The organism is Dietzia cinnamea NBRC 102147, from assembly GCF_001571065.1.
In the GTDB taxonomy this organism is placed as follows: Bacteria; Actinomycetota; Actinomycetes; order Mycobacteriales; family Mycobacteriaceae; genus Dietzia; species Dietzia cinnamea.
This window is the reverse complement of record NZ_BCSW01000001.1, coordinates 110,779-167,324: the sequence shown is the minus strand read 5'-3', so window position 1 is coordinate 167,324 and position 56,546 is coordinate 110,779. Positions and strand designations below refer to the sequence as shown.

51 protein-coding genes (2 of these 51 only partly in view) are annotated in these 56,546 nt (G+C 72.4%); 34 read left to right on the top strand and 17 right to left on the bottom strand.

Features of this window, described 5'->3' with window-relative positions; all coding sequences use genetic code 11:
- Both DCI01S_RS00785 and DCI01S_RS00780 read left to right on the top strand, forming a co-directional pair.
- Positions 1–900 carry the 3' portion of a CaiB/BaiF CoA transferase family protein gene (locus tag DCI01S_RS00785; protein ID WP_061227574.1) on the top strand. Its footprint begins 300 nt before the window's first position, so the window shows 900 of its 1,200 coding nt (coding positions 301–1,200); its start codon lies beyond the left edge, outside the window; its stop codon occupies positions 898–900.
- A gap of 83 nt (positions 901–983) precedes the next feature.
- Positions 984–1,874, top strand: coding sequence for a hypothetical protein (locus DCI01S_RS00780; protein WP_061227509.1), 891 nt, complete (start codon positions 984–986; stop codon positions 1,872–1,874).
- A 102-nt stretch (positions 1,875–1,976) separates the two neighbouring features.
- Here the strand turns inward: DCI01S_RS00780 and DCI01S_RS00775 are convergent, their stop codons facing one another.
- Positions 1,977–2,810, bottom strand: a complete 834-nt coding sequence (locus DCI01S_RS00775) for an HNH endonuclease family protein (RefSeq protein ID WP_061227508.1) — start codon at positions 2,808–2,810, stop codon at positions 1,977–1,979.
- A gap of 311 nt (positions 2,811–3,121) precedes the next feature.
- Between DCI01S_RS00775 and DCI01S_RS00770 the strand changes: the two genes are divergently transcribed.
- The 3 genes from DCI01S_RS00770 to DCI01S_RS00760 all read left to right on the top strand — a co-directional run bounded on the left by DCI01S_RS00770 (position 3,122) and on the right by DCI01S_RS00760 (position 8,353).
- On the top strand, positions 3,122–5,107 hold the full coding sequence (locus DCI01S_RS00770; protein ID WP_061227507.1) for a glycosyltransferase family protein: 1,986 nt from the start codon (positions 3,122–3,124) through the stop codon (positions 5,105–5,107).
- A 119-nt stretch (positions 5,108–5,226) separates the two neighbouring features.
- Positions 5,227–7,323, top strand: a complete 2,097-nt coding sequence (locus DCI01S_RS00765; RefSeq protein WP_061227506.1) for a DUF6541 family protein — start codon at positions 5,227–5,229, stop codon at positions 7,321–7,323.
- A gap of 91 nt (positions 7,324–7,414) precedes the next feature.
- The gene (locus tag DCI01S_RS00760; RefSeq protein WP_061227505.1) at positions 7,415–8,353 is read left to right on the top strand and encodes an SDR family NAD(P)-dependent oxidoreductase; all 939 of its coding nucleotides are present in this window, start codon (positions 7,415–7,417) and stop codon (positions 8,351–8,353) included.
- A gap of 11 nt (positions 8,354–8,364) precedes the next feature.
- On the opposite strand, the gene DCI01S_RS00755 is transcribed toward DCI01S_RS00760, so the two are convergent.
- The 5 genes from DCI01S_RS00755 to ppgS are packed head-to-tail and all read right to left on the bottom strand — an operon-like array spanning position 8,365 to position 12,227.
- Complete coding sequence (locus DCI01S_RS00755) at positions 8,365–9,129, bottom strand: superantigen-like protein SSL4 (RefSeq protein WP_061227504.1); 765 nt, start codon at positions 9,127–9,129, stop codon at positions 8,365–8,367.
- 11 nt (positions 9,130–9,140) lie between these two features.
- Positions 9,141–10,793, bottom strand: a complete 1,653-nt coding sequence (locus tag DCI01S_RS00750; protein ID WP_061227503.1) for an alpha/beta hydrolase — start codon at positions 10,791–10,793, stop codon at positions 9,141–9,143.
- Complete coding sequence (locus DCI01S_RS00745; RefSeq protein WP_146193791.1) at positions 10,790–11,059, bottom strand: hypothetical protein; 270 nt, start codon at positions 11,057–11,059, stop codon at positions 10,790–10,792. Before DCI01S_RS00745 ends, DCI01S_RS00750 begins: the two co-directional genes overlap by 4 nt.
- 20 nt (positions 11,060–11,079) lie before the next feature.
- A complete protein-coding gene (locus DCI01S_RS00740; protein ID WP_061227501.1) occupies positions 11,080–11,466 on the bottom strand; it encodes a DUF2304 domain-containing protein in 387 nt (128 codons plus the stop codon).
- On the bottom strand, positions 11,463–12,227 hold the full coding sequence (gene ppgS / locus DCI01S_RS00735) for a polyprenyl-phospho-N-acetylgalactosaminyl synthase PpgS (RefSeq protein ID WP_239550367.1): 765 nt from the start codon (positions 12,225–12,227) through the stop codon (positions 11,463–11,465). Before ppgS ends, DCI01S_RS00740 begins: the two co-directional genes overlap by 4 nt.
- Positions 12,228–12,290: 63 nt before the next feature.
- Here ppgS and DCI01S_RS00730 point away from each other — a divergent pair, with 63 nt between their 5' ends.
- Entirely contained in the window at positions 12,291–13,187 is an 897-nt protein-coding gene (locus DCI01S_RS00730; RefSeq protein WP_061227500.1) for a glycosyltransferase family 2 protein, read from the top strand.
- 98 nt (positions 13,188–13,285) lie between these two features.
- Positions 13,286–13,636: a hypothetical protein gene (locus DCI01S_RS00725; protein WP_061227499.1), complete on the top strand. Its 351-nt coding sequence runs from the start codon at positions 13,286–13,288 to the stop codon at positions 13,634–13,636.
- Between the two features lie 32 nt (positions 13,637–13,668).
- On the opposite strand, the gene DCI01S_RS00720 is transcribed toward DCI01S_RS00725, so the two are convergent.
- The 3 genes from DCI01S_RS00720 to DCI01S_RS00715 all read right to left on the bottom strand — a co-directional run bounded on the left by DCI01S_RS00720 (position 13,669) and on the right by DCI01S_RS00715 (position 17,937).
- On the bottom strand, positions 13,669–15,480 hold the full coding sequence (locus DCI01S_RS00720; protein ID WP_061227498.1) for a WXG100 family type VII secretion target: 1,812 nt from the start codon (positions 15,478–15,480) through the stop codon (positions 13,669–13,671).
- A 95-nt stretch (positions 15,481–15,575) separates the two neighbouring features.
- Positions 15,576–16,142: a DUF3558 family protein gene (locus DCI01S_RS18110; protein ID WP_368664631.1), complete on the bottom strand. Its 567-nt coding sequence runs from the start codon at positions 16,140–16,142 to the stop codon at positions 15,576–15,578.
- A 394-nt stretch (positions 16,143–16,536) separates the two neighbouring features.
- Positions 16,537–17,937, bottom strand: coding sequence for an IS1380 family transposase (locus tag DCI01S_RS00715; RefSeq protein ID WP_061227497.1), 1,401 nt, complete (start codon positions 17,935–17,937; stop codon positions 16,537–16,539).
- A gap of 675 nt (positions 17,938–18,612) precedes the next feature.
- Here DCI01S_RS00715 and DCI01S_RS00705 point away from each other — a divergent pair.
- Entirely contained in the window at positions 18,613–19,989 is a 1,377-nt protein-coding gene (locus DCI01S_RS00705) for an HNH endonuclease signature motif containing protein (RefSeq protein WP_061227495.1), read from the top strand.
- A 74-nt stretch (positions 19,990–20,063) separates the two neighbouring features.
- On the opposite strand, the gene DCI01S_RS00700 is transcribed toward DCI01S_RS00705, so the two are convergent.
- From DCI01S_RS00700 to DCI01S_RS00690, 3 genes are read right to left on the bottom strand one after another with little or no spacing between them, the layout of a single operon-like run.
- Complete coding sequence (locus DCI01S_RS00700; RefSeq protein ID WP_061227494.1) at positions 20,064–22,067, bottom strand: arabinofuranosyltransferase; 2,004 nt, start codon at positions 22,065–22,067, stop codon at positions 20,064–20,066.
- Positions 22,064–23,401, bottom strand: a complete 1,338-nt coding sequence (locus DCI01S_RS00695) for a hypothetical protein (RefSeq protein ID WP_061227493.1) — start codon at positions 23,399–23,401, stop codon at positions 22,064–22,066. Before DCI01S_RS00695 ends, DCI01S_RS00700 begins: the two co-directional genes overlap by 4 nt.
- The gene (locus tag DCI01S_RS00690) at positions 23,379–24,767 is read right to left on the bottom strand and encodes a M1 family metallopeptidase (protein ID WP_109149454.1); all 1,389 of its coding nucleotides are present in this window, start codon (positions 24,765–24,767) and stop codon (positions 23,379–23,381) included. Before DCI01S_RS00690 ends, DCI01S_RS00695 begins: the two co-directional genes overlap by 23 nt.
- 176 nt (positions 24,768–24,943) lie before the next feature.
- On the opposite strand from DCI01S_RS00690, the gene DCI01S_RS00685 reads away from it, so the two are divergent.
- Both DCI01S_RS00685 and DCI01S_RS00680 read left to right on the top strand, forming a co-directional pair.
- Positions 24,944–25,393, top strand: coding sequence for a hypothetical protein (locus DCI01S_RS00685; RefSeq protein ID WP_061227491.1), 450 nt, complete (start codon positions 24,944–24,946; stop codon positions 25,391–25,393).
- Complete coding sequence (locus DCI01S_RS00680; RefSeq protein WP_082767563.1) at positions 25,390–25,779, top strand: winged helix-turn-helix domain-containing protein; 390 nt, start codon at positions 25,390–25,392, stop codon at positions 25,777–25,779. The genes DCI01S_RS00685 and DCI01S_RS00680 overlap by 4 nt, the downstream gene beginning before the upstream one ends.
- 15 nt (positions 25,780–25,794) lie before the next feature.
- Here DCI01S_RS00680 and DCI01S_RS00675 read toward each other — a convergent pair whose 3' ends face one another.
- Complete coding sequence (locus tag DCI01S_RS00675; RefSeq protein ID WP_061227490.1) at positions 25,795–29,676, bottom strand: Pls/PosA family non-ribosomal peptide synthetase; 3,882 nt, start codon at positions 29,674–29,676, stop codon at positions 25,795–25,797.
- Positions 29,677–29,714: 38 nt separating this feature from the next.
- On the opposite strand from DCI01S_RS00675, the gene DCI01S_RS00670 reads away from it, so the two are divergent.
- The 3 genes from DCI01S_RS00670 to DCI01S_RS00660 all read left to right on the top strand — a co-directional run bounded on the left by DCI01S_RS00670 (position 29,715) and on the right by DCI01S_RS00660 (position 31,875).
- The gene (locus DCI01S_RS00670) at positions 29,715–30,608 is read left to right on the top strand and encodes an SDR family oxidoreductase (protein WP_061227489.1); all 894 of its coding nucleotides are present in this window, start codon (positions 29,715–29,717) and stop codon (positions 30,606–30,608) included.
- A gap of 134 nt (positions 30,609–30,742) precedes the next feature.
- Positions 30,743–30,949: a PspC domain-containing protein gene (locus DCI01S_RS00665; RefSeq protein ID WP_061227488.1), complete on the top strand. Its 207-nt coding sequence runs from the start codon at positions 30,743–30,745 to the stop codon at positions 30,947–30,949.
- Positions 30,950–30,999: 50 nt separating this feature from the next.
- A complete protein-coding gene (locus tag DCI01S_RS00660) occupies positions 31,000–31,875 on the top strand; it encodes a crotonase/enoyl-CoA hydratase family protein (protein WP_082767562.1) in 876 nt (291 codons plus the stop codon).
- 122 nt (positions 31,876–31,997) lie between these two features.
- On the opposite strand, the gene DCI01S_RS00655 is transcribed toward DCI01S_RS00660, so the two are convergent.
- The gene (locus DCI01S_RS00655; RefSeq protein ID WP_061227487.1) at positions 31,998–32,510 is read right to left on the bottom strand and encodes an inorganic diphosphatase; all 513 of its coding nucleotides are present in this window, start codon (positions 32,508–32,510) and stop codon (positions 31,998–32,000) included.
- A 183-nt stretch (positions 32,511–32,693) separates the two neighbouring features.
- Here DCI01S_RS00655 and dacB point away from each other — a divergent pair, with 183 nt between their 5' ends.
- The 5 genes from dacB to DCI01S_RS00630 all read left to right on the top strand — a co-directional run bounded on the left by dacB (position 32,694) and on the right by DCI01S_RS00630 (position 38,649).
- A complete protein-coding gene (gene dacB / locus DCI01S_RS00650; RefSeq protein WP_244881618.1) occupies positions 32,694–34,088 on the top strand; it encodes a D-alanyl-D-alanine carboxypeptidase/D-alanyl-D-alanine endopeptidase in 1,395 nt (464 codons plus the stop codon).
- Positions 34,075–35,088, top strand: coding sequence for a tRNA lysidine(34) synthetase TilS (gene tilS / locus DCI01S_RS00645; protein WP_061227486.1), 1,014 nt, complete (start codon positions 34,075–34,077; stop codon positions 35,086–35,088). Before dacB ends, tilS begins: the two co-directional genes overlap by 14 nt.
- Positions 35,089–35,646, top strand: coding sequence for a hypoxanthine phosphoribosyltransferase (gene hpt, locus DCI01S_RS00640; protein WP_061227485.1), 558 nt, complete (start codon positions 35,089–35,091; stop codon positions 35,644–35,646). It abuts the gene before it with no gap.
- Between the two features lie 133 nt (positions 35,647–35,779).
- Positions 35,780–37,093 carry an exodeoxyribonuclease VII large subunit gene (locus DCI01S_RS00635; protein ID WP_156482521.1) on the top strand — a complete coding sequence of 438 codons (1,314 nt, stop codon included), beginning with the start codon at positions 35,780–35,782 and terminating at the stop codon, positions 37,091–37,093.
- A 20-nt stretch (positions 37,094–37,113) separates the two neighbouring features.
- On the top strand, positions 37,114–38,649 hold the full coding sequence (locus DCI01S_RS00630; protein WP_061227483.1) for an acyl-CoA synthetase: 1,536 nt from the start codon (positions 37,114–37,116) through the stop codon (positions 38,647–38,649).
- Between the two features lie 626 nt (positions 38,650–39,275).
- On the opposite strand, the gene DCI01S_RS17080 is transcribed toward DCI01S_RS00630, so the two are convergent.
- Entirely contained in the window at positions 39,276–39,440 is a 165-nt protein-coding gene (locus DCI01S_RS17080; RefSeq protein WP_156482520.1) for a hypothetical protein, read from the bottom strand.
- Between the two features lie 196 nt (positions 39,441–39,636).
- On the opposite strand from DCI01S_RS17080, the gene DCI01S_RS00625 reads away from it, so the two are divergent.
- Both DCI01S_RS00625 and DCI01S_RS00620 read left to right on the top strand, forming a co-directional pair.
- Positions 39,637–40,617 (top strand): sigma-70 family RNA polymerase sigma factor, encoded by a 981-nt coding sequence (locus tag DCI01S_RS00625; protein ID WP_244881617.1) that lies wholly within the window; start codon positions 39,637–39,639, stop codon positions 40,615–40,617.
- A gap of 4 nt (positions 40,618–40,621) precedes the next feature.
- Positions 40,622–40,900 carry a DUF1059 domain-containing protein gene (locus DCI01S_RS00620; protein ID WP_243699669.1) on the top strand — a complete coding sequence of 93 codons (279 nt, stop codon included), beginning with the start codon at positions 40,622–40,624 and terminating at the stop codon, positions 40,898–40,900.
- 18 nt (positions 40,901–40,918) lie between these two features.
- On the opposite strand, the gene DCI01S_RS00615 is transcribed toward DCI01S_RS00620, so the two are convergent.
- The gene (locus DCI01S_RS00615) at positions 40,919–42,280 is read right to left on the bottom strand and encodes an amidase (protein WP_244881616.1); all 1,362 of its coding nucleotides are present in this window, start codon (positions 42,278–42,280) and stop codon (positions 40,919–40,921) included.
- 152 nt (positions 42,281–42,432) lie between these two features.
- Here DCI01S_RS00615 and ftsH point away from each other — a divergent pair, with 152 nt between their 5' ends.
- The 11 genes from ftsH to DCI01S_RS00560 all read left to right on the top strand — a co-directional run bounded on the left by ftsH (position 42,433) and on the right by DCI01S_RS00560 (position 52,405).
- Entirely contained in the window at positions 42,433–44,901 is a 2,469-nt protein-coding gene (gene ftsH / locus DCI01S_RS00610; RefSeq protein WP_061227481.1) for an ATP-dependent zinc metalloprotease FtsH, read from the top strand.
- A 33-nt stretch (positions 44,902–44,934) separates the two neighbouring features.
- Entirely contained in the window at positions 44,935–45,558 is a 624-nt protein-coding gene (gene folE / locus DCI01S_RS00605; protein WP_061227480.1) for a GTP cyclohydrolase I FolE, read from the top strand.
- A complete protein-coding gene (gene folP, locus DCI01S_RS00600; RefSeq protein ID WP_438356731.1) occupies positions 45,555–46,418 on the top strand; it encodes a dihydropteroate synthase in 864 nt (287 codons plus the stop codon). Before folE ends, folP begins: the two co-directional genes overlap by 4 nt.
- Positions 46,418–46,813, top strand: coding sequence for a dihydroneopterin aldolase (folB, locus tag DCI01S_RS00595; RefSeq protein WP_061227567.1), 396 nt, complete (start codon positions 46,418–46,420; stop codon positions 46,811–46,813). Before folP ends, folB begins: the two co-directional genes overlap by 1 nt.
- Positions 46,810–47,340, top strand: coding sequence for a 2-amino-4-hydroxy-6-hydroxymethyldihydropteridine diphosphokinase (gene folK / locus DCI01S_RS00590; RefSeq protein WP_061227478.1), 531 nt, complete (start codon positions 46,810–46,812; stop codon positions 47,338–47,340). The genes folB and folK overlap by 4 nt, the downstream gene beginning before the upstream one ends.
- Positions 47,337–47,813 (top strand): DUF3180 domain-containing protein, encoded by a 477-nt coding sequence (locus DCI01S_RS00585; protein ID WP_061227477.1) that lies wholly within the window; start codon positions 47,337–47,339, stop codon positions 47,811–47,813. The genes folK and DCI01S_RS00585 overlap by 4 nt, the downstream gene beginning before the upstream one ends.
- Positions 47,814–47,935: 122 nt before the next feature.
- Positions 47,936–49,108 carry a DUF6779 domain-containing protein gene (locus DCI01S_RS00580; RefSeq protein ID WP_061227566.1) on the top strand — a complete coding sequence of 391 codons (1,173 nt, stop codon included), beginning with the start codon at positions 47,936–47,938 and terminating at the stop codon, positions 49,106–49,108.
- A 146-nt stretch (positions 49,109–49,254) separates the two neighbouring features.
- Positions 49,255–50,208 (top strand): Rossmann-like and DUF2520 domain-containing protein, encoded by a 954-nt coding sequence (locus DCI01S_RS00575; protein ID WP_061227476.1) that lies wholly within the window; start codon positions 49,255–49,257, stop codon positions 50,206–50,208.
- A complete protein-coding gene (panC, locus tag DCI01S_RS00570; protein WP_061227475.1) occupies positions 50,205–51,191 on the top strand; it encodes a pantoate--beta-alanine ligase in 987 nt (328 codons plus the stop codon). Before DCI01S_RS00575 ends, panC begins: the two co-directional genes overlap by 4 nt.
- Positions 51,192–51,617, top strand: a complete 426-nt coding sequence (gene panD / locus DCI01S_RS00565) for an aspartate 1-decarboxylase (protein ID WP_007630228.1) — start codon at positions 51,192–51,194, stop codon at positions 51,615–51,617.
- 17 nt (positions 51,618–51,634) lie between these two features.
- On the top strand, positions 51,635–52,405 hold the full coding sequence (locus DCI01S_RS00560; RefSeq protein ID WP_061227474.1) for a type III pantothenate kinase: 771 nt from the start codon (positions 51,635–51,637) through the stop codon (positions 52,403–52,405).
- Between the two features lie 33 nt (positions 52,406–52,438).
- Here DCI01S_RS00560 and ygiD read toward each other — a convergent pair whose 3' ends face one another.
- Positions 52,439–53,230, bottom strand: coding sequence for a 4,5-DOPA-extradiol-dioxygenase (ygiD, locus tag DCI01S_RS00555; protein WP_061227473.1), 792 nt, complete (start codon positions 53,228–53,230; stop codon positions 52,439–52,441).
- 235 nt (positions 53,231–53,465) lie between these two features.
- On the opposite strand from ygiD, the gene DCI01S_RS00550 reads away from it, so the two are divergent.
- The 3 genes in view from DCI01S_RS00550 to lysS are tightly spaced (at most 39 nt apart) and all read left to right on the top strand, a layout consistent with a single transcriptional unit that may run on beyond the window.
- Positions 53,466–53,897, top strand: a complete 432-nt coding sequence (locus DCI01S_RS00550) for a rhodanese-like domain-containing protein (RefSeq protein WP_061227472.1) — start codon at positions 53,466–53,468, stop codon at positions 53,895–53,897.
- A gap of 39 nt (positions 53,898–53,936) precedes the next feature.
- The gene (gene glsA, locus DCI01S_RS00545) at positions 53,937–54,896 is read left to right on the top strand and encodes a glutaminase A (RefSeq protein WP_061227471.1); all 960 of its coding nucleotides are present in this window, start codon (positions 53,937–53,939) and stop codon (positions 54,894–54,896) included.
- A gap of 21 nt (positions 54,897–54,917) precedes the next feature.
- On the top strand, positions 54,918–56,546 hold the 5' portion of the coding sequence (lysS, locus tag DCI01S_RS00540) for a lysine--tRNA ligase (protein ID WP_061227470.1). It continues 6 nt past the right edge of the window; only the first 1,629 of its 1,635 coding nucleotides appear in the window; its start codon is at positions 54,918–54,920; its stop codon lies off the right edge, out of view.

Genomic DNA, 56,546 nt, shown 5'->3' with positions numbered 1-56,546 from the left:
GCCGGGACCCTCGAACGGTGGGGGCTGGCGGACGAGGTGATCGCCGAGCGGTTCCCGCGACTGATCCACTGCCGCATCACCGGGTACGGCGTCGACGGCCCCCTGGGCGGGGCGCCGGGCTACGACGCGGTCCTGCAGGCGCTGTCCGGCCTGATGAGCATCAACGGAGAACCCGAGGGCCCGGCGATGCGGATCGGCATCCCGCTGGTCGACATCGTCACCAGCCTCAACGCGATGAACGGGATCCTGCTGGCGCTGCACGCCCGCGAGTCGACCGGGCGCGGGCAGTTGATCGATCTCGCGCTGCTCGACAATGCCGTGTCGATCCTGCACCCGCACGCCGGGAAGTGGTTCGCGAGCGGCGAACAGCCTGTCAGGACCGGGGTCGCCCACCCGACGATCTGCCCCTACGAGACCTTCACGTGCGTGGACGGTCCCTTCTTCATCGGGGCCGGCAACGACCGCCAGTTCCGTTCCCTCGCGGCTGCGCTGGGCGCGCCCGACCTCGCCGACGACCCCCGTTTCCGCACCAACTCCGACCGGCTCGCGCACGCGGAGGAGCTCCGGGTGATCCTCGGGGATCTCGTCGGCTCGATCGGCCGTGAAGACCTCGCGGCTCGGCTCCGCGCCGCGGGAGTGCCCTCCGGGGCGGTCAACCAGGTCGGCGAGGCACTCGAGATGCCGCACGTCCTGCACCGCGAGATGGTGGTCGAGCGGGAGGGGTACCGCAGCGTCGGGATTCCGGTGAAGATGTCCGAGACGCCCGGGTCCGTCCGTTTCGGCCCACGCCCTCGCGGGGCGGATACCGACGAGGTGCTCACCGGGTTCGGGATCGGCCGGGCGGAGGTGGCCCGCCTGCGCGAGGCGGGCGTGGTGAGCGGCGGGGACGGCCGCCCCTGACGGCGCCCCTGACCCCGGCGGGACGGCGCGCCCGAACCCGCGTTCTCGGTACCCTCGGAACCAGTACCGAGAAAGGTCGTGTCGTGGAATTCCTCCTCATCGCCGCAGTGATCGCGGTGGCCGTCGCTGTGATCTCCCGCAGCCAGAACAAGGGCCAGACGCAGCTGGAGGCGCACCACAACCGTCATCTCGAGGACTACCGCGCCGAGGCGTCCCGCTGGATCGAGCGGCTCGGCGGGCAGGTCTTCAATCTCGACGGCACGGACGAGGCGTCGAAGCAGGCGATGGCCGACGCCTCCGAGCGCTACACCGCCGCCGTGGCGGAGCTGGAGAAGGCGCGCACGCCCGTGCAGGCCCAGCTGGCCAAGGACACCGCGCTGGAGGGCCTGTACTACGTGCGCGCCGCCCGTTCGGCGATGGGCCTCGACCCCGGCCCTGAGCTGCCGCCGACCCCCGGCCAGGATCGCGCCGGCCGGGTGACCGAGGACCGCGAGGTCGAGGTCGAGGGCCGCAAGTTGAAGGCCGCCACCGACCCGAGCGACGAAACCCCGCACTACTACCCGGGTGGTGTCGTGGCGGGCCGCCCGGTGCCCGCGGGCTGGTACTCGGAGCCCTGGTGGGCGTCCGCGCTGGCCACCGGCGTCTGGACGATGGGCTCGATGATGATGTTCAACATGCTGTTCGCCGGAATGGCGGGCGTCGGCTACTCCGGTGAGGATTTCGCGGCCGGGGTCGGCGAGGGCGGCGCCGACGTCGGTGACATGGGCGGCGCTGACGGCGGCGACGGCGAGGGCTTCTTCGACGGCGGCCTGTTCGGCGGCGACGGTGGCGAGGGCGGAGACGCCGGTGGTGACGGCGGTGGTTTCTTCGACGGCGGGCTCTTCGGCGGCGATGGCGGAGGGGGAGACGGCGGCGGCGGGTTCTTCGACGGGGGTCTGTTCGGCGGCGACGGCGGCGGCTTCTTCGACTTCTGAGCGGCCGGATCGATCAGCCCGGGCAGGTCGACCAGCCCGGGTGCGCCGCTCAACAGTCCGCCCGGCCCGCCCGGCCCGCCCGGCCCGCCGGGCCCCCGGGCGTCAGCAGCTTGCCAGGATCCGGTCCATCGCGTCGCGCTCGGCGGCCGTCACCCACAGCCCGTAGCGCTCCTTGACCAGCACCTGCCGTGACACGTACGAGCAGCGGAACTCGCGACGCGGCGGTAGCCATGTGGCGGTGTCGCCGTCGCCCTTCTGCTGATTGGCCCACCCCGCCACGGCCATGAGGTTCAGTGGGTCGTTGGCGAAATCGCGCCGCTGTTCCTCGGTGAGCTGCTGGGCGCCCTTCTGCCACGCGTCCGACAGCGCCACCACGTGGTCGATCTGCACCTCCGAGGAGGTGTCCTGTCCGCGCGTGAACTCGATGCGCTCCCCGGTGTACGGGCCCTCGAGGACGCCGGTGAGGACCACGCAGTCGCGGGTTCCCGGCCGGAAGGTGAGGTCCGTGAGGTCCCGCTTGAGGATGTCGTTGCGGGTGTCGCAGCCGTTGCGCCCGAATTCGACGGACACGTCGTCGGTCCAGGACTGGCCGAACAGGTCGCGGTCGTAGCCCGTCCTGGGCGCACGGCCCTTAACCTCGAGTTGCGGTAGCGCCACCTTCGCGGCGATGACCTGCGGGTCGCCCGACAGGTCCGCTGGCGGCGCGGGGTCGGCCGGCGGCGCGGGGTCGGCCGTTGTGCCCGCGTCCGGCGCGGGCGGGGCCGGTGGGATCGGCGACGACGACGAGACGGGCCCGCCCGGATCGACCTGCGAGCTCTGGGGAGTTCCGGTCGTGCCGGGAGCGCCGTCCCCGGCCTCCGCGCACCAGCCGATCCCTGCCAGCATGGCCACACCGAGGACGACTGCACCGACTGCACGAGGGGTTCCGGAACTCATGCGGGGCACCCTAGCGACGGCCTCGGACATCCCCGCCCGCGGCAGGGCATCAGCAGACGCGGCTGCGCATCAGCGCGAGCGCATGCACGCGGCCCGGCCCACAGCCGCTCTCCTCCCTGGCGTCTCGCTCCCGTGGATGCGCGGGATATTCATCGTCGCTCCTCGCCATGGCGTCTGGCCTGCGCAGGGGGACGGGCGAGACGCCATGGCCGCGCGCGGCTGTGGCCGAGGCGGCGTGTGCGGACTTTCCCGGCCGACGCGCGCGGACACCGAAGACTCCGGGGCCCGGGATCCGGCTAGCCTTGCCCGCGATGCCGCCCGCGACCCCCGACCGCAGCCCCGCACCCGCCGAGACGGATCCTGCCGCCGAGACCGGTCCGTGCACCGAGTCCGCGCCCGCGCCCTCCCGCCCCGTGCTCGGCCGCCGCGCATTGCTCGTGTCCTGCGCGTTCGTGGTGCTGGCGGCCACGGGGGTGCGGCTGTGGGTCGCGGCGGCGGGCTGGTTTTACTGGGACGACCTCATCCTCCACGGCCTGGCCGCCCGGCACGCGTGGCCGGATCCGGACCTGCTGTTCACCGACCACGACGGTCACCTCATGCCCGGCGGGATGGCCCTGGTCTGGCTGTCCGCCCATCTGGCGCCGCTGGACTTCCGGATGCCGCTGCTGCAGATCGCACTGCTCCAGCTGGTCTCCGGCGCGGCGCTGGCCCGCATGCTGTGGGTGCTGCTGTCGGGGCGGACGGCCCTGCTCGTCCCGCTGACGGCGGCACTGGCGATCCCGCTGGGCCTGCCCGCCGCGACATGGTGGGCGGCGGCGCTCAACGCGCTCCCGCTCACCGCCGCGATGGCGTTGGCCGTCGCGTCGATGGCCCTCCTCGCGCGCACGGGCAGGACGCGGCACGCGGTGGGTGCGGCGATGGCCACCGCGCTGGGGCTGCTGTTCGTGGAGAAGGCCCTCATCGTCCCGGCGGTCGCGGCCGTCGTGCTGCTGGGCGGGTGGTGGACGACGAGCGGAACGCGCGCCGACCTGCTCGCACTGTGGCGGCGGACCCGCGCCGCCTGGCTCGCTCAGGCCGTGATCGTGGCGGTGTGGGCGGCGGTCTTCCTCGTCGTCGTCGGCCGTCTCGGCGGGGGCACGCTCGACCCGGACCCGAACGGGGCGGCGAGTGGCGCGGCGAGTGGCGCGACCGGCTCTGTAGGCCCGGCAGACGGGGCGGGAGGCGACGGCGCACCACTGCGGTTCGCGGCTCTGGTCGACCACGCCTACCGGCTGGCAGTCGCGCCGACGCTCGGCGGAGGGCCGTGGCGGTGGGATCGCTGGCACCCCGGTCCGCCGATGGCCGACCCGCCCCTCGCCGCGGTGATCGCCGGAGCGGCCGCGTGCGTGGCCGTGCTGGCGTGGTCGCTGACCACCCGACGCCGCACCGGCGCGATCTGGGCGGGCGCGGCGCTGTACCCGCTGGTCCCGGTGGTCCTCGTGGCGGTCGGCCGCGCCGGTCCGGACACCGCCGCGGAGATCGTCCAGACGCTGCGCTACCACCCCGAATATCCCGTCGTACTGGCCGCGGCGGCAGCCCTCGCCCTGGCGGCCCCGCGGCGTGGAACCGGGCCGGCGACCCGAGGCGGGCCGCACCGCACGCACATCGCACCGACGCGCGGCGGGTGGCCGGTCGCGGGCGCGCTCGGCCTCGTGGCGCTGCTCGCCTCGACCGCGGTCTCGACCGTCACCTACCGGCAGACCTGGGCCGAGCAGCCTGCCCGCGACTACCTCCAGCCGCTGCTCGCCGCGCTGCACGAGCGCACCGAACCGCTGCTGGACAAGGACGTCCCGCCCGAGGTGCTACTGCCCGTCGCGGCCCCCGCGCACCGGCTGTCCTGGCTGCTCGTCGGTGTGTCCGGTGTGCCGGAGGTGGGGGCGTGGACCCGTGAGCCGGTGGTGATCGATGCGGGCGGAACCCTCCGGCCGGCCGACGTGGTGCCCGGCCGCTCGCTCCCGCAGGGTCCCGAGCCGGGCTGCGGCCACCGGATCGACGCGGACGGCGCCCGGATCGAGCTGGACGGGCCGCTGATCGGGCGCGACTGGGTGGTGCGGCTGCACGTGTTCGCCGAGACCGACGGTCACATGTCCGTGCGCCTCGACGACGGCGAGCCCGCGGTCGTGCCCGTCGAAGCGGGCCTGGGCACGGTGTACGCGCGTCTCGTCGGCGGGGGGAGCGGACTCACCGTCGCCCCGCTCGCGGGGCTGTCCGAGCTGTGTCTGGGCAGCGGACCGGTCGGGGTGCTCGTGCCGCGCTGAGGTCTCCCGACGCGGTGGCCCATAATGGGCGGGTCGGCAAGGCGGGACACGAGACGAGCCCGCGGGCCGGGACGAGACGCTGACAGGGCGGGGAACGGAGGCAGGTCATCGACATCGCGATGGTCATGATGACCCTCACCGCGCTCCTGGTGGTGCCCGGCGTGATCGTCGGCACCGCCGCGCAGCTGCCCCTGCGGCTGTCGGTGGCCACGTCGATCCCCGTCTCCTTCGGTATCGCCGCGATCGCCGGTTACGTCTACGGCCGGATCGGCGTGCCGTGGTCGTTGGGTGGATATGTGGTCGCCACGGCCGCCACCGCCGCCGTCGTGGGTGCGGTGGGGTTGGCCATCACCGGGGTGTTGTGGATGGCGAGACGACGACGAGCGCGCCGATCCCGGCCGGCGGAGGGGCGTGGCGGTCGTCGGCGCGCGCGGTGGTGGCTGCTGCCGGGTGCGGCGGTGCTGGTCAGCGCCTGGCTGATCGGGCAGATGATCATCACGGAGCTGTCGGCGATGCCGGGCGGCACCGCGAACATCTTCCAGGGGTGGGACGCCCACTGGCACGTCAACTACATCCGCTTCATCCACGACGTGGGCCTGGCCTCGCCTGATCAGGCCGGTGCGCTGCGGTACCCGGAGAACGGCGCGACGCTGTACTACCCGAGCACGTGGCACGCGATCGCCGCGCTCGTAATGGGGTTGTGCGGCATCGGGGCGGTCGAGACGTACAACCTCGTCCAGATCGGCAGCGTCGCGCTGGTCTTCCCGCTCGGCGTGGCGGCGCTGGCGTGGCTCATCACGCACCGGTCTTTCTCTCGGCCGGTCGTGGCCACGTCTGCGGCCGTCGCCGCGATGGCCACCCCGCTGTTCCCCGGATTGCCGTTCGTCGAGGTGATGGTGGCCGCTACCCCGTCCGCCGTGGCCAACGGGATGGCCGGTCTCGGCGCCGCGGTCGTGGTGGCGGCGCTGGCGGACCGGCGGCTCATCCCCGCCGCGGCACTCGGCCTGGTCGGCATCGGCGGCGTCCACCCCTCGGCGATGGTCACCGCCGGGGCGTTCGTGCTGTTCTGGTGGCTCTTCGACGGGCTGTGGCGGCCGGTGCGGGGACGGATTCGCGATTTCGTGGTGCTGGCCGGCATCGGCCTGGCGGGGGTGCTGACGCTGCTGCCGCAGGTCCTCACCGTCTCGGAGGAGGCCGACGACATCTCGGCGTTCGAGTTCGAGATCGGCGCCGATCGCGCCGCGACGTGGGGCAAGGCGGTCGCCCTGCAGGTCCGGCACGTCGAGGACTGGGGCGTGCGCTGGGTGCTCCTGTCTCTCGCGGTGCTGGGGCTGCTCGTCATGCTGCGCCGCCGCGTGGTGTGGCCGCTCCTGCTGTGGGGCGGTCTGCTCGTGGTGTGCGTGAACGCCATGAGCGTCTTCGGCAACTGGACCGGCGGCGTGCTCCGAGGGATCGGCAGCATCTACTACAACGATCCCCGCCGGATCGGGGTGGTGCTCGCCGTGGTGGTGGCCGCCGCCGTCGGCGTGGGCGTGGGCGCCACCGTGCAGGGCCTGGCGGGCTGGCTGGGCCGGCTCATGGACCCCGTCACCGATCCCGAGGGCCGCGGCGTGGAGCTGGCGCGGGTGGCCGTGGCGCTGGCCGCCCTGGTCGGCGTGGGCTCGTGGGTCGTGCAGGCCTCGCCCGAGTACGCCTCCGCGGCCGGCACCAGCCAGCGCTGGGGCCGCATGGTCGACCAGCACGACCTGCGTGCTTTCCAGTGGTTGTCCGAGCAACCGCAGGCCTACTCAGGACTGATCTACACGAACCCCGACGAGGGCTCCGGGTGGATGTACGCCACCCATGGCCTGCCCTCGACGGCGCGGCACTACCTGCAGCCCGGTTCCACAGCCCCGCTGACGACCTACCTGTTCTCCCGGATGGACCGGGCCGGCGAGGACCCGCGGGTCGATCAGGCGCTCGCCGACCTGGGCGTCACCTACGTGTACGTCAGCCCGCCGAACTACTGGGGGTTCCAGGGGCCCAACAAGCACCTGCTCGACCTGACGACCACGCCCGGCCTGGTCACCGTGTACGCGGATTCTCAGGTACGCATCCACGCCGTGCGCGCCGCGTTCACCGACGCCGAGCTCGCGCAGATCCTGGAGGACTCGCCGTTCCCGCCGGAGCGGCGGACCCCGCTCACCAGGGCGACGGAACTCTACGGGCCGGAGTGAGCTCGCGGGGAACCCCGCGGTCGTATCGTGAACACTGTCCTCCGACAGGGGGGAGCGGCGGCGGGGCCCGTCGCACGAGGGAGGGGAACGTATGCGTGCACTGGTGACGGGCGGGGCCGGGTTCATCGGCTCAACCCTGGTGGACAGACTGTTGGGCGAGGGCCACGACGTGACGGTGGTGGACAACCTGTCGCGGGGGCGGTTGGAGAACCTCGCGGCCGCGCGCGAGGCGGGTGACCGCTTCGTCTTCCACCAGTTGGATCTCACCGACCCGGCGATCGAGGACGTCGTCGCGGAGGCCCGGCCGGAGGTGATCTTCCACCTGGCCGCGCAGATCGACGTGCGCCTGTCGGTCGAGGACCCGGTGCACGACGCCGAGGTCAACGTGGTCGGCACTGTCCGCCTCGCGGAGGCCGCGCGCAAGGCCGGTGTGCGGCGGGTCGTCTTCACGTCCTCCGGCGGGTCGATCTACGGACCCGTCACCGAGCTTCCGGTCGCGGAGACCCGCCCGGTCGATCCGCTGAGCCCCTACGCGGCGGGCAAGGTCGCCGGTGAGATCTACCTGGAGATGTTCTCGCGGCTGTACGGCATCGAGTGGGCGGGCGTGGCGCCGGCGAACGTGTACGGGCCGCGTCAGGACCCGCACGGCGAGGCCGGCGTCGTGGCGATCTTCTCGCAGCGTCTGCTCGCCGGGCAGCCCACCCGGGTGTTCGGCGACGGTGGCAACACCCGTGACTACGTGTTCGTCGACGACGTGGTGGACGCCTTCGTGCGCGCCGCCGAGGTGCCGGCCGCCGCCGGTCTGCGGTTCAACGTCGGCACCGGGGTGGAGACCACCGACCGTGGACTGCACTCGCTGGTCGCCGAGGCCGCGGGCGCGGCCGACGATCCCGAGTACGCGCCCGCCCGCCTGGGCGATGTCGCCCGCTCGGCGCTGGACGCCGGCCGCGCGGCCGAGGTGCTGGGCTGGGTCCCTCAGGTGACGATCCGTGAGGGCGTGGCCCGCACGGTCGACTACTTCCGCGACTGATCCAAGCGGGTTTACTCGCCCCGCTCGTCGCCGTCGGCCTCGTCGGCCGGCTCGGCCGCCCCCGCCTCCTCTGTGGTCCGAGCCTCGGCCGCGTTAGCGTCGAGCGCGGCGGCTCCGACGGTGTTGGGCTGGGGGAGTACGTTCGGGCGGGGGAGGAACGGCCGCAGCAGGTCCGGGAAACCGGGCGCGGGCCGGGCACCGTCGGGCTGCCGCACCTCGAGGCCGCCCTGACCACCCTGCGCGCCACCCTCACCCTGGTCGGCCTCTCCGCCGCCTGTCTCGCCGGTGCCGGGGCCCGCGCCGGGGGCGTCCCCCGGGGCGCCCTCGGTCCCGGCGCCCCCGCCGGGGTCCGGCGCGGGCGCCGCCGGCGCGACGGGGACGGCGGGCGCAACGGGCGCGACCGGTGCCTGACGGACCGGCTGGACGGTGGCGTCCTGCCGCGCGGGGGCCGCGGTCGGCACGGTCGTCGAGGGCGCCTGCGTCGCGACGGGCGTGGAGGTCGCCTCCTCCGAGGCCGTCTCGGTGGGCGGCTCGCCGGTCTCCTCCGAGGTGGTCTCGGTGGTCGTCTCGGAAGTGGTGCTCGCGATCGGCTCGGCGGTGGGGCCGCCGGTCTGGGCGGCCTCCACCTGGGCGCGGGCGCGCTCGACGGCCTGGGCGCTGCGGTGGGAGTCGTACCAGAGGCCGGTCGTGATGAGGCCGACGGACAGGACCCCCAGTGCGCTCATCCCCACGGCGGTGAGGGACGGGCGGGTGAACCTGGTGTCGAGCGATGCCATAGGCCCCAGTATCAGACAGCCTCCGTGCGAACGCCAACACCTTCCCCCGCCGCGCGCGTAGCCGGCGGGACGACCGTCAGTCGTTCGGGCGCTTCCCAGGTGACCTCGGCGTCGCCGTAGGGTTCGCGGTCGCGGTGCAGCCAGAGGCCGGCGACATGCCGCCGGAGGACGGGCAGCAGTTGGCCGTCGTCGCCGCGTCGGACGGAGGTGTGGCGGGCGCGGATCTCGCGTTCGCGCCACAGGGGTACCGGACCGCCGAGCATCACGGTGAGCATCGCGCGGAACGCGTCGCAGTCGCGGTCGAACACCCCGCCGTGCCCGCGGGTGCCGTAGACGGGCGTGCCGTCGGCGAAGTAGCCGGTGTCGAGGCGCGCGCCGCCGTCGCCGAGGTCGGAGTGCGACCACTGCCGCCGCAGCCCGAAGCGGACCTGGAGCAGCTCGACGGGATCGCCCGGTGCGGTGAGGGTGTAGCGGCGCACCGGGCCGGGGGCGCGCCAGTCCGACGGCCCCGTCACCCCCACGCCGAGGTCGGGGGATTCGGCGTAGATGACCCGGTCGGCGCGCAGGCCCAGGCGCTCGGCGGTGCCGACGATCCGCCCGCCGTAGGAATGACCCACCACGGTCAGAGCGGCGCCGGGGCACTCGATCTCGATCACCCGGTCGACCTCGCGGCAGAACCGGACCAGCCGCGGCGCCATCGTCTCGGCGTACCGCGGGTTGCCGGCGTCGGCCATGATGTCCTGCGGGAACTCGCCGTCGAGGAACGCGATCACCGCCAGTCGGCCGTCGGCGGCGTCGACGAGGTCCACGGCGACGTCGGTGTTGACGTGCGACATGTCGAGGTTGGTGCCGGTGCCGGGGACGTACACCGCGACCGCCTCGGTGCGCGGCCCGAGGTCGCCCACGACCTCGATCATCCGGCCACCGCGCCGCGGGGAGAAGGCGGGGAAGGAACGACGACGACGACGAGCGTCCCGCCGCGCCATGGTCTCCAGTCTCCCTATGCGCGGGGACCACGGGGTGCCCGCCAGCTGCTCACGGTGGAGGGCCCTGCGCACGGCCACCGCGTTGGCGCGGGCCCGCATCGGCCAGGGCACGCCGTACGTCCCGCCGACGGCCTCGGGCTCGGCGAGGGCGAGCACGCGCCTGTCGGCGACCGGCAGGTGCTCGATCCGCGAGTAGACCTCCTCGGGCTCGGCCGTCGCCCACCCGGCCACGGTCGCGGCCGTGTCGATGCCGCCGGGCGCTATCCCGGTGGCCCCGCTGCCCTCGGCGCTCGGGTCGGCGCGCCCATCTTCCGCGGGCCCGGCGGGCCCCGCGAGCCTGGCCAGGTCGGCGAGCGCGTTGTGCCGGGCCCGGTCCAGCCGCTCGCGCTGCCGGGCGCGCTGCGGCGCGGGCAGGGGATCCGGGCCGTCGAGGTCGTCGACGGAGTCCTCGGCGAGTTCGACCAGCCGGTAGACGCCGGCAAGCTGTTCGTCGAGGCCGCGGGCCTCGCCGTCGATCGCGTCGGCGAGGGCGTCGAGCGCGGGGGATCGGGTCGGTGCGGTGAGCAGGGCGTCGCGGGCGGTCGCGAGGGCGTCTCGCGTCGCCAGGAGGGCGGCGGCCAGCTCGAGCAGCGCGACGACCCGGGCCGGCGGCGGGTTCTCGGGCAGTGCCCCGGTCATCGGATGCCTCGGTGCGGTTGGGACGCGGCCACCGCGCGGGCCGCCTCGCCGGCCGACGCTTCGGACAGCGTGCCGTCCGCCAGGGCGCCCGCGATTTCGGTCAGTCGCGCGATCCTGTCGGCGGCGGGGCTCAGGAGGGCGCGGACCTCGTCGTCGTCGCCCCTCTCGGCCCCCGCCGTGTCGGACGCGTGCCCGCCTCGGGCGCGGTCGAGGCGAGCGCCCGCCACCTCGAGGCGCCGCAGCAGGCGTGCGGCTTCGCCACGCACGGCGTCGTCCACGGGCGGGGTCAGGGCCGCAGCGGGTCGTCGTCCGCCGCCGGCTTCATCGCGCGGACGTCGACCGTGTCGTCGGGACGCACGGCGTTCTGCAGGGCGAGGGTGCGCGCCAGGCGCGAGTAGCGCAGCTCCTGCTCGCGGAACCGCACGTAGGTGGAGACGGTGACAAAAGCGAAGCCCATGACCAGCGCGTACAACACCAGGTCGGTGCCGCGCTGCACGCCGAGGGCGTTGGCGATCACCGTGAGGTCGTCGGGGCGGATCACGGCGTACACCATGAACACCACGAAGAGGACGAACCCGATCTTCACGCCCGCCTTGGCCCGCGCCTTCCGGCGGTTGGCGAGGAAGAACAGCACCAGTGCGGCGCCGGCCAGCAGGAGCAGGACCTTGATCATCGGGGCAGCCTCCGTCCCACGAAGCCGTCGGAGAGGATGTTGATGCCGTTGAGCAGCGACTGCCCCTTGGACATGGAGTATTCGGTGTAGAGGATGTCCACCGGCTGCTCGGCGACCCGCCAGCCGTGCGAGTCCATGAGCTCCACGAACTCGCTGGCGTGGCTCATGCCGTTCATGCGCAGGTTGAGGTCCTCGGCGACGCGGCGGTTGAACACGCGCAGCCCGTTGTGGGCGTCGGTCAGGCCGAGCCGTCGGGTGCGGGGGCTGAGCAGCACCACCGTGCGCAGGACCAGGCGTTTGATGAGCGGCACCTGGTCGTCCTCACCGCGCGGGCGGCCGAAGCGGGTGCCCACGATGATGTCCACCGGCTCGCTGCGCAGCCGCTCGACCATCGCCTGCACGTCCTTGACCTGGTGCTGACCGTCGGCGTCGAACGTGACGAAGTAGCGGGCGCCGGGCTGGGCGCGGGCGTACTCCACACCGGTCTGGATGGCCGCCCCCTGGCCGAGGTTGACCGGGTGCCGCACCAGGTGCGCGCCGGCGCGGTGGATCGCCGAGGCCGAGTCGTCCGCCGACCCGTCGTCCACCGCCACGATGTTGGGGAACGTCTCGCGCGCACTGCGCAGCACGTCCTCGATCACGGTGCCCTCGTTGAAACAGGGCACGATGAGCCACACATCGCGGTTGCCGACGGGGCCGTGGCCGCCCGCCGGTCGGTCCGCCGCTCCCGGCTCGCTGTCCCGCACTCTGTCACCCGTCATCGCGGGTCGATACTATGCGATCAGTCGGACAACCCGGTGATGAGAAGGACGGCGGTTCCCCTGATGGCCATTGACGTGATGCTCCCGTACTACGGGGACGTCGACCACTTCAAGAAGGCCGTGGACAGTGTCCTCGCCCAGACCTACCGGGATTTCCGCCTCGTCGTGGTGGACGACGGCTACCCGGATCCCGAGCCGGCCCGCTACATGGGCGAGATCACCGCGCGCGACGAGCGGGTCTCGTACGAGAAGAACGAGGTCAACCTCGGCGCGAACGGCAACTACCGCAAGTGCGTGGAGATGGTCACCGCGCCGATCGTGGTGATCATGGGTGCCGACGACGTCATGCTGCCCAACTACCTCCAGGTGGTGGCCGACGGGTTCGCCGCCGTGCCCGACGCCGCCGTGATGGAGGTCGGCGTCAGCGTGATCGACGAGAACGGTGCGCCCGTGCGCGGCCTGTCCGACTCGGTCAAGGCGTTCACGCAGCCCAAGACGCAGGGCCGCACGGTGCTGCACGGCGAGAAGCTCATGACCTCGCTCATGCACGGGAACTGGACATACTTCCCGTCCCTGGCGTGGAACTCCGAGTGGGTCAAGCGGATCGGTTTCCGCGAGGGACTGGACGTGGTGCAGGATCTCGCCCTGCTGGTGGACGTCATCACCGGCGGCGGCCACATGATCTACGACCCGACGCTGGCGTTCCTCTACCGGCGTCACTCCGCGTCCGACTCGTCGGTGCGCGCGTTGGACGGGCGCCGGTTCGACGAGGAGGCCCGCTTCTTCGGCGGCGAGGCCGACGCCTTCGCCGCCCGCGGGTGGAAGAGTGCAGAGCGCGCGGCGCGGCTGCACGTCACGTCGCGGCTCAACGCACTGTCGCTGCTGCCGACCGCCGCGAAGGCAGGCAAGCTCGCCGAGGGCGGGAAGAAGCTGCTCGGGCACACGTTCCGCAAGTTCTGAGCCGACAGGGGCGACCCCGGTCGTGTCAGTGGTGGCGTTCCTGGCGATGGAGGCGGTGGTCACCGCATGACCGGGGTGGTGGGTGCGGTGGGGTCGTTGTGATCCCCGCGTCGTGGGTGCCGCACCGGCGTGACGACGGCGAGGTGGTCGGCTGGATCGACATGGCGGTCGCCGAGCCGCTGGTCGTGCCGATCGACAGACTGGGCCGGCCGCTGGACCCGGTCGACGACTGGCACGAGGCCGAGCAGGTCCTCGAGGGAGTGGGCCTGCGGTTCCTCATGGACCGGTATGTCATCGACGAGGGCGACCGCGAGACGGTGGTCCGCATCGCGCATGTCTACGAGGACCGCATCGTGCTCTCCACCGCGCTCACCGACGCGATCGAGGAGGTCGGCCGCGAGATCGTGGTGCCGTTCCCGGCGCCGGCGACGTTGCGCGGTCTGAGCTGAGCCGAATCGGTCTCCCGGCCACGGTCCCTGCGCTACGGTCCTTTGGCGCCGCCGCCGGTGTAGTCGCGTCCGAGGGTGCGGCCGCGGTACGGCGCGGCGCCGTCCCGGCCACCCTCCTGTGCCGGCTCGTCCACGGTCCGCCCCAGCACCGCCGGTGCGACCTTGACGGGGTCGCCGATGATGGCGGTGGTGTTGGTGGCGTTGGTCAGGTAGCCGGCGGGGGTGTGGCCGCGACGGTCCGAATTCTGTCCGGCCCCGGCCGCGCCCATCATCGCGCCCATCGGCATCGCCCCTGCTCGCGGACCGTTGGCCGTACTGGTCGACGACGACGAGCCCATCGTCCCCGGGCCCGTTCCCGCCGTCCCTCCGGGGGCGGAACCGGTGCCGGGCACCCCGGCGGTCGGGCCGCCCGTCCCGGGTCCGGCTGGCCCGCCGGCTGCGTATCCCGCCAGCGTGCCGGCGCCGCCCATCCGCGAGGCCCCCGCACCCGCGGCTGCGGCGCCACCGCCGCCCACCAGCCCGGCGGTGGAGCCGAACCCGCGATCGCGGCCCCGGTTCTCGGTCCCGCCGCGCAGGCCCCGGATCCCGCCGGCCCCCGCGCCCCCGGCGGGCTGGCCGGCCGTGCCGGTCACCGGGGCCATGGGCGCCGCCGCCGCGGTCGTGGCCGCGTTGATCCCACCGCCCGTGCCTGCCTGACCCGCGCCGGGCTGTCCGGCGACCGCGGCGGCTGGCCCACCGCCGTCCGCGGCGCCCGAGCGGGCGGCCAGCAACGCCTGGTCGGTGGCGGCATCGCGCGCCGGGCCCGGCAGGCTCGTCGTCGCCCCCGCGCCATCGGCGGCCCCGCCCGTCGGGCCGCTCGGCTCGGCGCCGGTTGCGCCGGTGAGGGCGGCGAGCGTGGCCGGGTCGGGCGCGGCCGGCTGCGCCGGGCGCGTGATGCCCTCGGTGTTCCAGATCCGCGCCATGTCGATCCCGCCGGGACCGCCCAGTGCGGAGGTCGACACCACTCGGTACGCCGCGGTGAAGTCCAGGTCGTCGAGGTTGGCGTCCATCACCGCGGGGCTGTATTCGGTGTTGACGATCGCCCGCGCCTGCTCCTCGGCGGCGTGCCGGGCGGCCTCGACGTCCGCCTTGACCGACGGCGCCACCGGGCCCGCGAGCCGGCCGAATCCCGGGGTGCGGTTCTCGGCGAGGGCGACGTCGGCGGCCTCCGACGCGATCCGCTGGCGGGTGGTGGCGAACCCGCGCTGTGCCCCGTCGGCTTTTTCGGCGACTGCGGTGAGCTGGCCGGCGAGGGCCGCCGCGGAGTCTGCCAGTCGGTGGGTGGAGAAGGTCGCCTGGTCGGCGAACTCGCCCTGCCAGGCGTGGCCGAGGAGGTTGCCGAGTCCGGACCGCAGGGTGGTCGCGGCGTCGTCGAGCACGGTCGCCGCCTGGGTCATCCGCGCGGCGATGGTCGCGAACTGCTGGGGCTCCAGGGCTTGCGCGGCTTCGGCCATCCGCTCCAGCGGCGAGGTCGACACGTCCTCGGGGCCGACGCGGCCGTAGCCCCCGAGCGTGGTGGTGCCGTCGGCCGCGTCGAGCAGCGCGGTGGTCGACCCGAGCGATCCCATCAACCCGAGGCTCTGAAGCCCGACCGGCTCTTCGGCGGCCTTACCCAGCGCGGCGGCGACGGCCTCGTCCTGCGCCTCGATCAGACCTCCCGCAGCGGCGAACAACATCGACATCGCCCGCGCCTGATCTACGAAGCCGTTCAAAAGCGTCCGCAAGTCCTCTTCAACGAAGAGCGAGTAGACGGTTCCGATCTGTCGCGCCGTGTCGAAAGCGCCGGGGCTGGGAACCTGGCTCATTTGCCACTCGTCGGCCATGGAAATTGCCAGGGCTTTCACAAAAGAATCACAAAGCTTCACACATTCCTGTGCGACGCTTGGCCCCAAGTTAACCGTCATCGGAAATCTCCAGGTGGTAAGAACTCGACTAAGGTGGTGGCGGTTTCTTGCAGGACGTCGCATGCGTCCGCGAAATGATGCCCTCGGAAGGTTTTGAAAGTTGTAGCCAGACTGACGGTCAGCGCGACCGTGCCTCGTCCAGTGAAGAACAAGTATCGACAGGTATTGGGCTCGTTCTCTTGGTCAACTAGCCGCAGCGCATTTCGGCCGCCGACGGGATGACCATCGCCGTCAACGACGCCTGTGGGGTCCGCGAGATAGTCAGAATGTGACTTCCAAGTCGCGACTAGATCAAGAACTACCTCGTCGGAACTCCAGCCGCATGCTTGTAATTGTCCCGGTTCACTCTTAGTGAGAAGTTCCTCCAGTCGAATGGGGGCTCCTACGGCCTGTTCGACAGCGTCAGCAGGGACGTCCGCACACGGGTCGAAGAGGGCTGGCCTCTGCTCGATCGGCAGATCCCACGGGTTGCCCGACTCCTCGGCCGAGGCGGAGCTCGTCGTCGTCGCCGTCGGTTCTTCTTCACCGCCTGCCGATGCGCACCCGGACAGCCCAACGCCCACAGCGACCAGCGCGGCGCCCAAGGCTCTACTTCTTCCCACACCCGGTACGACGCCCCGCCGCGCTGAACGGTTCCGCAGCGGCGCAGATTCCTGCCACCGGACCCGCGGCGCCGGGGCGTTTGACTGAATGCGGAGGCGGGGAGCGGTCACGGCCAGAGATCCTCGCACCTGACCGGCGCCTGCTGGGGAGTCATCGCGCGCGGCAGGGCGTGAAATGGATGGAACCGGTCAGCGCGCCCGCCCGTCGTTCTAGCCCCGCTGATTCACGGGCCGGTGTGACTGCTGCTGTCGGGTGACGGCGGGCTTGTTTTCGCGTAAGGGCGTGCGGGGGTGCCGGCTGGCGCTGCCGGTGGGCGGGTCTCCGGGTGGTGATGTCGAGGGCGGGCAGGTGAGATCAGGCTGGTTTGGGGATCGCGGCGATCTTGTTGAACACGGCGACGATGGCGGTGGCCCAGGGCCACGTTTCGGGGATCTTCACCCGGCGTCGCCGGCCGCTACGGGTCAGCCGGGCTGCGACGTGCAGGAAGCGGTAGCGCAGCGCTTTGGGCTCGCACAAGGCCAGAACCGCAGCCTCGCCGGTACAGGCCAGCATCCGAGTCCACGCCACCAGATCTGCGGCGAGCATCACCGCCACCAGCCAAGCCTGATTGAGCGCGAACTCGCGTGAGGGCAGACGGCCAAGACCGGTGTCCTTGGCGTGACGGATCCGGTCCTCTACCCGGGCGTGCGCCCGATGCCGTGCTTCAAGAAACTGCAGTTGCCCGGTGGTGGTGTTGGTGGCAAACGCCTGGTAGCGCCATCCATCGATCTCCTCGAACATCGACAACTGGGCGCCGGGGTGGGGTCGTTCGCGGCGGACGATGACCCGCATCCCGTCTGGCCACTTGGTGAGCATCCCGGGAGCGAGGAACCCGGTCAGCTCCGCGATGTCGGCCCCGTCGCGGATGTCCCCGTTGGGGTTGAGCGCTGGTCCCCACGCGGCTTCGGGGCAGGTCGCGATGGCTCGGCGAATCGGGGCGGTGATGGAGAATCCGACCGAGTACTCCACCTGTCGACCGCGGATGCGGTTCTGTTCGGTGATCCACTCCAGCAGGTCGTGGGAGGCGCCGGCGCCGTCGGAGCGGATCAGCAGATCACGCCGATGACTCGCGGGGATCTGCGCGATTGCCTGGCCCAGGACGTCGATGTGGTCGGCAGCGGTGTTGGACCCGGCGTTGCCCGGGCGCAAGCTCGCGGCGAGAAACTCTTCTGTGTTGTCGCACCACACGCCGATCGGGTGGTACCCGAACGTGCGCTTATATGTCGGAGCTGCATGTTCCTTCTCGCTGTGCGTGACCACGATGGTGGCATCCACATCGAGCACGACCGTCGATCCCAGATCCCGCCCCGCACACGCCGATGCGGGTACTCCGCCGGGCAGGTGGGACCACACATGCCGCCGCGTGCGAGCTCGCGCCACCTGGATCTTCTTGCGCTTGCCGGCAGTGACCTCATCGAGTGTGCGCCACACCGTCGGGGCCGAGGCGACCGGGCCCAGGGCCCCGGATTGGTGGCGCAGGACGCCGATGTCGGAGATGGACTCGCCGCCATCGGCGAGCATCACCGCGGTATCGATCAGCACACGGCCGCGGTCGTGGATCGGGATAAACTGTCGGCGAGCCATGGCCCCTGATAGCTCGGCGGTCAGACCGACCTGATCAGCCAGAAGTCGAGGCGCGATGGCCCCGGCGTGGGCGATCACCCCGACACCATCAGCAGTAACGGACAGACCGGCCGACCACGAAGTACGCTTCACCTACCGAGTGCTTTCTGCTGGAGAACATGGAACCTTAGACAAGTCCCAGTTTCCCCTGTTCAGGAAGCACTTCGGTCTATTTTCGCCCAGCGATCCGCAGATACCCGTGAATCACCGGGGCTAGACAGCCGAGGAAAGGAATCGTCATGGCAGCCGGTCAGACGGGTGGGTCTTCAACAGCGAACTGGGCCGCCAGCGTGGCGGTCACCCTTCTATTAGGACTGTGGGGGTCCTGGCTCGCGTGGTCCGCTGCCTCGCCGCTCGGGAATGGGCCGACGCCGCGCGAGCTACCGCAGGAGTACATCCTGCTCACGTGCAGTCTGCTCGCCCTTTACGGCGCCGCGCTGATGGGCGGATGGCTGATCTCGCGCGGGCGAGGTGTGGGGCGGTGGAAGCGATCGCCGCTCACAGTCCTGTCTGCGCTGGTCACGGGCTACGGCCTGATCGCCACTGCCGTGTTCGCGATCTCCACTTCGTCGGAGTGGTCTCTCGCGGCAGTGCTCCCGCTCGCACTGATGGCGTCCATGCACTTCCACTTGTTCAGGTCGGCCCGCGGAGAAGCAGTCCCGGTCCCAGGCGACGAGCCGGCTGAGGCGGTTAGCGGAGTCGACTAGCCCAACCGCGCTGACCTGCGGTGACGGGTTCGTGTCGTACCCGGATGATCTAATCGAACGCATGAGCGACACGGTGAGAGGTGCCAGCGCAGCGGCCGCCCCGGGCGAGGAGCTGACCTCCGTGCTGCGCGCGCTCGACGCGCACCTGGCCCGGGACTGGTCCGCGGTCCCGGCCGCCGAGCTGCACGCCGAGGTGGTCGCGCTGGAGCAGGCCCACCGCCGGTTGCGTGCCACCCAGGCGCGCGTGCTGGCCGCTGCCCGCGCCTCCGGTACCGCCAGGCAGGTGGGCTACATCAACGAACGGCAGATGCTCACCGGCGGCCTGGGCCTGGCCCCCGGGGAGGCCCGCGGTCGCCTCGAGGACTCCTCGATCGCCGACACCGCCCGCATGCACGCCTCCGCCGCCGGGACGATCTCCGCCGGGCACCTGAAGATCATCAACGCCACCCTGGCCGCCCTGCCCGACGAGGTCGACGACGACGAACGCGGCCGCCTCGAAGCCGAGCTGATCGCCCTGGCCGCCGAACAGGCCACGACCCGCCGCCTGCAGGAACACGCCCACCGCCTGTTGGACCAGATCGATCCGGGCCGCACCCAACGCGGCGCCGGCGAACGGGCCCGGCGCCGCTCGGTCACCTGCTCCGGCCAAGGACTGGACCTGATGGCCCGGGCTTCGATGACCATGGACCCCCAACTGGCCGCCCTGATGCGCGAAGTCCACGCCCGCTGGGCCCAACCCGGACGCCTGTGGCCCGACCCCGACGAAAAAGACACCCGCAGCGACGGTCAACGCATGCACGACGCCCTCGTCCACGCCCTGACCCTCGCCCTGAACACCGACGCCACGAGGACCGGCGCGGCCGCGGCGATCGTCGTGCGCATCGACCTCGACCAACTGGCCACCCTGGCCGGGTGCGGCCACACCGACGGCGGCATCCGCGTACCCGTCGACCAGGCCATCGCCATGGCCGCCGGCACCCACTGGTTCCTCGCCCTGTGCGACCAGGAAGTCGACCTCAAGCTCTACCGCAGCCGCCGCACCGCCTCCCGCTACCAACGCCTGGCCCTGTTCGCCGCCTACGGCGGCTGCACCCACCCCGACTGCGACCAAGACGCCCGCCACAGCCAAGCCCACCACGCCGGCACACCCTGGGCCGCCGGCGGCCTGACCAACATCGACGAACTCGCCCTGGCCAGCGGCGACTGCCACGCCATGATCCACAACACCGGCTGGACCACCACCCCAGACCCCACCGCACCCCAAGGCGTCAGATGGACCCCACCACCCGCAACCCCCCGAGCGACCAACCCACCCCCACCCAAACCCGGCCCACCACCACTGACACCACTCGACGCGCCTATCCTGCCGTTCGCACTCCTACACGAGCTCGACACAGCGATCGCGCAACACCTGCACGGCGCCGAGGCCGCAGCATGACCCCGCGAGTCGGAGGGTCGGCTCCGCCTGCGCCGCCTCGCCCGGCTTCGCGGCCCGGGCGCCGAGGAACCGGGTCAGCGCCGGACGATCACCATCCGGGACCCCACCTCGCGGACGTCGAACAGCGCGGGGTCGTCGAACTGGCGAGGAACGAACACGATCTCCTCCCGCACATTGTTCTGGCTCTGCGGCATCACGTTGACCATGGCCGGGAAGATCCACCGCCGGGAGCCCTCCCGGTCCAGCACCAGCACGTCGGGTCCGCGGAACGAGCTCGAGTCGATCGCCGCGGTCAGCTCGCCCGGCGAGTCGGTGTCGGACCAGCGGCGGATCTCGTCGAGCCGCGCTTCGTACCGGCCCGCCGGGGTCGCATACGCCTGCGCCGGGGCCTGGAACGTGTGGAAGGGCCGGTACGCGTAGAGCGACGGGTCCGCGGTCAACACCACCAGGTCGGACGGCGTGCGATCGTCGGTCATCTCATCGATCGCCCCCAGGACGTCGTGCGGCACCCCGGGGTTCTCCCGCGCCACCGCGGCGAAGTGCGCGTCCTCGTCGGAGACGTGCTGCACCAGCTGAACGGCGGCGAGCCCGGCCACCACCACCGCGGCCGCGGTCACCCGCCCGCGGGACGGCCCGGGGGAGGTGCGGATCGCCCACCGAGCCAGGGTGAGCGCGCCGACGATCCCCGCCAGCGCGAGCGCCAGGGTCACGACGGGGATCATGCGGAACGGCAGCAGCGTGCTCCCGGTGACCGCACGCAAGCCGGACAGGACGTACCAGCCGAGGGCGGCGACCACGGTCAGTGCGAGCGCCCGCGCCAGCACGAGCCGGCGCCCGGAGGAGGGGAGCGGTCCGGTGTCACGGAGCGCGGTGTCTGTGTCGGTGCCGGCGCCGACTTCGTGGCCGGCCGCGGTGTCGGCGCCGACTCGCGCCCGCATCGACTCCGCCGCACGCGCGGTCGCCGCCCCGGCGCCACCGGGCCACACGGTGACGACCAGCCACACCGCCCCGACGAGACACAACAACCCGGCCGCGGACGGCTCGAACATCGGCAGCGGCCACCGCGACGCCACCTCGGGCGCGAAATCGTTGGCCACCGACGGTTCGGTCTCCGCCCCGCCGAGCACGGCGAGCAGGTAGCGGTGCCAGAACACCAACGCGATCGCCGCGGAGATCGCCGCCATCGCCGCGAGTCGGCCGAGCAGTGCCCCGACCACGGCGCGGTCGGCGCGGTGGTACCAGGCGTGGAGGACGACGACGAGGCCCACCATCAGCGCGGCGAAACCCGCGATGAGCGTGTACCCGAGGGCGGCCCAGCCGAGGTAGACCCCGATGGTCATGACCAGCGGCCACGTGGGCCGGCGGTCTGCCGAGGTCTCCGCCCGGGCCGCGGCGGCGCGCGCGCAGAGCAGGAACGTCGCCACCACGACCTGCGGGAGCAGGCAGATGAGGATCCACGAGTACGGCTCGTAGGCGTTGGTGTGACCACCGATCACGGAGGTGGCGAGGCCGAACAGGACGGCCAGCCGGGCGGGGACGAGCCAGCGCCAGGCCACGAACGCGATCGCGCCGGCGATGGCCATGGTGAGGATCGCGTACGGCTTGTAGAAAGTCCACCCCTCGACTCCGGCCATGGCCGCGAGGCGCCCGCCCACCCAGAACCACTGCGGCGGATAGAACGGCGCGGCGTCGGCGTAGAAGGGGTCGGCGATCGCGGGGGAGTCGGCGAAGCGGGTGACGTAGGCGACGCGGTTGAGCTGATCGCCACCCAGGCCGAAGAGGTAGTGGGGGGTGCCGTTCAGGAGGAGGCTCAGGTGGGAGGACGCGAGGAACGCGGGGCCGACCGTGCCCAGTGCCCACAGGGTCCGGGGGCCGGTCGAGCGGCGGAGCAGCAGCCATCCGGCCGCGATGACGACCAGCGCGGCGAGCGTTCCGCCGAACGTCTCGGGCAGCCAACTGGGCTCGGCGAACGGCAGGGAGTCGATGGCGAGGTAGGTCGCGGCCCCGACGAGCCCGGCCACCAGGAGCGCGGCGAGAAGCTCGGCGCCGCGGCGGACCAGGGGACGCAGCTCGGTCATGCGGCCGCTCCGTGTCGCCGCGCCGCCACGATCAGGCCCACCACGTGGAGTGCGACCCCGATGCCTGGCCCGGCGAGCAACGCGACCGCCGCGCGCACGTCGAGTGGGCCGGGGACGGCCACCAGCAGCGCCGCCGCCGCGATCACCGCGACCCACCAGCCGGCGTTGTAGAGCAGATGGCGGTCAAAGGCGAGGGCGGCATTCCCGGTGACCATGAGTGCGGCCGTACCGACGGAGGCGGCGGTGAGGGCGGCGAGGACGGCGCCGGGCAGCTCGAAGTCGCCGCCGAACAACACGCGGATCAGCCACGGGCCGATGAGCCACGCGGCGCCCGCGCCGACGACGCCGACCGCGGTGACCAGGAGGAGCGGCGCGGCCAGCGACCGCGGTCCCCGGGCGCGGCGCTCGACGAAGTAGACGATGATCGCGCTCTGGAAGCTGGTCAGCGGCACGAGCAGCGGGGCGCGGGTGAGGGTGATGGCCAGGATGACGGCCCCGACGAGCGGGGCGGGATCGGAGTCGCGGACGGTCGCGGTGACGAACAGCGGGAAGCCGGTGACCAGGGCGGAGGTGCCCGCGGAGGCGAGCATCGCGGTGGCGGTGTTGCGCCAGAAGCGTCGGTGTCCGGCGTCGACGGCGGAGCGCAGCGCGGTGCGGGTGCCCGGGGAGACGGCGATGAGCACGGCCCAGGTCACCGCGCCGGCGACGGTGGCCACCGCGAACCCGATTCCGGCGTCGCCGAGCCACCATGCGATGCCGGCGACGGCCAACCGCAGCGCGGCGTCGACCGTGAGCAGGACCGCGTACAGCCCCCACCGCTCGGTGCCGGAGAGGGCGCCGGCGGTGGCGGCCTGGAGCGTGAAGCCGAGGATGCCGAACGCCATGATCGCCACCCCCGCGCCGGAGAAGGTGGGCAGGCCCAGCGATGGCCACAGGGGTGCGCTCACCGCGACCGCGGCGGCGAGAATCAGGCCGAGGGCGAGGCCGGCGGGCAGCAGCCGCACGGCGCCCCGCGGCGTGGTCGCCACCGCGGCCCCTCCACCGGTGACCGCGGCCCCGCCGCTGGTCTCGCGGCCGGCTCCCTCCCGCGCCGACCGGACGGCCCGCGTGGCCTCCTGCATGAGCCCGTTCGCCACGCCGCCGAGGGCGAAGAACGCGCCCCAGTAGGTCGCGAAGAGCGGGTAGTCGGCGGGCCCGAGCGCTCGGCCGGCGATGAGCATCACCAGGTACCCCGAGGTTGCGGCGAACACGGTCGCGAGGGTCAGCGCCCGCATGCCGCCCGCGGCCCCCGGCGCGGCGCCGGGCTCGGCCTCAGCGGCGGCCGGGGTGGTCATGGGGCCTGCCGAGGGTCGGCGGCAGTGGCTCGGAGAACAACCAGGCGTCCCACAGGGGCTGCAGGTCGACGGGGGAGTGGTCGGCGGCCAGGCGGAGGAAGTCGTCCGTGGTGGCGGTTTTTCCGGAATAGGTGGCCACCCACGCCCGGAGGAGGTCGAAGAACGCGGTGTCGCCGACGGTCTGGCGCAGGGCGTGCAGGGTCAGTGCACCGCGCTTGTAGACCCGGTCGTCGAACATGTCCTTCGGCCCGGGGTCCGCCAACAGGATGTCCTGCGGGGAGCCCTGCAGCTTCGAGTAGTAGCGCAGGGCGTGGCTGCCGGCATCGGCACCGCCGGAGAACTCGGTCCACAGCCATTCGGCGTAGCACGCGAAGCCCTCGTGCAGCCAGATGTGCTTCCACTGCGCGGCGGTGACGGCGTTGCCGAACCACTGGTGGGCCAGTTCGTGGGCGATCAGCCGCTCGTCGCGGTCACCGGACTCGGCGGTGCCCCGGCCGAATGTCGACATCCCCATGGCCTCGAGTGGGATCTCGAGCTCGTCGTCGGTGACCACGACCGCGTACTCGTCGAACGGGTACGGGCCGAACAGTCCGCTGAACACGTCGATCATCTCGGTCTGCCGGGCGAACGCCTGCCGGAACCCGCGCTTGAGGTCGGCGGGCAGGAAGGCGTGGACCGGGACGGGGCCGTCGCCCACTTTCAGGTGTTCGTAGCGACCGAGGTTGATGGAGACCAGGTAGGTGGACGTGGGGTAGGGCAGGTCGAAATCCCAGGTGGTCGTGCTTCCGCTGCGCTTTTTGCCCACCAGCGCGCCGGTGACGACGGCCCGGTACGGGGAGTCCGTGGTCAGGCGGATGCGGAACGGCGCCTTGGACGAGGGGTGGTCGTCGCAGGGGAACCAGCTGGCCGCGCCGTTGGGCTGATTGGCCACGAGCGCCCCGTCGGTGAGTTCCTCCCAACCGACCTCGCCCCACGTGCCGCGGATGGGCCGCGGATTGCCGGAGTAGCGGATGGTCAGCGTGAACTCGGTGCCCGGCTCGAGCGGCTCGGCGAGCGTGACGGCGAGCTTGCCGCGGGGCCGGGAGAAACGGGCGACTCCGCCCCGGTTGATCGTCACCTTGGACACGTCCAGGTGCGCGGAGAGGTCGAGCCGGACCGTGTCTAGCGTCTCGGTGGCGGTCGCGGTGATGACGGCTTCGCCGCGGAGGTTGTTGGAGCTCATCTTGTAGGTGAGGTCCAGTTCGTAGCGCGCGACGCGGTAGCCGTGGTTTCCGGCCGTCGGCAGGTAGGGGTCGCCCGGATCGTCGCCGGAGGTGGCGTGGTCGCGTGCGATCCGGGCGGCGAGTGCCTTGCTGGCTGCCTTCAATTCCATGACCTGCGCGAGTCTAGAGGACCCCTCGTGGGGCCCGCCCTGTCCGCTGTCGCCGACCTGACCCCGGGCCGATCCCGGAAAAGTACTTGCCAAACGAGAAAGTAGTTGCCTAGAGTCGAGTCATCGCCTCGGGGGAAACACCGTCGGGGTCCGCCGAGAAGGGTGTCGTCATGAACACGGAGAACCCCACGACCGACCCGGTCGACCGCGCCGAGGCCGCCCGACTGCTCGCCGAGGCGGAGGGGCGCCCGCCGGTGAGCACCGCCCACGACGTCCGCGTCTTCGCTGGCTTCGCCGCGGCGATCGCGGTGCTCATGGGCGTCGGCACCATCGCGATCATGTTCACCAACTGGGCGCTCATCCCCTACGTGGCCCTGCTGTTCGTGGCGATCTACTGGCAGCGGCGAGCGATCAACGCCAGCCCGCGGGGCTCGGGCCGGACGTACACGTGGGGCATCGCGGGATCGGGCGTGATGATCCTCGTCGTCGTCACCGCCCTGAACGTCCTCCGCACCACGATCGGCCTCACCGCCTGGTGGTACGCGCTCGGCGTGGTTCTGGTCGCGCTGCCCGGCCTGGTGGCCGCCGCGCTCATCGTCCGGCGAGGTGCGGCGCGATGAGGGACGAGAAGGTGACGACGACGAGCACCGCCGCCGCATCGGGGGGCTCCGCCCCGGGGGCGGGCTCCCGCCGGGATGGGCAGGGCCGGCCCGGGGGGCACGCCCGGCATCGTCTCGACGAGGTCATCCACGCCCCGGTCCGCTTCTCGATCGTGGCGGCGCTGGCCGGCGTCGACGACGCGGAGTTCGCCACGATCCGCGATGCGGTCGAGGTGACCGACTCGACGCTGTCCAAACAGGTCGCCGTGTTGGAGAAGGCCGGCTACGTCACGGTCCGCAAGGGCTATGTGGGCAAGCGGCCCCGCACGTGGCTCTCGCTGAGCCGGGACGGGCGCAAGGCGTACGAGTCCCACCTCGCGGCGCTGCGCGCGATCGCCGGCGCCTGACCGCGCGCCGCCGCTCTAGCCCCGCCAGGGCGAGATCGGGTTGCCCTGCCACCGCGTGCCGGCGGGGATGCGGTCGCCGCGCATGACGAGCGAGGCCGGACCGACGGTGGAGCCCGCGCCGATCGACGACGCGGGAAGCGCGACGCAGTGACTGCCCAGAGTGGCGCCGTCGGCGAGATCGACGCGGTCGATCTGCATGATGCGGTCGTGGAACAGGTGCGTCTGGACCACACAGCCGCGGTTGACGGTGGCGCCCCGACCGAGGGAGATGAGGTCGGCCTCGGGCAGCCAGTACGACTCGCACCACACGCCCCGGCCCACGCGCGACCCCAACAGCCGCAGCATGAGGTTGAGGACGGGCGTGCCGGAGGCGGGCCGCGCCACCCATGGCGCGGCCATCAGCTCGACGAACATGTCCGCCACCTCGTTGCGCCACACGAACGACGACCAGAGCGGCTGCTCGCCGGCGCGGATCCGGCCCACCAGCACCCACTTGGCGAGCACGGCCGCCACCAGGGCGACCAGGCCCGCGTAGGCGAGGACCGGGCCGGAGAGCAGGGCGGCCACGCCGAAGCCCCACTCGCGATGCGCGGCCTGCAACAGCACCAGCACGCCGACGAGCAGGAGGAACGACAGCCACACGGGGACCAGTCGCAGCGTCTCCCACGCCCCACGCGCGATCTTCAGGCGGCGCGGCGGCCGGTAGGTGCGCCCGTCGTCGTCGCCGTCGGCGGTGGCGCGCGGCAGCTTCTGCGGCGGCGAGCCCAGCCACGAGGTGCCCTTCTTGGCCTTCTGCGGGGCGGACGACAGGACGGCGACCAGGCCGCGCGCCGGGACCTTGCGGCCTGCGGAGGCGATCCCGGAGTTGCCGAGGAACGCGCGTTTGCCGATCTGGGCGTGCTCGAGCCGCATCCACCCCGAGCCCAGTTCGTAGGGGGCGACCATGGTGTCGTCGGCGAGGAACGCGCCGTCGCGGACGGTGGTGAGCGAGGGGATGAGCAGGACGGTCGACGCCTCGACGTCGCGGCCGATCCGCGCGCCCAGCAGGCGCAGCCAGACCGGGGTGAGCATCGATGCGTACAGCGGGTAGAGCCAGGTGCGGGCGGCGTCCATGATCCGCTCGCTGCACCATGCCTGCCAGGCGATGCGCGAGTGGACCGGGTGGAAGCCCGGGGTCAGTCGGATCGAGAGCAGGCGGATCGACAACAGCGTGAACGCGGCGAACAGGGCGAACGCGAGTAGCGCACCGGGGACCGACCACAGCGCGGCGCGCGCCGCCAGCTCCCCGACACCCGCGGCGTCGCCTGCGCCCCACGCCACGAGCGCCAGTCCCGCGGCCAGGGCCAGGAGCGGCATCCCGCCCAGCACCAGGGCGGAGAGCTGGTACGCGAGGCTCCAGCCGCGGCTGTGGGGCGCGGGCTCGGCGGGCCAGCTCGACCCGCGCTTGCCGCGCTTGAGCGCCGGTGAACCCGCGTAGCGCTTGCCGGCTTTGACCGTGCCCACCACGGCCGAGCCGATCTCGACGTGCGCACCGCGGCCGATCACCGCGCCGGGCAACAGCATGGACCGCGCGCCGATCACGGCCTGCTCGCCGATCTCGATCCTGCCGATGTGCACCACGTCGCCGTCCACCCAGTGCCCGGCCAGGTCGACCTCGGGCTCGACGGAGGCGCCGTCGCCCACCGTGAGCAGCCCGGTCACGGGCGGCAGCGTGTGCATGTCGACGTCGCGTCCGATCCGCGCGCCCAGGAGCCGGGCGAACGTGGTCAGCCAGCCGGCCCCGGTCAGGGAGACGGCACCGGAGGACTCCACGAGCCGCTCGGCCGCCCACAGACGGAGGTGCACCGACCCGGCGCGCGGGTACGTCCCCGGACGGATGCCGGCCGTGAGGAGCCGGCACAGGCCGGCGGTGACGACCATCCGGCCGACGGGCAGCAGCAGTAGCACCGCGAGCACTCCCAGCACCCACCACGACACGGGCCGCGCCCACGCCACGCCGAGCTCGGCCGCCACATTGTTGGCGAGTCCCAGCCATGTCAGCCACCGCAGGCCGGTCACGGTGAGCAGCGGGATCGTCGAGAGGACCTGAACCGTCTGAGCGACGGGCCCGACGGGCCGGACGTGGCGCGGCGCGACCTCGGCCTCCGGCTCGAGCTCGTCGAGGAAGGCGGCGAAGTCGCCCAGGCGGGAGCGGTCGTAGATGTCGCCCACCGTCACGGCGGGGAAGCGCTCGCGGACGCGGGCCACGACGTGCGCGGCGGCCAGCGAACCGCCGCCGAGGGCGAAGAAGTCCTCGTCGACGCCGGAGACGTCGGCCCCGAGGGCGTGGGACCACAGCTCGGCGACCCACGCCTCGGTGCCGTCGAGTTCGGACTCGGCGGCCGAGGTCTGGGCCAGCGGCCAGGGCAGGGCGGCGCGGTCGACCTTCCCGGAGGTACGGGTGGGCAGTTCGTCGACGAGCGCGAGCCGCGGTACGACGCCCGCCGGCAGCTGTTCGCGCAGCAGCCCGGCGGCCGCCGCCAGATCGAAGCCGTCCGGGTCGTCGGCGACGAGGTACGCCACGAGCACCGGCTGTCCGGCCTCGGTCTTCTGCACCGCGGCCGCGCCGGCGCTGACGCCGGGGAGCGCGGACACCGCGGTGTCGACCTCGCCCAGTTCGAGGCGGCGTCCGCCGATCTTGACCTGGTCGTCGACCCGACCGTGGAAGTACAGTCCGTCGGCCTCGAGCCGCACCATGTCGCCCGACCGGTAGGCGCGGTCCCAGCCGAGGGTCTCCATGGGCGCGTACTTCTCGAGATCCTTCTCGGGGTCGAGGTAGCGGGCCAGCCCGACGCCGCCGATCACCAGTTCGCCGGACTCGCCGTAGCCGACCGGCTGCCCGGCGGGATCGACCACCGCGAGGTCCCAGCCGTCGAGGGGCAGCCCGATCGACACCTCGCCGGCGCCGGTCAGCGGGGCGGCGCACGCCACGACGGTGGCCTCGGTGGGACCGTAGGTGTTCCACACCTCGCGGCCGTCGGCGGCGAGCCGCGCGGCGAGCTCCGGCGGGCACGCCTCGCCGCCCAGGATCACCAGGCGGACGTCGGTGAGCATGGAGTCCGGCCACATCGAGGCCAGCGTCGGCACCGTGGAGATCACAGTGATCCGCCGCTCGCGCAGCCACGGCCCCAGGTCGAGTCCGGACTTGACGATCGAGCGCGGCGCGGACACGAGGCACGCCCCGTGGGCCCAGGCCAGCCACATCTCCTCGCACGAGGCGTCGAAGGCCACGGACAGGCCGGCGAGCACGCGGTCGCCCGGGCCGAGGGGCGCGTCCCGCAGGAAGATCCGTGACTCGGCGTCCACGAACGCGGCGGCGCTGCGGTGCGTGACGGCCACGCCCTTGGGCAGGCCGGTGGTCCCGGAGGTGAAGATGATCCAGCAGTCGTCGTCGACGGTCGGCCGGCGGTGTCGTGCGGGATCGTCGGGGCGGTCGGGGTCGGTGACGAGCATGCCGTGGGCGGTGTACACGGCGGCGACCCGCGCCTGGCCGAAGACCAGCTCGGCCCGCTCGGCCGGGTCGTCCACGTCGACGGGGACGTAGGCCGCGCCGGCGGCCAGGGTGCTGAGGATCGCCAGGTACAGCTCGGCCGAGCCGGAGGGCATGTGGATGCCGACCCGGTCACCGGCGCCGACGCCCTGGTCCTGCATCCACGCGGCGGAGACCTGGATCTGCCGCCAGACCTCGCCGTAGGTGAGGACGCGCGTGCCGTCGTCGAGGCACGGGGCGTCCGGGTGCCGTTCGACCGCCGACCCCAACACGTCGAGGAGTGTCCGTGGGGTCGCAGCGTGCGAGCTGCGCAGATACTGCTCTGGGATGGTGGCCACGTGCGGATGGTATCGCTCTGAGGTGAACATCCCGCCGCGGTCACCTCCGGGCTGGTTAAGTGAGGCGCATGACTTCTGGGAGCCTTCAGGGCAGGACCGTCGTGATCGTGGGCGCGGGTCCGGGTTTCGGTCACACGCTGGCTCTGCGCGCCGCGGCGCAGGGCGCGTCGGTGGTGGTCGCGGCGCGGACGGCGTCGCGGGTGGAGGACATCGCGGACGCGGTCCGTCGGGATGACGACGTGCGCCGCGCCGGCGGCACGGCGATCGCCGCGCCCGTCGACGCCACCGATCCCGACTCGGTGCGTGCCCTGCGTGAGACCGTCGAGGGCCACGCCGACGCGGTCCACGGGCTCGTGTACAGCGCCTTCGCGGTGCCCAGCATGAAGCCGCTGGCCCGCACCGACCACGCTCAGATCTCCGCGGGGATCGACCTGTCCGTCCTGGGCGCCCTGCGTACGACGCAGGAGTTCACCCCGCTCCTCGAGGCCGGCGCCGCTGCCGATGACGCCACCCACGTCGCCGGCGCCACCCACGCCACCCACGCCACCGCCTCCCGCCCCGCCGCCGCCTCCCGCCCTGCCACGAGCTCGGTCGTCATGATGGCCTCGGCCGTCATCCACCACTCCCGCGAGCGCTACGCGGGCTACAAGGTCGCCAAGACCGCCCTGGTCGCTCTGGGGCATTCGCTCGCCACCGAGCTCGGGCCGCGCGGCATCCGCGTCAACACCGTCGCGCCGGGTTACATCTACGGCGACACCCTCAAGGCGTACTTCGAGAGCCTGGCCACCAAGTACGGCGGGACGGGCGAGGACGTCTACGCGCACACGGCGGAGAAGACGGACCTGCGTCGCCTGCCCGACGAGGCGGAGATCGTCGACCCGGTTCTGTTCCTGCTCTCCGACGCAGCCTCGGCAGTCACCGGGCAGACGCTCACCGTGGACTGCGGCGAGTTCCACACCTGACACGAGCAGCACCACCCCGAGGCGTGGGATCCGGGTCTTTCCCCGATGTGGTGCGAGGCGCGGTCGTGGAGAGTGGAGCTCACCGGGGAACACGTCCCCGATCGTCCGGGCAGGACGACGACGAGGAGATCGCCATGACTCACGAACCCGCCTCTCGGCCGAAGCGCCTGACCCGATCCGAGGACCGCTGGATCGGTGGCGTGTGCGGTGGCCTGGCCGACCACTTCGGTCTGGACCCGGCGTTGGTGCGCGTCCTGTTCGTGGCCTCGCTGCTGCTCCCGGGCCCGCAGCTGCTCATCTACGCGATCCTGTGGTTCGTCATGCCCGACGCCCGCGCCTGACCGGGGACGGGCCCTCCCCGTTGTCGGGACCGCTCTGGCAGGCTGAGCGCATGAGCATTGCAGAGACCTCAGCCGCCGCCCCGTCCGCCGCTGGTGAATACGCGTCCGTCCGCGTCGAGAAGGCCACCCGGCACCCGCACGTCGCCCAGGTGACGCTGATCGGCCCGGGCCGGAACAACGCGATGGGCCCGGACTTCTGGGCGGAGATGCCCCGGGTCATGGCCGAGCTCGACGCGGATCCCGACGTCCGCGCCGCGGTCATCGCCGCGCAGGGCCGCAACTTCACCTACGGCCTGGATCTGATGGCGATGATGCCGCAGTTCATGGAGTTCCTGCCGCAGGACAAGGCCCCGGACGCGTCCCGCAACGAGCGCGTCCTCGACTTCGTGGAGAACATGCGCCGGGCCGTCGACGCCGTCGCGTCCGCCAGGACGCCGACGGTGGCGGCGGTGCAGGGTCGCTGCATCGGCGGCGGGATCGACCTCATCTCGGCCTGTGACGTCCGCCATGGCTCCGCGGACTCGGCGTACTCGGTGCGCGAGGTCAAGGTCGGCATCGTCGCGGACATGGGCTCGCTGGCGCGGCTGCCCTACATCATCGGCTCGGCCCTGACCCGCGAGCTGGCGCTCACCGGCCGTGACATCGACGCCGAGACCGCCCTGCGGTACGGCCTCGTCACCCATGTCGCCGACGACGCCGCCGGAGTCCTCGATTCGGCACACGCCACGGCCGCCGAGATCGCCGACAACCCGCCGCTCGTGGTGCGCGGCACCCGCGAGGTGCTCAATCGCGCGATCGAGGGGCCGATCTACGAGTCCAACCGCTACGTGGCCACGTGGAACGCGGGTTTCCTGGCCTCCGCCGACATGATGGAGGCGATCAGCGCGACGCTGGAGAAGCGCGAGGCCGAATTCACCGGCCGCTGACCGGTCGAGGTCGGCCTCAGTACGCCGCGTCCGCCACCCAGCCACCAACGAGAAGACAGTTCCGCACATCGCCACTCGGGCGACACGGGCGGAACTGTCTTCTCGATGAGGTCGGGCCTCGTTCAGCCCCGGAAGGGCTCGGCCTTCTCCTCGGGGTGCTCGACGAAGTTCTCCAGGCCCTCGGCGACGAGCTTCTCGCCGTGCGCCTTGTCCCGCCACTCGCCCGGGGTGACGTGCTTGCCCGGCTCGAGGTCCTTGTAGTGGAGGAAGAAGTGCTCGATGGCCTTGAGCTCGAAGTCGGGGACGTCGTCGATGTCCTGGATGTGATCCCAGCGCGGGTCGAGGTCGGGCACGCACAGCAGTTTGTCGTCACCGCCGGCCTCGTCGGACATCGTGTAGACGCCCACGACACGGGACTTGATGATCACGCCCGGGAACACGGACTCGTCGAGCAGCACGAGGGCGTCGCAGGGGTCGCCGTCGTCGGCGAGGGTCTTGTCGATGTAGCCGTAGTCGGCCGGGTAGCCCATCGAGGTGAAGAGGAACCGGTCGAGGTAGATCTTGCCGGTCTCGTGGTGGATCTCGTACTTGTTCCGCGAACCCTTGGGGATCTCGATGGTCACTTCGACGGACACGGGCTACCTCACAAATCGTCATGCTCCGGAACCCGAGACGGCTCTCCCGGGCAATTCGGGGTGATTCTAGTAGGCGCCACCGGCGTCGGGGGTGGGCGCCGTCACGCGGGCCGCTAGCGTGGGGCGGCAGCAGGCGACATGGACAGGTGCGGTGGACGTGCGGGCGTCCGGGAAGTGGGTCGAGTGACCGAGCGGGGAGTGTGGCGCGGGCGCGGGCTCGTGTGGCGGGCGGGTGTCGTGCTCGTCGTCGTCGCCGTCGTCGTCGCCGGACTCGTGGCGGCGGCCCTGGTCACCGACGTCGACCAGCGCGGCGGACTCATCGGGGACACCTCCTCTGACGCCGCCTACGACGTGAATCCCGGCCTGCTGCCGGCCGACGGCTCGGCCCCGATGCCCGACCCGGCCGCGCTCAAGCGGATCCTGACCCCGCTCGCCCAGGACCCCGCGGTCGGCGACCTCACCGCCAGCGTCGTCGACGACGCCACCGGACAGGTGCTGTGGGAGGTCCGCCCGCGCGAGGCCAAGGTCCCGGCGTCCACCACCAAGCTGCTCACCGCGGTCGCCGCCATGCTCCAGCTGCCGCCGGACGCCAGGGTCGACACCACCCTGGCGCGGGGCGCCGAGCCGGACACCCTCGTCGTGGTCCCGGGTGGCGATCCGACCATGTCAGGCGGGGCGAAGCCGGGGCCGTTGTTCCCGGGCGCGGCGACCGTCGTCCAGGCCGCCGACGTGGTGCGCGCCGCCGGGATGACGCCCGCGCGGATCGTCGTGGCCCCCGGCCCGTACACCGGACCGCGGATGGGGCCGAACTGGGTGCCCGCGGAGATCGCGGCCGGCAACGTGGCGCCGGTGGACGCGTGGATGCTCGACGCCGGGCGCCTGGACCCGGCGGACGAGTACTCGCCCCGCTCGACCGAGCCCGCGCTGGCCGCCGGGCGCGCCCTGGCGCGCGAGCTGGGCGTGGACCCGGAGCGGGTCAAGGTCTCGGAGACCGCCGTGGAGACGGGCGGGGAGCTGGGCCGGGTGTCGTCGGCGCCGCTGACCGAGCGGGTGCGCTCGATGCTGGTGTACTCGGACAACGTCCTGGCCGAGACCATCTGCCGCGAGGTCGCGCTCGAGCGGGATCCCGACCGGCCGGCGGGCTTCGCCCAGGGCACCGCCGCGGTGGTCGACACCCTCGCCGAGCACGGCCTGGACATGACGGGCGTGCGCCTGGACGACTGCTCCGGGATGAGCTCCGGCAACCGCCTGTCCGCGGCCGCGCTCACCGACGTCCTGCGCACGGCGGCCGCCCCCGACGCGACCCGCGAGATGCGCGACCTGCTCGACACCCTGCCCGTGGCCGCGGGCTCGGGCACGCTCGCCGACCGCTTCACCGGCCCGGCGGAGGCGGGCGCCGGCTGGGTGCGGGCCAAGACCGGGACCCTCAGCGGCACCAGCGCGCTGGCGGGCACGGTGACCAGCGCGGACGGGCGGTCCATGAGCTTCGCCCTGCTGTCCTCCGGTACCGACCCCTCGGTCGCGCGCCCGGTCCTTGACCGCATCGCCGCCGAGCTGCGGACCTGTGGCTGCCGCTAGCGGGGCCTGGACCGGCGCCGCGTGGACGGTGCGCGCCGCCGTGCGGGCGTTCCGACGCGCCCACCCCGAGGTCGGTGACGAGGTGTGCGTGGCCCTGTCCGGGGGCGCCGACTCGCTGGCCCTGACCGCCGCGGCCGCCGCCGAGTTCGCCGACGTGACGGCGCTCGTGGTGGACCACGGCCTGCAGCCCGGGTCCGACGAGGTCGCCCGTCGCGCGGCCGCCGCGGCCCGCGGGCTCGGGACGGCGGCGGAGGTCCTCGTCGTCGTCGTCGACTCCGACGGTTCCGGCCCCGAGGCCGCCGCCCGCACCGCGCGGTACGCCGCGCTCGACGCCGCGCGCCGCGACCGACCCGTCCTGCTCGCCCACACCCTCGACGACCAGGCCGAGACCGTCCTGCTCGGCCTGGGGCGCGGCTCCGGCGCGCGGTCGTTGCGCGGAATGGCCGCGTGGGACGCGCCGTGGGGCCGCCCCCTGCTCGGCGTGCGCGCCGCCGACACCCGCGCCGCCTGCCGTGGCCTCGGCCTGACCTGGTGGGACGACCCGCACAACACCGACCCGACGTACACGCGCGTGCGGGTGCGCCGCGAGGTGCTGCCGCTGCTCGAGGACGTCCTGGGGGGTGGGGTCGCCGAGGGCCTGGCGCGCACCGCGGAACTGGCGAGGGTCGACGACGACGAGCTCGACCGCCTCGCCGGGGCCGTTCCCGTCGGCGACGACGGCGCACTGGACGTGAGCCGACTGGAGCGGTTGTCGACCGCCGTGCTCACCCGGGTCCTGCGCCGCTGGCTGCTGTCCCGGGGGGTCATCTCCCCGACGTACGCGCACCTGACGGCGGTGGCCGCGCTCGTCACGGACTGGCGCGGACAGGGCGGCGTCGCGGTCGGGGGCACCGGACCCGCAGGGACGCGCGGGGTGGGCCCGACGGCCAGGTTGGTCGCCCGGCGTCGGCATGGAAAAGTGGTCCTGGAGATCGACCGGGCGAGCGGAGCGGGGACGTAGATGACCACGGACAAGTACGCGGACGAGATCGAGTCCGTACTCCTCGATGAAGACGCGATCCGGGAGCGGATCGCCGAGATGGCCGCCACCGTCGGCGAGCGCTACGCGGATGTCGAGAAGGAGGTCGTGCTGATCGCCGTCCTCAAGGGCGCCGCGATCTTCGTCTCCGACTTCGCCCGCGCGCTGCCCATCCCGTCCGAGATGGAGTTCATGGCCGTCAGCTCGTACGGCTCGTCCACCAGCTCCTCGGGCGTCGTGCGGATCCTCAAGGACCTGGACCGCGACATCGCCGACCGCGATGTGATCATCGTCGAGGACATCATCGATTCCGGCCTCACCCTGTCGTGGCTGATGCGCAACCTCAAGACCCGCAACCCGCGCTCGCTGGAGATCGTCACCCTGCTGCGCAAGCCCGACGCGGTGAAGGCCGATCTCGACATCCTCGAGATCGGCTTCGACATCCCCAACGAGTTCGTGGTGGGCTACGGCCTGGACTTCGCCGAGCGGTACCGCGATCTGCCGTACATCGGCAAGCTGCACCCGCGCATGTACTCCTGACCTGCCCGGTCGTCCTGGGCTGACTCCCTTGCCCGCCCCGCTTGTCGGACCACTCGCCTATGTTCGCGGTGACAACCGAGGCGAGAGGGAAGAAGTGACACGAGTCGGGACCAGAGCGGTCGATCCGCGCGAGTTGTGCGAGACGCTGGGGCGAGCCCTCGCCGCCGAACCGGTGAAGGTCGAGGGCGAATGCCGGAACGCACGGGTCGACGCCCACTATGTCTCGTTCGATCTCTGTGGGAGAGATTCGGACTGTCCAGATGTGGTCCGCGTCTGGATCCCGGCCAACCAGATCTGGAGAATCCGGCAGGGGCTGGAGTCGAGGTGGAGTCACCCTCTGGAGGAGTGCCTCGCCGACGGCCGATGCGTCGTGGTGATAGGCACGGCCGAGGTGCGGAGGACCTCCATCCAGGTCAGCGCCACCGGCGTGTACATCAATGACTTCGACGCGGTCGGCAGCCTCCAGGCGCAGTTAAATCGTCTTCCGTCGACGCTCGAGGATCTCGGGATCCCCCCGGATCGACTCAGCCCCTCGGAAACGAGACAGAAGCTGACCCTCGACCGACCCCCGTCCCGTATCGCGGTGGTGACCGGTAAGAGCTCTCGGGCGTACGAGGACTTCTGCGCCGCATTCTGGAGCACCGCGAAGCGGAAGGGTGCGGAGAAGTTCCCCCGCCCCCAGTTGGTCCACGTCCCGTTCAGGCTAGAGGGGGCCGGTGTGGCGGACGAGTTGGTCCGGGTTCTGCGGGATGAGGTGCCCGAGAGCCGGGCCGACGCCGTGTGCATCGTCCGGGGTGGGGGGCCGTGGTCCGATCTCTGGCCGTTTCACTCACTCGAGGTGGTCAAGGCGGTACATGACATGCCGATGCCCGTCTTCACGGCCATCGGGCACGAGAGTGACCGGCTCGCGATCGACTGCGCGGCAAGAGGGTCGCGGGGCACTCCGAGCTCGCTCGGAGAAGGGCTCGGGTGGGCGTTTCGCGAGCTTTGCTCCCGCTCGGTCCCCAGGGTTACCGGGATCAAGAGCCCGGGGACCCGGGTGGCCGGGGAGCCGACCGAGCTCGAGGAGGTCAAGCGTAGGTTGGCACAGTCGAGAGCGCGGTGTCGAACCGTCGAAGCAGAACTGAGCCGGGCGCAGGCGACTCTCGAGGACGAGCGCGCGCGAGCGGATGCGGCTCAGAAGCACGCTTTCGAGCAGGGGCTCCGGTCCGGCGAACGGCTCGCGACCAATCGAGCAGTCGAGGTCGCCCTGATAGTGACGGTGCTGGTGACCTTTGCGATCGGCGGACTGGCCGTGGCCGTGGGCGAACTCGTCTTCGTGATCGTCGCCCTGGCCGGAGTGGTAGGAGCTGCTCGTCTGATCCTCGAGTGGGTCCGCACGGCGCCGGAACGCGGCGCGCGGTGGCAGCGAAAGATCAGAGAGCCAAAAGAGCCGACAGTGTTGTAGATCACACATACGCTCTGGACATGTATCCAGGAACCTTCGCCGCCACCACCCCGGACAAGCCCGCCGTGATCCGTCCCGCAACGGGTGAGCAGATCACGTACGCCGAGCTGGAGGCCCGCTCGGCCCAGCTCGCGCACGTCCTCGTCGATGACTGGGGGCTTCGCCCCGGCGAGACGATCGCCGTGGTCTCGGACAACACGCTCGAGATGCTCGAGATCTACTGGGCGGCCCTGCGGACCGGCCTGTACATCGCCGCGATCAACCATCACCTGACCCCGGACGAGTCGTCGTACATCATCGGCGACTGCGGTGCCCGCGCCCTGTTCGTCTCCGCGCCGGTCGCCGATCACGTCGACCTCACCCCGGAGGCCCACCCGGGCGTCGAGCACCGGGTCGTGTTCGGCGGCGCGCTCGAGGGGTTCGACGACTACCGATCGCTGCTCGAAGGCAAGTCGACCGAGCCTCCGGCGGATCAGCCGCGCGGTCACGACTTCCTCTACTCGTCGGGCACCACCGGCCGGCCCAAGGGCGTCCGCGTGGACCCGCCGGAGGGGCAGATCGACGAGGTGGCCGACCACTACACGCCGGTCTTCAGCTTCCTCTACGGCTTCGACGCCGACAGCGTCTACCTGTGCCCGGCGCCGCTGTACCACGCGGCCCCACTGCGCTTCTGCGGCGTGGTCAACTCCGTCGGCGGGACCGTGGTGCTCATGGACCGCTTCGGCGCGGAGGAGGCGCTGCGGCTCATCGAGGCATACAAGGTGACGCATTCGCAGTGGGTGCCGACGATGTTCGTGCGCATGCTCAAGCTGCCGGAGGAGACCCGAGCCAGGTACGACCTGTCGAGCCTGACCCACGCCATCCACGCCGCCGCGCCGTGCCCGCCCGAGGTCAAGCGCCGCATGATCGAGTGGTGGGGGCCGGTGATCCACGAGTACTACTCGGCGACCGAGGGCATGGGCATCACGTTCATCAACTCGCAGGAGGCACTCGAGCGCCCCGGATCGGTGGGACGGGACGGGCTCAAGGGCATCGCCCACATCTGCGATGACGAGGGCAACGAGCTGCCGGCCGGCGAGATCGGGACCATCTACTGGCAGAACGACGAGGGCGGCTTCGCCTATCACGGCGATCCGGAGAAGACGGCGTCCGTGCGCCACCCCGACCATCCCACGTGGGCGACCTTCGGCGACGTCGGATACCTCGACGAGGACCGCTTCCTGTACCTCACGGACCGCAAAGCGTTCACCATCATCTCCGGCGGGGTGAACATCTACCCGCAGGAGATCGAGAACGCGCTCGTCCTGCATCCGGCCGTCGAGGACGTCGCCGTGATCGGACTGCCGGACGAGGAGATGGGGGAGCGCGTCCACGCCGTGGTCGTGCCCGCCGCGGACCGCGCTGACGACCCGGGCCTCGCGCAGGAGATCCTCGACTCCCTGCGGGGGAAGATCTCCGATTTCAAGATCCCCCGCGGTCTCGACCTCGTCGACGAGCTGCCCCGCACGCCCACCGGGAAGCTGGTCAAGCGCCGGATCGTGCAGCAGTACGCCTGACGCGGACCCGGCGGCGACGGTGAAAGGCGGCGCCGGGGAGTGTGGCGGAGCTCTCGGACGGTGTGCGGGAACAGATCTGGCACCGTCGTGGTTCTACTGGGCGGATCGGGATGCGGCAGTGTCCCCCGGGCTCACTCACACAGCCCTCGCGGAGTTCCGTTCGACTGGAGCCGCGTTGCGCCCCTCGCCGAGAGGCGACCCCGCGTCCCGGTCCGCCCACTTCGCAGGCAGACGAGAGAAGCCGCCGACCTCGCGGTCGGCGGCTTCTCCGATGTCGGATCTCGCTCTCGTTCCTGCTTCCCCCCAGGCCGAGCCGGTCAGGCGACACTCGCCGTGAGGTCGGCGGAGGTCATGATGCCGAGGAAGTCGAGGAGTCCGAGGAAAAAGGACGGCAGGTTGGTCGCGGCATCTGCCACGGTCGATCCCGAGTTGAGTCCGAAAGCAGCTGAACCTTCTGCGAATACTCCGAGGCTGCCCATGGTGGTGCCCCTTTCTGTGAGGGTGGGGGGCTGGCAGCCGGACGCCGCGTCCGGCCTGACGAAACCGATTGTGAGATAACTCACACACATCCCCCGCTGAAGATGATGCGCTTCTTATCTCGTCCAGTCAAGCCTCGGTCCTGCTCGTCAGTCGGCGACGCTGGCCACCAGGTCGACGGCGATGCCGTCGAGCAACGCGGCGAGGAAGGACAGCGCCAGCGACGGCAGGCTCGTCCCCATGTCGGCGAGAGTGGAGCCCGAGTCGAGTGCGAACTCGGCGGATCCGGCGGCGAGCGTGGCGAGACTTCCCATTGTTCGTCCTTTGCTGTCGACGGCTCCCCGTCAGGGGGCGGCCGGTCTGTGGTGGGCGGCGCCGGCGTGACCCGGCCGGTGGCGACGGGCGAGCGGCGTCGCCTCCGTAGCCGGTCTCATCATCGCCGGATGTCGCCGACCGGGCCGGTGCTTTGACGGTTTTTCCTTATTGTGGGAGCGTGCGTGGGCTGAGAGGGTGACGGGCGTGGACGTGGTGACGAGCTTCGAGCGCGAGCGACCCCGTCTCGTCCGGATCGCCGGGCGCCTCCTGGGGGATCATGCGGAGGCCGAGGACATCGTCCAGCAGGCCTGGCTGCGCCTCGCGCGCGCGGACAAGGCGGGCATCGACTCGCTGCCCGCCTGGCTCACGACCGTCGTCACGCGATTGTGCCTCGACCGGCTCAAGGCGGCGGTGCCGCGACCGCTCGAGCCCGGCGACCCGGAGCGCCCCGACGGCGCGTCCATCGACCGCGCCTCCGTCGAGCCGGGCCCCTCCGAGGAGGCGGTGCTCGCGGACTCGATGGGTGCGGCGCTGCACGTCGTCCTCGACCGCCTGACTCCGTCGGAGCGGGTGGCCTTCGTCCTGCACGACCTGTTCTCGGTCGACTTCGCCACTGTCGCCGACATCCTCGACTGCCTCCCGGCCACGGCGCGCAAACTGGCGTCGAGGGCCCGCGCGAAGATCACCCGGGCGGGCGACACCGGCGAGCAGGCGGACTGGCTCGTCGTCGACGCCTTTCTCGCCGCGGCCAGGCACGGCGAGTTCACCCGCCTCCTCGAACTCCTCGCGCCGGACATCGTCGTCACCGGCGACCCCGTCGCCGTGCGCGTGGGCACCCCGTCGCGCATCGACGGCGGCGACGCCGTGGCGGAGTTCTTCAACGGCGCGGCCGCCGCGGCGCTGCCCGTCTTCGTCCACGACCGACCGGGCGCGGCGTGGTTCGACCGCGGCGAGGCCCGGGTGGCGTTCGACTTCCTGGTCACCGACGGCCTGGTCCGCCGGATCGACTTCCGCGCGGACCCCGACGTGCTCGCCGGATTGCGGCGGCGCCGGGGCGGCGACCAGTGCTCGCCGGATTGCGGCGGCGCCGGGGCGGCGACCAGCGGTGAGCGCGCGGCGGCGAGACGGGTGAGCGCCGCGGTCACATCCGGGACGCGCCGCTCGTCAACGAGGTGAGGCGGTGCGATCCGCGACCGCCACGACCCGAGAGGACGGACTCCACATGAAGGCCATGACCTGCAAGGACCTGGGCGGGCCCTGCGATCTGGCGCACCGCGGCGAGACGGCGGACGACGTGATCAACGCACAGGACGCACACCTCAAGGAGCGCGTCCGGGCCGGCGACGAGGCGCACGTGCCGGCGCGGGAGGACATGAAGGGCAGGTGGCGCCGGCCCCGGCAGTCGCTGGGGTGGTACCGCGACGTCAAGAAGCGCTTCGCCGACCTGCCGGAGGACTGAGCGTCAGGAGGCGGGGCATCAGGAGGCGCCGGCCTCGCCCGGAGTCCGTACGCCGACTCCCGCCCGCTCGATGACGGCCGCGAGCGCGAGCAGCGTCGTCTCGGAGCCCGGCCGCCCCACGAGCTGGACCGACGTCGGCAGGGCCCGTCCCGCCGGGGTGGTGGTGCTGCCACACGGCACCGAGAGCGCGGGCCAGTTCAGGACGTTCGCCAGCGGCGTGAAAGGCGAGAACCGCATGGACGCCCACAGGGAACGTCCCCAGGATCGACGGTGCCAGTCGGTCGCCTCGGGCGGGACGTCGGCCAGCGCCGGGGTCAGCCACACGTCGACCCCGGCGCTGTCCATGGCGCGCTCGACGTCCGCGCGGAGCGCCCGGACGCCGCGGTTCCAGCGGGTGTCCCCGTCGCCGGCGCCGCCGCGTCGGAACACGGTGCGGCCGAGCAGGGCGTGGTGGCGGGTGCGACGCTCCATCGCCGAGAGGGGGAGGTTCTCCTCCTCGGCGGCGCGCGCCACGGCGGAGGTCCACCGCGCCAGGTAGAGGACCGGGTCGCGCGGGGACGGCAGGGAGGTGTCGACGACGACGAGGTCCTCGGCGCGCAGCAGTGAGGCGGCCTCCCGCGCCGCGCGAACCCAGGGTGCGTGAACGCGTACGAGATCACGGCCCAGCCGTATCGGGCTGGCGACGGACAGCCCGACGCGGGTCCCGCCGGGTACGGGTCCGGTGCGGGCCAGCTCCGGGCGGCCCGCCATGACCGACAGGGCGAGCGCGACGTCGCCGACCGTCCGGGCCAGCGGACCGGATTCGGCCAGGCCGCCCCAGTTGTCCCCGGACAGGCGTGTGGGTACGACCCCGGGCCCGGGCTTGATGGTGACGATCCCGCAGGCCGCGGCGGGGATGCGCAGCGAGCCCATCCCGTCGTCACCCACCGCGAGCGGCACCATGCCGGAGGCGACGGCCGCGGCCGAGCCGCCCGAGGATCCCCCGGCGGACAGCGACGTGTCCCGGGGGTTGCGGGTGATGCCGTGGGCGTCGGAATCGGTCATCCCCCATGTGCACAGCTGCGGGGCGGCGGTGACGCCCACCGGGACGGCCCCGGCCGCCAGGAGGGGTGCCACCACGGGGTTGTCGAGGGTGACCGTGCTCTTGATCGCCAGCGGGACCCCCGCCAGCGGCAGTCGTGCGCGGGCCTCCCGTGTCCTGGCGTCGACGGCGGCGCCGGCCGCCCGACCGTCCGCCCGCAGCAGGGTGGTGAAGGCGCGGAGTGACGGGTTCAGATCGTCCACGCGGTCGAAGGCGGCGTCGAGGGTCTCCAGCGCGCCGGTGGCGCCGGTGCGCACGGCCTCCGCGGTCGCGGTCGCGGACGAGGGATCGGTGGTCACGGCCCCGATCGTACGACGGCGGGGGTGTGCGCCCGTGGCGATCATCGGGGTGGGGTGTCGGTGCCGGCGGGTAGCCTGGGGCGATACCGACGACGTCGGGTGCACGACCGGGCCCTCCGACCGGCTGGGCCGTCCTTCCACACGAGGACCGAATGGAACGCAAGAGCAACACCGTCTTCCGCAACCTCGCGATCGCGGGCGTGATCATCCTGGCCATCGTCGGGTTCTCGTTCTTCGCGAACGACGACCGCGGTTTCGCCGAGGTCGACACCTCGGTGGCGTTGGCGCAGGTCGACGCCGGCAACGTCAGGGAAGCGCTGATCGAGGACCGGGAGCAGCAGCTGCGCCTCACGCTCGAGAACCCGATCACGCCCGAGGAGGGTGCGGAGGAGACGGACCAGCTCCTCGCCAAGTACCCGGAGCGGGCCGCGGATCAGATCTTCGACCGGGTGGCCGCGGCGGAGCCGGAGAAGTACGACACGGCGGTCACCCAGCAGGGCTTCCTGTCGCAGATGCTGTCGTTCCTGCTGCCCATGCTCATCCTGTTCGGGCTGCTGTTCTTCTTCATGTCCCGGATGCAGGGTGGCAAGGGCGGACTGTTCGGGGTGGGCAAGTCGCGCGCCGTCGAGTTCACCAAGGACATGCCCCAGACCACGTTCGCGGACGTCGCGGGCGAGGACGAGGCGGTCGAGGAACTCAACGAGATCAAAGACTTCCTGCAGAACCCCGCGCGGTACGAGCGCCTCGGCGCCAAGATCCCGCGCGGTGTCCTGCTGTACGGCCCGCCCGGCACCGGTAAGACCCTCCTCGCGCGCGCTGTCGCGGGCGAGGCCGGGGTGCCGTTCTACTCCATCTCCGGTTCGGACTTCGTCGAGATGTTCGTCGGCGTCGGCGCCTCGCGTGTGCGGGACCTGTTCGAGAAGGCCAAGCAGAACGCGCCCTGCATCGTGTTCGTCGACGAGATCGACGCCGTGGGCCGGCACCGCGGGTCGGGCACCGGCGGCGGTCACGACGAGCGCGAGCAGACCCTCAACCAGCTCCTCGTGGAGATGGACGGGTTCGACGACCGCTCGACCGTCATCCTCATCGCCGCCACCAACCGGCCCGACGTCCTGGACCCGGCGCTGCTGCGCCCGGGCCGGTTCGACCGTCAGGTCCCGGTGACCAATCCGGATCTCAAGGGCCGTGAGGCGATCCTCGCCGTCCACTCGGTCGGCAAGCCGCTGGCCGCGGACGTCGACATGACGTCCCTGGCCCGGCGCACCATCGGAATGTCGGGTGCGGACCTGGCCAACGTGCTCAACGAGGGCGCGCTGCTGGCGGCGCGTCTGGGCCGCGACGAGATCGACATCGAGATCCTCGAGGAGGCCACGGACCGCGTGGTGGGCGGCCCGCGCCGCAAGCACCGGGTGATCAGCGAGCACGAGAAGAAGGTCACCGCCTACCACGAGTCGGGACACGCCCTGGCCGCGTGGGCGATGGAGGACCTCGAGCCCGTCCACAAGGTCACCATCCTCGCCCGCGGCCGCACCGGCGGTCACGCTCTCGTGGTCCCCGAGGACGACAAGTCGTTGATGACGCGCGCAGACATGATCGCGAGGATCGTCATGGCGATGGGCGGTCGCGCCGCCGAGGAGTACGTCTTCGGCGAGCCCACGTCGGGAGCCAGTTCGGACATCGAGCAGGCCACCCGCATCGCCCGCACGATGGTCGCCGAGTACGGCATGAGCGCCAAGCTCGGCGCCGTGAAGTACGGCGGCGAGGGCGGGGACCCGTTCCTCGGCCGCGGCGGCTCCGCGGCGGGGGAGTACTCGCCCGAGGTCGCCAAGATCATCGACGACGAGGTCCGCCGGATCATCGACGCCGCCCACACCGAGGCGTGGCAGGTGCTCGAGTCCAACCGCGACATCCTCGACGCGGTCGCGGGCGAGCTGCTCGAGAAGGAGACCCTGCGCCAGGACGATCTCGAGAGGCTCTTCGCCGACGTGGTCAAGCGCCCGCGGATCACCGAGTTCGACGACTTCGGTGGCCGCATCCCGTCGACGCGGCCGCCCATCAAGACCCCGGGAGAGCTGGCCAAGGAGCGCGGCGAGCCGTGGCCCCCGCCGGTGACCGACCCGTTCGCGATGCCGGTCCCGCCGACCGGTCGCGATGCGGGTGACCCCGCGTCGGACGGCGACTCTCGGGCCCACGACCGGCCGGGCGACGAGCGCAACGGTGTCGGCGCCTCCGCCGGTGTGCCCCGCGGCCCGGCAGGTTCCGCCGACCGCGGTCAGGGCCCGTCCGGCATCCCCGCCTACGGGACGCCGCCGCCCCCGGGCTGGTCGGCGCCGGGCTGGCCCCCGCGCCAGCCCTCCCACCACGGTGACCGCGGGCCGAGCGGGGCGGAGACCACGCGTCTGCCCGCCGCGCCCGTGAACGGTCGACCCACCGACGGATGGGGCGGCCCCGAGGGCGGCGACCGTCGCGAACAGCCCGCCGAGCCGTCGAACCGCGCCTGGTCCCGGGCGGGAGACGGGGAGACGGACGTCGCCCCCGGCTCCGACGTCCCGGGCGGTGGTTCACACCGCCGCGAGGACAAGGACCCCGACTGGCAACCGCCGTGGGAACGTGAGGACTGACCGCCGCGGCCGCTTCGTGCGAGAAGAGGATTGATGACGACCCCTGACCACCTACCCCCCGCCGACGCGCGCTCGATGCCCACGGGGGAGGTCTTCGACGCCGCCCGCGCGGAGGCCGCTGTCCGTGAGCTGCTGATCGCCGTCGGCGAGGACCCGGACCGCGAGGGCCTGCAGGACACGCCCGCCCGGGTGGCGAGGGCCTACCGCGAGGTGTTCGCCGGCCTGTACACGGACCCCTCCGAGGTGCTGTCCCGCACCTTCGACGAGGACCACCGCGAGCTCGTGTTGGTGCGTGACATCCCCATCTACTCGACGTGCGAGCACCATCTCGTCCCGTTTCACGGGGTCGCCCACATCGGCTACATCCCCGGGCAGTCGGGCGCGGTGACGGGTCTGAGCAAGCTCGCCCGCCTCGTGGACCTCTACGCCAAGCGCCCCCAGGTCCAAGAGCGCCTCACCAGCCAGGTCGCCGACGCGTTGGTCGACAAGCTCGACCCCTCCGGCGTGCTCGTGGTGATCGAGTGTGAGCACCTGTGCATGTCCATGCGCGGGATCCGCAAGGCGGGCGCGGTCACCACGACGTCGGCCGTCCGCGGGATCATGCGGTCCAACGCCTCCACGAGGGCGGAGGCGCTCGGCCTCCTGCGCGGGACGTGAGCACGCCAGGTCGGCTGCCCCGCCCGGCGCACTGCGCGGTGATGGGGGTCCTCAACGTCACGGCGGACTCCTTCTCCGACGGTGGGCGGCATCTCGCGTTCGACGACGCGGTCTCGCACGCCCGGCGGATGGTCTCCGAGGGCGCGGACCTCGTCGACATCGGCGGCGAGTCCACCCGGCCCGGTGCGCTGCGGGTCGAGGAGTCCGACGAGGAACAGCGCGTCGTGCCGCTCGTCCGCGAGGTCGCCGGCTTCGCGCCGGTCTCGGTGGACACCATGCGTTCCCGGGTCGCCGCCCGAGCGATGGAGGAGGGCGCGGCGATCATCAACGACGTCTCCGGCGGGCTCGCCGATCCCGACATGCTCCGGGTGGTCGCCGAGAACCGGAGATCGATCATCCTCATGCACTGGGTCTCCCCGGACGAGTACCGGGCCGGGGCCGGTGGCCGCGCCGACTACGGCGATGACGTCGCCGGCGCGGTGCGCGACCACCTGGCCCGCCGGGCCGACGCCGCCCTGGCGGCGGGGATCGACGCCGCGGACGTCGTCCTCGACCCCGGGCTGGGCTTCGCCAAGAACGGGGAGGACAACTGGGCTCTGCTGCACGGGCTCGACCGGCTCGTCGATCTCGGGTTCCCGGTCCTCGTGGCCGCCTCCCGCAAACGCTTCCTCGGCTCTCTCCTGTCGGAGCCCGACGGGCGGCCCCGCGCGGTGACCGGCCGGGACCCGGCGACGGCGGCGATCACCGCGCTCTCGGCCGCCGCCGGTGCGTGGGCGGTGCGCGTCCACGACGTCGCCCCCAGCGCGGACGCTGTGCGGGTCGCCGCCGCGTGGGCGGCCGGACGCGCGGGGGCTCACTGATGACCGACCGCATCGAACTCCGCGGACTGCGGGTGCGGGGCACGCACGGGGTCTTCGACCACGAGAAGCGGGACGGCCAGGATTTCCTCGTGGATCTGGTCCTGTGGACCGACTTCACCGCCGCGACCGCCTCCGACGACCTGGCCGACACGGTCGACTACGGCGCACTCGCGCTGTTCGCGCGCGATGTCGTCGCCGGGCCGTCCTGCGACCTCATCGAGACGGTGGCCTCGCGGATCGCCGACGGCGTCATGGAGATGGCACCCGACGCCCACGCGGTGGAGGTGACGCTGCACAAGCCGCAGGCCCCCATCCCGGCCGAGTTCGCCGACGTCGCCGTCGTGGCACGGCGCTCCCGCGGCGGCGGGAGCCACCACGAGCGGGGCGAGCGGTGAGCTGCCGGGCGGTGCTGTCGATCGGCGGGAACCAGGGCGACGCCCTCGAGCTCCTGCGGGGCGTCGTGGACGCCGCGGCCGCCGACGGGATCCTGCGCGCGGCGTCCTCGGTCTACGCCACCCCGCCGTGGGGCGGCGTCGAGCAGGACGACTTCCTCAACGCCGCTCTCCTCGTGGAGCACCCCGGCACTCCGGCCGACGTCCTCGAGTGGGGCTTCGCCCGCGAGCGCGCGGCCGGCCGCACCCGCGAGGTGCGGTGGGGGCCGAGGACCCTGGACGTGGACGTGGTGACCGCCGACGTCGACGGCGAGACCGTGGTCTCCGACGATCCGATCCTCACCCTTCCCCATTCGCGTGCGGCCGAGCGCGCCTTCGTGCTCGTGCCGTGGCTGGAGATCGATCCCGACGCCCGCCTGGCCGGCGTGCCCGTCACCGACCACCTCGCGGCGCTCGACCCGGCGGATGTCTCCGCGGTACGGCGGCTTCCCGGGACCCTCGCCCCTCGGGGCCGGGTGGCGCCGTCATGACGCGGGTGGCCAAGTCGACCCTCGCGTTGGTGGCGCTCGTCGCGGCGGTGGCCGCCTACGTCCTCGTCGACGCGTTCCTGGGATCCATGCCGCCGATCGGCTTCGGCTGGGTGACGCTGCTGGTGGTCGCGGCGGTCGACGTCCTGTTGGCCATCCGCATCCGTGCGGCGATCTCGGACGGCGGCGTCGGGCAGGACCGTAGTCAGATGCACCCGCTCACCATCGCCCGGTGCGCGGCGCTGGGGCAGGCCTCGGCGGTGCTCGGGGCGGCCACCGGTGGGTTCGGGGCGGGGCTGGCCCTGTTCTTCCTCCCACGCCTGGGCGAGCTGGCGGCCGCGGCGGCGGAGCTCCCCTCGTCCCTCGCCGTCCTGGTGTCCGGGGCGGCCCTGGTGGGGGCCGGGCTGTTCCTGGAGTCGGCGTGTGAGACCCCGCCCGACGACGACGAGAACGGCGGGCTGGGCGAACCCGCCTGAGCCGGCCGTGCGGGAACGGCGGGTGAGATCCCGCCTGGAGACCCGACTTTCGTCGGCCCCGTTGGAGCGGACACGCGCTGGTTACCTGTGTGACCCGTGATTCTCTGAGTATCATGCGGGTCATGAGTTCCGACGGCGCGATGGACAAGCCCCGGTCAGCTCGCCCCGCGCGCGGCGACGATCGCGGACTGGCGAGCATCGCTCTGGGAGTGCTGCTGGTCCTGGCGCTCATCGCCACCGTCGTCATGGTCTTCTCGGACAACCCGGTGTGGATGCGGATCGGGACGCTGTCCGCCCTGTGGGCGGCGTTCATCGGGGCGTTCCTCGTGGCGCGCTACCGCAGGCAGGCCGCGGCGGAGGCCGCCCGGGTCCGGGACCTGCACACCGTCTACGAGCTGCAGCTCGAGCGTGAGATCTCGGCCCGCCGGGAGCACGAACTGGTGGTGGAGAAGGAGCTGCGCGCCAGCGTCCGCGCCGAGACCGAGGACTCGGTGCTCGCGCTGCGTCAGGAGATCGCCGCGCTGCGTGAGCAGTTGTCGGCGCTGGGGGTCAGCCTCCCCGAGGACCGCTTCGCCGTGGGCGGCCCCGGCCCGGCCGGACAGCTCGGCGCAGGCTCGTCCCTGCCGTCCGTCCCGTCGGAGCGGGTGGCGCCCCGCCGTCGTACCCCCGGGATGACGCCGCCGCGCGTCGGCGCAAGGACCTCCGCTGACACGGAATCGTCCGGGGAGAAGACGACCTCCGACCGGCCCGGCCAGTCCGCGCCGTTCACGCGGTCGACGCAGCCGGGGAGTCCTTCGTCGCCGACCGAGCCGTCCCCGACCGAGCCGTCGGTGGCCGGGGTCGGGCCGGATGCCACGCCGAGCACCGAGCGCACCGAGCGGCTCGCCCCGGTCGCCGGACGTGGGGCCGCCGCGGACGCGCCGACCGGTGAGCCGCGTCGCCCCGCCGTGCGCCCGGTGGCCGGGCAGCCGTCCCGTGACCCGAGCTCGAGCGGCCCGGCGGCCGCGCCGAAGACCGGGTCGAAGCCTGCTCCGCAGACCGGGTCGAAGCCTGCTCCGCAGACCGAGCCGAAGCGCGAGCCCGCTCCGAAGGCCGAATCGACGTCCGAGCCGCGGCGTTCGTCGGAGCCCGCGCCGGCGTCGGCTCCCGAGCCCGCGTCCCAGCCCGCCTCCGAGTCGGCGCCGGCGAGCCGCCACGGCGAGGGTCGCGGGCTGTCGGTGGCCGAGCTCATGGCACGCCTGGGGGAGGGCGAGGCGCCCAAGCCGAGCCGTCGCCGACGCCGCGCGGAGGACTGACGCGCGAGCCGCTCCTCCGGTTCTGTGAAGTGCGCCACTCCATACTGATTCGGCCCGCCCACAGGACTACTCTCGCCTGCGAGATGTCCGGGACCCGCCGACAATGAGCGGGCCTGGAACGGATCGAGCACTGGAGCACCCCTGAGATGTCCGACCACGGCGTCACCGGAACACCCCCTGCCCGCCTGTCCATAGGCCTCGTGTCCGCCGGCCGGGTGGGTACCGCCGTCGGAGCCGCCCTCGAGCGCCGTGGCCATGTTGTGTCCGCGCTGGTCGCCCGCTCCGAACGGTCGCGCGACCTCGCCGCGCGCCGACTCCCCGAAGCCCGCATCGCCGACCCCGCCGCGGTCGCGGCGGCCGGCGAACTCCTCATCCTCGCCGTGCCGGACGCCGCACTCCCGGGCGTCGTGTCCGAACTCGCCGAGGCGGACGCGTTCAGGCCCGGCCACATCGTCGTCCACGTCGCGGGCGCGGTCGGCGCGGAGGTCCTGCGCCCGGCCGCCGACGCCGGCGCCGTGGTCGTGGCGGCCCACCCGGCCATGACCTTCACCGGCGGATCGGCCGACGTCGACCGCATGGAAGGCTGTTCGTGGGCCCTGACCGCGCCGGACGAGGTCGGCCTCGTGGTGGGCCAGATGCTGGTCATGGAGACCGGCGGTCTGCCCGTCACGGTCGCCGAATCCCACCGCGCCCTGTACCACGCGGCCCTCGCCCACGGGGCGAACCACCTGGTCACTCTCGTCAACGACGCGGCCGAGGCGCTCGCGGCCTCGTTCTCCGTCCTGCCCGGCGGGGCCGTCGAGGGTGATCCCGACGGCATGCTCGGTGCGGACGCCGAGGCGCTCGCCCGCCGGACGCTCGAGCCGCTGCTGCGGGCGGCCCTCGACAACGTCCTGGCGTCAGGCGACTCCGCGCTGACGGGGCCCGTGATGCGCGGCGACGCCGTCACCGTCTCCCGCCACCTCGACGCCCTCGAGGACGTCGACGGCGGTATCGCCACCGGGTACCGGGCGCTCGCCCTGCGCACCGCCGACCGCGTGGGCGCCGGCCCCGACGTGACCGACCTGTTGGCCCCCGACCTCACGGAGCAGCTTCGATGACCTCCACGACGTACCCGGTGCGCACCGCGGTGCCCGGCCGTCCCGCCACCGGCTACAACCGCGGTGAGCTGACCGTCCACCACGACCCGGCCACCCTGAGCACCGTCACCGAGTCCCTCCGCAAGGTCGGCAGGCAGGTCACGTTCGTGCCCACCATGGGTGCGCTCCACGAGGGCCACCTCGCGCTGGTCGAGACCGCCCGCCGGACCCCCGGCTCGGTCGTGGTCGTGTCGATCTTCGTCAACCCGCTGCAGTTCGGCCCCGGCGAGGACCTCGACGCCTACCCGCGGACGCTGGACGAGGATGTGGCCCGCCTCGCCGATGCCGGCGTCGAGCTGGTCTTCGCGCCCAGCGCCGCCGCCATGTACCCCGAGGGCCCGCGGACGACACTGCAGCCGGGACCGACGGGTGAGATCCTCGACGGCGCGGCCCGCCCCGGCCACTTCGCCGGGATGCTTACCGTGGTGAACAAGCTGTTCAACATCGTCCGACCGCACCAGGCGTTCTTCGGCGAGAAGGACTACCAGCAACTCGTGCTCATCCGCCAGATGGTCGCGGACCTCGACATGGACGTCCGCATCGTCGGAGTACCCACCGTCCGCGAGTCCGACGGCCTGGCCATGAGCTCCCGCAACCGCTACCTCTCCGCCGACGAGCGGGAACTCGCCACCGTTCTCAACGCCGCCCTGGTCGCCGGGACGTTCGCGGCGAAGGGCGGACGGGAGGCCGTCGTCGACGCCGCCCGCGCGGTCCTGAGCGAACGCCCCCAGATCTCCGTGGACTACCTCGAGCTGCGGGGAGCCGACCTCGGCGAACCGCCGGAGGAGGGCCCCGGCCGACTTCTCGTCGCGGCCCGTATCGGGACCACCAGACTCATCGACAACGTCGGCGTGGCCATCGGCACCGGCTTCCTCGCCGCCGCCGAGGCCACCGTCGCCGCCCAGCAGGCCGAGATGGCCGAAGACCTGAAGGAAGGCCTGTAGATGCAGCGCACCATGCTCCACTCCAAGATCCACCGTGCCACCGTCACCCAGGCCGACCTGCACTACGTCGGCTCCTGCACCATCGACGCCGACCTCATGGACGCCGCCGACCTGCTCGAGGGCCAGCAGATTGACATCGTCGACATCGACAACGGCAGCCGCCTGACCACCTACGCCATCACCGGTGAGCGCGGCTCGGGGGTCATCAGCATCAACGGCGCCGCCGCGCATCTCGTCCACCCCGGCGACCTGGTCATCATCATCGCCTACGCCCAGATGGACGACGCCGAGGCCCGCGCCTACAAGCCCCGCGTCGTGTTCGTCGACGGCGAGAACCGCATGCTCACCGAGGGCACCGACCCGGCGGACGTCCCCGAGGGGTCGGGCCTGAAGAACCCGCGCGTGCCCGAGCCGGCCGCTGTCTGACCCGGCACGGACAGGACATGCTGCTCACCGTCGACGTCGGTAACACCCACATCCGACTCGGCGTCTTCCAACCAGGCGGCGGCCGGCTCGAGCGCACCTGGAGCATGCGCACCTCCCCGGCGGTGACGTCCGACGAGCTCGCCCTGACGATCCGCGGACTGCTGGGGGGCTGCGCCCGGCAGCTCACCGGCATCGCCGCGATGTCGGTGGTCCCGTCGGTCACGGGCGAACTCCGGAGGATGGCCGCCGACTACTGGCCGCAGCTGCCGGCCGTCGTCGTCGCGCCCGGGGTGAAGACCGGGGTGCCGCTCAAGGTCGACAACCCGCGGGAGGTGGGCTCGGACCGCGTGGTCAACGCGCTGGCCGCCCACCACCTGTTCGACGGGCCCGTCGTCGTCGTCGACGTCGACACGGCGACCACCGTCGACGCGGTCTCCGCGCACGGCGAGCTGCTCGGCGGGGCGATCGCGCCGGGCATCGACATCTCCGTCGACGCCCTCGCCGACCGCACGGCCCTTCTGCGCAAGATCGAGGTCGTGCGGCCGCGGGGCGCGCTGGGTAAGAACACCGTCGCCGCACTGCAGGCGGGCATCGTGATCGGGTTCGCCGGCCAGATCGACGCCCTCGTCGACCGTCTTCGTACCGACGTCGACGAGCTGGCCGACGCGTCGGTCGTGCTCACCGGGCTGCGCGCGGACGTCGTCGCGGAGGAGTCGCGGACCATCACCGACGTCGAGCCCGAGTTGGCGCTCGAGGGGCTGCGGCTTGTGTTCGACCGCAACTGCTGACCGCCCGGTCGCGCGAACCCGGCCGCGGCCCCGTCAGGCCGCGGAGCGGTAGCTGGTTATGGACACCGAGCCCCACGCGTAGCCCTTACTGAAAGCGTCGAGAGTCTCGCCGGTCCCGGCCGCCATCCCGGCCGTGTACAGCAGGGGCAGGAAGTGGTCGGCTGTCGGCACGGACGCCTGCGCGTCCGGATGCTCCAGTAACGCCAGGGCGTCCTCGGGCCGCGAGGTCAGCAGCTCCTGGGCGTGGTCGTCGAAGCGGTGCGCCCAGTCGGTGCCGGCGTTGCCGCGGGACGGATCGACAGCGCCGAGGTTGTGCACCACGTTGCCGCTGGCCAGGACCAGGACGCCCGAGTCGCGGAGCGCGGCGAGCTTGGTGCCCAGGTTGAAGTGGTAGCTCGGGGGCTTGGTGGCGTCGACCGACAGCTGGGCGACCGGGACGTCGGCATCGGGGAAGACGTGCGCGAGCACTGACCACGTCCCGTGGTCGAGGCCCCACGAGTCCAGGTCGGCGCCCACCCAGGTCGGCTTGGCGACCTCGGCCACCTCGGTCGCGAGCTCGGGCGCGCCCGTGGCGGGGTACTCGAACTCGTTGAGCTCGCGGGGGAAGCCGAAGGAGTCGTGGATGGTGCGCGGTGACTTCATCGCGGTGACGGCCGTGGCGTTGATGTACCAGTGCGCCGAGACGGCCAGCACCGCCCGGGGGCGCTCGGGGAGCGAGTCGCCGAGCGCGGCCCAGTGGCGGGTCCACTCGTTGACCTCGAGGGCGTTGAGGGGGACGCCGTGGCCGATGAAGACGGCGGGCTGGCGGGCGGGTGAGGGGGTCATCGCTACTCCTTCGATCTCTGTACATGATGCATCAACTACCTCTGTCGGCGCCAGTGGCCCCTCGTCCGTGCCTCCGCCCTTGCGGTAGATAGACCGGTCTGTCTAATATTGCCGACATGAACGCGCGACGAATGCCCCCGGCCGGTCCGGCGCCATCCGTGCGGGTTCAGCACTGGTGTTCCCGGCCGGCAGCCCCTCAGCCAGTCCACGCCGACACCCCTCCCGGGAGCACCAGATGACTTCACCCGCCCGCGCCGCCACCGCCACCCGTTCCGCCGCCACCGGCGACACGGTCCTCACCGCCGTCGAGTACCCTGCCGCCGTGCGGGCGGGCGCGCTGGTCGTGGACATCCGCTCCCGCGCGCAGCGCGAGCGCCAGGGCGTCCTCGCCGGCGCGATCGCCGTCGAGGCCCGGCCCGCCGTGGACCTGATCGACCCCCGCTCGGCGGCGCCCCTCGCGGCCGTCGGTGAGGGTCGCGAGGTGGTCCTCGTCAGCGACGACGGCCTGGACGCGGAACTGTTCGCCCTCGAGCTCCACTCGCGCGGTGTTCGCGGGGTCCGTGCGGTGGACGGCGGCCACGACGCGCTGCGCGCCGCCCGGGCGCTCGCCCTGCTCTCGGACGCCGAACACCTGCTGCGCGAGCGCTCCGCCATCTCCGCGCACTGACCGGCGGCGCCCGAGGGCGCGCGCCGGTACGGTCGCAGCATGACGGACATCTCCGCCGACCTTCTCACCGAGATCCTGGACGAGGTCCGCGACGACACCTCCGGTGAGTTGGTGCCGCACCTCGGCGACTACGAGCACCCCAGCCCTGACGCCCTCGCACTGGCGGTCTGCGACATGGGCGGCCGGATCATCTCGGCCGGTGACGACGAGTTCCTGTTCGACCTGCAGTCCGCCTCCAAACCGTTCGTCTACGCGCTCGCGCTGGACCAGAAGGGCGTCGACGAGGTCGCCGCCCGGATCGGCGTGGAACCGTCGGGCGAGGCGTTCAACGAGATCTCGCTGGAGGCGGGCACGGGCCGCGCGCCCAACGCCCTGGTCAACGCCGGCGCGCTGGCGGCGCACGCGCTGGTGGGGGACGAGGACGACGACGAGGAGTCCCGTTTCGAACAGATCAGGGGGTTGTTCTCCCGCCTTGTGGGCCGGGAGGTCGAGGTGGACGAGGAGATTCTCGAGATCGAGTCCCGGAGCGCAAACCGTAACCAGGCGCTGGCGCATCTGCTGGCGGAGGCGGGCAGTCTGGTGCAAGACCCTCACGAGGTGGTCGCGGGCTACAGCCGTCAGTGCGCGATCCGGGTCGACACTCGCGAGCTGGCCCACATGGTCGCGGTGCTCGCGAACCGGGGACGGGCACTGGACGGCGACGAGCAGATCCTGGGGCACCGGGCGACGCGCTACGCCAACAGCGTGATGTTCACCTGCGGGATGTACGACGCGGCCGGCGACTGGGTCTACCAGGTGGGGCTGCCGGCCAAGAGTGGCGTCTCGGGCTGCCTGTTCGCCGTGGTACCCGGTCGGCTCGGGGTCGCGGCCTTCTCGCCGCGGCTGGACGAGCACGGCAACAGTGTGCGGGCGGCGGCCGCGATCGAGGAGCTCTCGGACCGACTGCACCTGCACGTGTTGGACGAGGTGGGTGGCTACGGGTTCGATCCCGCCGCGTAGGGACGACTATCCTCGTCAGTCGTGACCGACTCGACTCCCGCCGCGCCCGGGGCCGCCACCGGTGAGCCCGCCGACGACACCCCTGAGCAGCTGCGTATCCGCCGCGACAAGCGGCAGCGCCTCCTCGACTCCGGAGAGCAGGCGTACCCCGTCGAGGTCCCCCGCACCCACGGGCTCGCCGAGATCGCCTCGGACCCGCGCTTCGCCGCGTTGGAGCCGGGGGAGGAGACCGACGTCGTGGTGTCGGTGGCCGGCCGGGTGCTGTTCATCCGCAACACCGGGAAGCTGTGCTTCGTCCGGCTCCAGGACGGGGTCGACCCGTCGGCGGACCTGTCCACCACGGTGCCGGAGAGCGGATCCGGGCCGCTGACCCCGCAGCTGCAGGCCATGCTGTCGCTGGCCAACGTGGGTCAGGAGCGGCTCGACGCGTGGAAGCAGGACGTCGACCTCGGCGACCACGTCTCGGTGACGGGCCGTGTGGTGCGGTCCAAGCGCGGGGAGCTGTCGGTGATGGCCGACGAGTGGGTGCTGGCGTCCAAGGCGCTGCGCCCGCTTCCGGTCGCGCACAGGGAACTGAGCGAGGACACGCGCGTCCGCCAGCGCTACACCGACCTCATCATGCGCGACACGGCGCGCCGCAACGCGCTGACGCGGATCAAGGTCGTGCGCGCGCTGCGTGACGCGCTGGAGAAGCGCGGCTTTCTCGAGGTGGAGACGCCGATGCTGCAGACGCTGCACGGCGGCGCCGCGGCCCGGCCGTTCGTCACCCACTCCAACGCGCTGGACCTGGACCTGTACCTGCGCATCGCGCCCGAGCTGTACCTCAAGCGTTGCGTGGTGGGCGGGATCGAGCGCGTCTTCGAGATCAACCGCAACTTCCGCAACGAGGGCGTGGACTCCTCCCACAGCCCGGAGTTCGCGATGTTGGAGACGTATCAGGCGTACGGCGACTACGACACCTCGGCCACGATGATCCGCGAGGTCATCCAGGAGGTCGCGACCGCGGTGTTCGGCTCGACCACGGTCACGCTCGCCGACGGCACGGAGTACGACCTGGGCGGTCAGTGGCGCGAGATGCGCATGTACCCGTCCCTCAACGAGGCGCTGCGGGCGAAGCACCCGGACCTGGTCGGTGACGACGACGAGGACCTCGTCACCGTCGAGTCGACCGTCGACGAGCTCACGGAACTGGCCGGGAAGGTCGGGCTGGAGGTCCCCGGTGGCAAGGGGTGGCTACACGGCAAGCTCGTCGAGGAACTGTGGGAGCACCTGTGTGCTGACCAGCTCGAGGGGCCCGTGTTCGTCCGTGACTTCCCCGTCGAGACCTCCCCGCTGACGCGCGACCACCGCACCGACCGCGGGGTCACGGAGAAGTGGGACCTCTACGTCCGCGGGTTCGAGTTGGCCACCGGCTACTCCGAGCTGGTGGATCCGGTGATCCAGCGACAGCGCTTCGAGGACCAGGCCCGCCTGGCCGCGGCCGGCGACGACGAGGCGATGGTGCTCGACGAGGACTTCCTCGCCGCGATGGAGCAGGGCATGCCGCCGACGACCGGGCTCGGCATGGGGATCGACCGGCTGCTCATGGCCCTGACCGGGCTGGGCATCCGCGAGACGATCCTTTTCCCGATGGTCAAGCCGCTCCCGCGC

Coding starts and splice junctions, on each gene's coding strand:
- DCI01S_RS00720 (WP_061227498.1), bottom strand. CDS start 15,480: ATGAGCCAGGTTCCCAGCCCCGGCGCTTTCGACACGGCGCGACAGATC.
- DCI01S_RS00675 (WP_061227490.1), bottom strand. CDS start 29,676: ATGTTCACCTCAGAGCGATACCATCCGCACGTGGCCACCATCCCAGAG.
- DCI01S_RS00665 (WP_061227488.1), top strand. CDS start 30,743: ATGACTCACGAACCCGCCTCTCGGCCGAAGCGCCTGACCCGATCCGAG.
- DCI01S_RS00660 (WP_082767562.1), top strand. CDS start 31,000: ATGAGCATTGCAGAGACCTCAGCCGCCGCCCCGTCCGCCGCTGGTGAA.
- DCI01S_RS00760 (WP_061227505.1), top strand. CDS start 7,415: ATGCGTGCACTGGTGACGGGCGGGGCCGGGTTCATCGGCTCAACCCTG.
- ftsH (WP_061227481.1), top strand. CDS start 42,433: ATGGAACGCAAGAGCAACACCGTCTTCCGCAACCTCGCGATCGCGGGC.
- hpt (WP_061227485.1), top strand. CDS start 35,089: ATGACCACGGACAAGTACGCGGACGAGATCGAGTCCGTACTCCTCGAT.
- DCI01S_RS00585 (WP_061227477.1), top strand. CDS start 47,337: ATGACGCGGGTGGCCAAGTCGACCCTCGCGTTGGTGGCGCTCGTCGCG.
- ppgS (WP_239550367.1), bottom strand. CDS start 12,227: ATGACGGGTGACAGAGTGCGGGACAGCGAGCCGGGAGCGGCGGACCGA.
- DCI01S_RS00775 (WP_061227508.1), bottom strand. CDS start 2,810: ATGAGTTCCGGAACCCCTCGTGCAGTCGGTGCAGTCGTCCTCGGTGTG.
- DCI01S_RS17080 (WP_156482520.1), bottom strand. CDS start 39,440: ATGGGAAGTCTCGCCACGCTCGCCGCCGGATCCGCCGAGTTCGCACTC.
- folB (WP_061227567.1), top strand. CDS start 46,418: ATGACCGACCGCATCGAACTCCGCGGACTGCGGGTGCGGGGCACGCAC.
- DCI01S_RS00575 (WP_061227476.1), top strand. CDS start 49,255: ATGTCCGACCACGGCGTCACCGGAACACCCCCTGCCCGCCTGTCCATA.
- DCI01S_RS00750 (WP_061227503.1), bottom strand. CDS start 10,793: ATGACCGGGGCACTGCCCGAGAACCCGCCGCCGGCCCGGGTCGTCGCG.
- DCI01S_RS00700 (WP_061227494.1), bottom strand. CDS start 22,067: ATGACCGAGCTGCGTCCCCTGGTCCGCCGCGGCGCCGAGCTTCTCGCC.
- DCI01S_RS00695 (WP_061227493.1), bottom strand. CDS start 23,401: ATGACCACCCCGGCCGCCGCTGAGGCCGAGCCCGGCGCCGCGCCGGGG.
- DCI01S_RS00560 (WP_061227474.1), top strand. CDS start 51,635: ATGCTGCTCACCGTCGACGTCGGTAACACCCACATCCGACTCGGCGTC.
- panC (WP_061227475.1), top strand. CDS start 50,205: ATGACCTCCACGACGTACCCGGTGCGCACCGCGGTGCCCGGCCGTCCC.
- DCI01S_RS00705 (WP_061227495.1), top strand. CDS start 18,613: ATGAGCGACACGGTGAGAGGTGCCAGCGCAGCGGCCGCCCCGGGCGAG.
- DCI01S_RS00765 (WP_061227506.1), top strand. CDS start 5,227: ATGGTCATGATGACCCTCACCGCGCTCCTGGTGGTGCCCGGCGTGATC.
- DCI01S_RS00730 (WP_061227500.1), top strand. CDS start 12,291: ATGGCCATTGACGTGATGCTCCCGTACTACGGGGACGTCGACCACTTC.
- DCI01S_RS00680 (WP_082767563.1), top strand. CDS start 25,390: ATGAGGGACGAGAAGGTGACGACGACGAGCACCGCCGCCGCATCGGGG.
- DCI01S_RS00550 (WP_061227472.1), top strand. CDS start 53,466: ATGACTTCACCCGCCCGCGCCGCCACCGCCACCCGTTCCGCCGCCACC.
- folE (WP_061227480.1), top strand. CDS start 44,935: ATGACGACCCCTGACCACCTACCCCCCGCCGACGCGCGCTCGATGCCC.
- DCI01S_RS00755 (WP_061227504.1), bottom strand. CDS start 9,129: ATGGCATCGCTCGACACCAGGTTCACCCGCCCGTCCCTCACCGCCGTG.
- ygiD (WP_061227473.1), bottom strand. CDS start 53,230: ATGACCCCCTCACCCGCCCGCCAGCCCGCCGTCTTCATCGGCCACGGC.
- DCI01S_RS00685 (WP_061227491.1), top strand. CDS start 24,944: ATGAACACGGAGAACCCCACGACCGACCCGGTCGACCGCGCCGAGGCC.
- DCI01S_RS00670 (WP_061227489.1), top strand. CDS start 29,715: ATGACTTCTGGGAGCCTTCAGGGCAGGACCGTCGTGATCGTGGGCGCG.
- panD (WP_007630228.1), top strand. CDS start 51,192: ATGCAGCGCACCATGCTCCACTCCAAGATCCACCGTGCCACCGTCACC.
- glsA (WP_061227471.1), top strand. CDS start 53,937: ATGACGGACATCTCCGCCGACCTTCTCACCGAGATCCTGGACGAGGTC.
- DCI01S_RS00580 (WP_061227566.1), top strand. CDS start 47,936: ATGAGTTCCGACGGCGCGATGGACAAGCCCCGGTCAGCTCGCCCCGCG.
- DCI01S_RS00740 (WP_061227501.1), bottom strand. CDS start 11,466: ATGATCAAGGTCCTGCTCCTGCTGGCCGGCGCCGCACTGGTGCTGTTC.
- DCI01S_RS00630 (WP_061227483.1), top strand. CDS start 37,114: ATGTATCCAGGAACCTTCGCCGCCACCACCCCGGACAAGCCCGCCGTG.
- DCI01S_RS00770 (WP_061227507.1), top strand. CDS start 3,122: ATGCCGCCCGCGACCCCCGACCGCAGCCCCGCACCCGCCGAGACGGAT.